Annotated in this window: 54 protein-coding genes and 1 tRNA gene (1 of these 55 cut by a window edge); 17 read left to right on the plus strand and 38 right to left on the minus strand. The window is 69.5% G+C overall.

From position 1 onward, the window contains the following. The 9 genes from chvE to hemL all read right to left on the minus strand — a co-directional run. Positions 1-1139 (minus strand): multiple monosaccharide ABC transporter substrate-binding protein (chvE, locus tag AB0F44_RS11910; protein WP_357355606.1); only part of this gene is annotated, 1139 nt, incomplete at its 3' end. A gap of 258 nt (positions 1140-1397) precedes the next feature. Beyond that, on the minus strand, positions 1398-2018 hold the full coding sequence (locus AB0F44_RS11915) for a hypothetical protein (RefSeq protein ID WP_357355608.1): 621 nt from the start codon (positions 2016-2018) through the stop codon (positions 1398-1400). 17 nt (positions 2019-2035) lie between these two features. After that, positions 2036-2356 carry a DUF4229 domain-containing protein gene (locus AB0F44_RS11920; RefSeq protein ID WP_357355610.1) on the minus strand — a complete coding sequence of 107 codons (321 nt, stop codon included), beginning with the start codon at positions 2354-2356 and terminating at the stop codon, positions 2036-2038. Continuing rightward, positions 2353-3354 (minus strand): c-type cytochrome biogenesis protein CcsB, encoded by a 1002-nt coding sequence (gene ccsB, locus AB0F44_RS11925; protein WP_357355612.1) that lies wholly within the window; start codon positions 3352-3354, stop codon positions 2353-2355. Before ccsB ends, AB0F44_RS11920 begins: the two co-directional genes overlap by 4 nt. Further along, complete coding sequence (locus tag AB0F44_RS11930) at positions 3351-4949, minus strand: cytochrome c biogenesis protein ResB (protein ID WP_357355614.1); 1599 nt, start codon at positions 4947-4949, stop codon at positions 3351-3353. Before AB0F44_RS11930 ends, ccsB begins: the two co-directional genes overlap by 4 nt. Beyond that, a complete protein-coding gene (locus AB0F44_RS11935) occupies positions 4946-5704 on the minus strand; it encodes a cytochrome c biogenesis CcdA family protein (RefSeq protein WP_160025716.1) in 759 nt (252 codons plus the stop codon). The genes AB0F44_RS11930 and AB0F44_RS11935 overlap by 4 nt, the downstream gene beginning before the upstream one ends. Next, positions 5701-6252, minus strand: coding sequence for a TlpA disulfide reductase family protein (locus AB0F44_RS11940; RefSeq protein ID WP_357355616.1), 552 nt, complete (start codon positions 6250-6252; stop codon positions 5701-5703). The genes AB0F44_RS11935 and AB0F44_RS11940 overlap by 4 nt, the downstream gene beginning before the upstream one ends. Before the next feature lie 34 nt (positions 6253-6286). Next, the gene (locus tag AB0F44_RS11945) at positions 6287-6949 is read right to left on the minus strand and encodes a histidine phosphatase family protein (RefSeq protein ID WP_350665839.1); all 663 of its coding nucleotides are present in this window, start codon (positions 6947-6949) and stop codon (positions 6287-6289) included. Beyond that, on the minus strand, positions 6946-8271 hold the full coding sequence (gene hemL, locus AB0F44_RS11950) for a glutamate-1-semialdehyde 2,1-aminomutase (RefSeq protein ID WP_357355619.1): 1326 nt from the start codon (positions 8269-8271) through the stop codon (positions 6946-6948). Before hemL ends, AB0F44_RS11945 begins: the two co-directional genes overlap by 4 nt. Before the next feature lie 153 nt (positions 8272-8424). On the opposite strand from hemL, the gene AB0F44_RS11955 reads away from it, so the two are divergent. Next, positions 8425-9021: a TetR family transcriptional regulator C-terminal domain-containing protein gene (locus AB0F44_RS11955; protein WP_357355621.1), complete on the plus strand. Its 597-nt coding sequence runs from the start codon at positions 8425-8427 to the stop codon at positions 9019-9021. Between the two features lie 78 nt (positions 9022-9099). Then, a complete protein-coding gene (locus AB0F44_RS11960) occupies positions 9100-11136 on the plus strand; it encodes a discoidin domain-containing protein (protein ID WP_357355623.1) in 2037 nt (678 codons plus the stop codon). Here the strand turns inward: AB0F44_RS11960 and AB0F44_RS11965 are convergent. From AB0F44_RS11965 to AB0F44_RS11975, 3 genes are read right to left on the minus strand one after another with little or no spacing between them, the layout of a single operon-like run. Continuing rightward, entirely contained in the window at positions 11124-12521 is a 1398-nt protein-coding gene (locus AB0F44_RS11965) for a GH1 family beta-glucosidase (protein ID WP_357355625.1), read from the minus strand. The two genes, AB0F44_RS11960 and AB0F44_RS11965, sit on opposite strands and share 13 nt — an antisense overlap. A 10-nt stretch (positions 12522-12531) precedes the next feature. Continuing rightward, the gene (locus tag AB0F44_RS11970) at positions 12532-13779 is read right to left on the minus strand and encodes an MFS transporter (protein ID WP_357355627.1); all 1248 of its coding nucleotides are present in this window, start codon (positions 13777-13779) and stop codon (positions 12532-12534) included. Beyond that, positions 13766-15142 (minus strand): GH1 family beta-glucosidase, encoded by a 1377-nt coding sequence (locus AB0F44_RS11975; protein WP_357355629.1) that lies wholly within the window; start codon positions 15140-15142, stop codon positions 13766-13768. The genes AB0F44_RS11970 and AB0F44_RS11975 overlap by 14 nt, the downstream gene beginning before the upstream one ends. Positions 15143-15210: 68 nt before the next feature. Between AB0F44_RS11975 and AB0F44_RS11980 the strand changes: the two genes are divergently transcribed. Next, positions 15211-15834 carry a TetR/AcrR family transcriptional regulator gene (locus AB0F44_RS11980; RefSeq protein WP_357355631.1) on the plus strand — a complete coding sequence of 208 codons (624 nt, stop codon included), beginning with the start codon at positions 15211-15213 and terminating at the stop codon, positions 15832-15834. Positions 15835-15859: 25 nt separating this feature from the next. On the opposite strand, the gene AB0F44_RS11985 is transcribed toward AB0F44_RS11980, so the two are convergent. Genes AB0F44_RS11985 through AB0F44_RS11995 form a run of 3 tightly spaced genes read right to left on the minus strand, consistent with a single transcriptional unit; the run spans position 15860 to position 19730 of the window. Next, positions 15860-17353 carry an aldehyde dehydrogenase family protein gene (locus AB0F44_RS11985; protein WP_357355633.1) on the minus strand — a complete coding sequence of 498 codons (1494 nt, stop codon included), beginning with the start codon at positions 17351-17353 and terminating at the stop codon, positions 15860-15862. Further along, positions 17350-18525, minus strand: coding sequence for an MFS transporter (locus AB0F44_RS11990; RefSeq protein ID WP_357355635.1), 1176 nt, complete (start codon positions 18523-18525; stop codon positions 17350-17352). Before AB0F44_RS11990 ends, AB0F44_RS11985 begins: the two co-directional genes overlap by 4 nt. After that, entirely contained in the window at positions 18522-19730 is a 1209-nt protein-coding gene (locus tag AB0F44_RS11995; protein ID WP_357355637.1) for an amino acid deaminase/aldolase, read from the minus strand. Before AB0F44_RS11995 ends, AB0F44_RS11990 begins: the two co-directional genes overlap by 4 nt. Before the next feature lie 109 nt (positions 19731-19839). On the opposite strand from AB0F44_RS11995, the gene AB0F44_RS12000 reads away from it, so the two are divergent. Then, positions 19840-21174: a D-arabinono-1,4-lactone oxidase gene (locus tag AB0F44_RS12000; RefSeq protein WP_357355639.1), complete on the plus strand. Its 1335-nt coding sequence runs from the start codon at positions 19840-19842 to the stop codon at positions 21172-21174. On the opposite strand, the gene AB0F44_RS12005 is transcribed toward AB0F44_RS12000, so the two are convergent. Genes AB0F44_RS12005 through AB0F44_RS12035 form a run of 7 tightly spaced genes read right to left on the minus strand, consistent with a single transcriptional unit; the run spans position 21168 to position 28684 of the window. Beyond that, entirely contained in the window at positions 21168-21644 is a 477-nt protein-coding gene (locus AB0F44_RS12005; protein ID WP_357355641.1) for an SRPBCC family protein, read from the minus strand. The two genes, AB0F44_RS12000 and AB0F44_RS12005, sit on opposite strands and share 7 nt — an antisense overlap. Further along, positions 21641-23032 carry an FAD-dependent oxidoreductase gene (locus AB0F44_RS12010; RefSeq protein ID WP_357355643.1) on the minus strand — a complete coding sequence of 464 codons (1392 nt, stop codon included), beginning with the start codon at positions 23030-23032 and terminating at the stop codon, positions 21641-21643. Before AB0F44_RS12010 ends, AB0F44_RS12005 begins: the two co-directional genes overlap by 4 nt. Positions 23033-23035: 3 nt before the next feature. Beyond that, complete coding sequence (locus AB0F44_RS12015; protein ID WP_357355645.1) at positions 23036-23980, minus strand: sugar kinase; 945 nt, start codon at positions 23978-23980, stop codon at positions 23036-23038. Further along, positions 23977-24633 (minus strand): class II aldolase/adducin family protein, encoded by a 657-nt coding sequence (locus AB0F44_RS12020; RefSeq protein ID WP_357355647.1) that lies wholly within the window; start codon positions 24631-24633, stop codon positions 23977-23979. Before AB0F44_RS12020 ends, AB0F44_RS12015 begins: the two co-directional genes overlap by 4 nt. Then, a complete protein-coding gene (locus tag AB0F44_RS12025; protein WP_357355649.1) occupies positions 24630-25673 on the minus strand; it encodes an SGNH/GDSL hydrolase family protein in 1044 nt (347 codons plus the stop codon). Before AB0F44_RS12025 ends, AB0F44_RS12020 begins: the two co-directional genes overlap by 4 nt. Before the next feature lie 9 nt (positions 25674-25682). After that, the gene (gene sph, locus AB0F44_RS12030; protein ID WP_357355651.1) at positions 25683-26624 is read right to left on the minus strand and encodes a sphingomyelin phosphodiesterase; all 942 of its coding nucleotides are present in this window, start codon (positions 26622-26624) and stop codon (positions 25683-25685) included. After that, positions 26621-28684: a neutral/alkaline ceramidase gene (locus AB0F44_RS12035; RefSeq protein ID WP_357355653.1), complete on the minus strand. Its 2064-nt coding sequence runs from the start codon at positions 28682-28684 to the stop codon at positions 26621-26623. Before AB0F44_RS12035 ends, sph begins: the two co-directional genes overlap by 4 nt. A gap of 291 nt (positions 28685-28975) precedes the next feature. On the opposite strand from AB0F44_RS12035, the gene AB0F44_RS12040 reads away from it, so the two are divergent. Then, positions 28976-30235 (plus strand): lytic transglycosylase domain-containing protein, encoded by a 1260-nt coding sequence (locus tag AB0F44_RS12040; RefSeq protein ID WP_357355655.1) that lies wholly within the window; start codon positions 28976-28978, stop codon positions 30233-30235. A gap of 55 nt (positions 30236-30290) precedes the next feature. Here AB0F44_RS12040 and AB0F44_RS12045 read toward each other — a convergent pair whose 3' ends face one another. The 7 genes from AB0F44_RS12045 to AB0F44_RS12075 all read right to left on the minus strand — a co-directional run bounded on the left by AB0F44_RS12045 (position 30291) and on the right by AB0F44_RS12075 (position 37364). Then, positions 30291-31010 (minus strand): TetR/AcrR family transcriptional regulator, encoded by a 720-nt coding sequence (locus AB0F44_RS12045; RefSeq protein ID WP_350665875.1) that lies wholly within the window; start codon positions 31008-31010, stop codon positions 30291-30293. Positions 31011-31076: 66 nt separating this feature from the next. Further along, positions 31077-32060: a porphobilinogen synthase gene (gene hemB / locus AB0F44_RS12050; protein ID WP_357355657.1), complete on the minus strand. Its 984-nt coding sequence runs from the start codon at positions 32058-32060 to the stop codon at positions 31077-31079. 96 nt (positions 32061-32156) lie between these two features. Next, positions 32157-33842: a uroporphyrinogen-III synthase gene (locus AB0F44_RS12055; RefSeq protein ID WP_357355659.1), complete on the minus strand. Its 1686-nt coding sequence runs from the start codon at positions 33840-33842 to the stop codon at positions 32157-32159. Beyond that, positions 33839-34852, minus strand: coding sequence for a hydroxymethylbilane synthase (hemC, locus tag AB0F44_RS12060; RefSeq protein WP_357355661.1), 1014 nt, complete (start codon positions 34850-34852; stop codon positions 33839-33841). Before hemC ends, AB0F44_RS12055 begins: the two co-directional genes overlap by 4 nt. After that, complete coding sequence (locus AB0F44_RS12065) at positions 34849-36144, minus strand: glutamyl-tRNA reductase (RefSeq protein WP_357355663.1); 1296 nt, start codon at positions 36142-36144, stop codon at positions 34849-34851. The genes hemC and AB0F44_RS12065 overlap by 4 nt, the downstream gene beginning before the upstream one ends. A 76-nt stretch (positions 36145-36220) precedes the next feature. Then, a complete protein-coding gene (locus tag AB0F44_RS12070) occupies positions 36221-36946 on the minus strand; it encodes a redox-sensing transcriptional repressor Rex (protein ID WP_357355665.1) in 726 nt (241 codons plus the stop codon). Positions 36947-37124: 178 nt separating this feature from the next. After that, positions 37125-37364, minus strand: coding sequence for a glutaredoxin family protein (locus AB0F44_RS12075; RefSeq protein WP_350665887.1), 240 nt, complete (start codon positions 37362-37364; stop codon positions 37125-37127). 57 nt (positions 37365-37421) lie between these two features. Between AB0F44_RS12075 and AB0F44_RS12080 the strand changes: the two genes are divergently transcribed. The 3 genes from AB0F44_RS12080 to AB0F44_RS12090 all read left to right on the plus strand — a co-directional run bounded on the left by AB0F44_RS12080 (position 37422) and on the right by AB0F44_RS12090 (position 40595). Beyond that, positions 37422-38321, plus strand: coding sequence for an HAD-IB family hydrolase (locus AB0F44_RS12080; RefSeq protein WP_357355667.1), 900 nt, complete (start codon positions 37422-37424; stop codon positions 38319-38321). A gap of 158 nt (positions 38322-38479) precedes the next feature. Then, the gene (locus AB0F44_RS12085) at positions 38480-39262 is read left to right on the plus strand and encodes a sigma-70 family RNA polymerase sigma factor (protein WP_350665890.1); all 783 of its coding nucleotides are present in this window, start codon (positions 38480-38482) and stop codon (positions 39260-39262) included. A gap of 142 nt (positions 39263-39404) precedes the next feature. Further along, positions 39405-40595 carry a DUF5667 domain-containing protein gene (locus AB0F44_RS12090; RefSeq protein WP_357355669.1) on the plus strand — a complete coding sequence of 397 codons (1191 nt, stop codon included), beginning with the start codon at positions 39405-39407 and terminating at the stop codon, positions 40593-40595. A 100-nt stretch (positions 40596-40695) separates the two neighbouring features. Here the strand turns inward: AB0F44_RS12090 and AB0F44_RS12095 are convergent, their stop codons facing one another. From AB0F44_RS12095 to AB0F44_RS12115, 5 genes are all read right to left on the minus strand, one after another. Continuing rightward, on the minus strand, positions 40696-41652 hold the full coding sequence (locus tag AB0F44_RS12095) for a lysophospholipid acyltransferase family protein (RefSeq protein WP_357355671.1): 957 nt from the start codon (positions 41650-41652) through the stop codon (positions 40696-40698). Next, complete coding sequence (locus AB0F44_RS12100; protein ID WP_357355673.1) at positions 41645-42694, minus strand: NAD-dependent epimerase/dehydratase family protein; 1050 nt, start codon at positions 42692-42694, stop codon at positions 41645-41647. Before AB0F44_RS12100 ends, AB0F44_RS12095 begins: the two co-directional genes overlap by 8 nt. Before the next feature lie 14 nt (positions 42695-42708). Then, the gene (locus AB0F44_RS12105) at positions 42709-42810 is read right to left on the minus strand and encodes an AURKAIP1/COX24 domain-containing protein (protein ID WP_008356322.1); all 102 of its coding nucleotides are present in this window, start codon (positions 42808-42810) and stop codon (positions 42709-42711) included. Positions 42811-42994: 184 nt separating this feature from the next. After that, on the minus strand, positions 42995-43198 hold the full coding sequence (locus AB0F44_RS12110; RefSeq protein WP_008356311.1) for a helix-turn-helix domain-containing protein: 204 nt from the start codon (positions 43196-43198) through the stop codon (positions 42995-42997). 209 nt (positions 43199-43407) lie between these two features. After that, complete coding sequence (locus AB0F44_RS12115) at positions 43408-44613, minus strand: acetoin utilization protein AcuC (protein WP_357355675.1); 1206 nt, start codon at positions 44611-44613, stop codon at positions 43408-43410. A gap of 181 nt (positions 44614-44794) precedes the next feature. Here AB0F44_RS12115 and trpS point away from each other — a divergent pair, with 181 nt between their 5' ends. Beyond that, complete coding sequence (gene trpS / locus AB0F44_RS12120) at positions 44795-45772, plus strand: tryptophan--tRNA ligase (RefSeq protein WP_357355677.1); 978 nt, start codon at positions 44795-44797, stop codon at positions 45770-45772. A 97-nt stretch (positions 45773-45869) separates the two neighbouring features. On the opposite strand, the gene AB0F44_RS12125 is transcribed toward trpS, so the two are convergent. The 3 genes from AB0F44_RS12125 to AB0F44_RS12135 all read right to left on the minus strand — a co-directional run bounded on the left by AB0F44_RS12125 (position 45870) and on the right by AB0F44_RS12135 (position 50380). Beyond that, complete coding sequence (locus AB0F44_RS12125) at positions 45870-47321, minus strand: MFS transporter (protein ID WP_357355679.1); 1452 nt, start codon at positions 47319-47321, stop codon at positions 45870-45872. 223 nt (positions 47322-47544) lie between these two features. After that, positions 47545-49002, minus strand: coding sequence for an alkaline phosphatase PhoX (locus AB0F44_RS12130; RefSeq protein ID WP_357355681.1), 1458 nt, complete (start codon positions 49000-49002; stop codon positions 47545-47547). Between the two features lie 427 nt (positions 49003-49429). Next, entirely contained in the window at positions 49430-50380 is a 951-nt protein-coding gene (locus tag AB0F44_RS12135; RefSeq protein ID WP_357355683.1) for a 5'-nucleotidase, read from the minus strand. Positions 50381-50460: 80 nt separating this feature from the next. Here AB0F44_RS12135 and AB0F44_RS12140 point away from each other — a divergent pair, with 80 nt between their 5' ends. The 3 genes from AB0F44_RS12140 (at position 50461) to AB0F44_RS12150 (ending at position 51547) form a co-directional block, all read left to right on the plus strand. Continuing rightward, complete coding sequence (locus tag AB0F44_RS12140; RefSeq protein WP_357355685.1) at positions 50461-50916, plus strand: low affinity iron permease family protein; 456 nt, start codon at positions 50461-50463, stop codon at positions 50914-50916. After that, on the plus strand, positions 50913-51287 hold the full coding sequence (locus tag AB0F44_RS12145; protein WP_357355687.1) for a low affinity iron permease family protein: 375 nt from the start codon (positions 50913-50915) through the stop codon (positions 51285-51287). Before AB0F44_RS12140 ends, AB0F44_RS12145 begins: the two co-directional genes overlap by 4 nt. A 187-nt stretch (positions 51288-51474) precedes the next feature. Then, positions 51475-51547: transfer RNA gene (locus AB0F44_RS12150), tRNA-Pro, on the plus strand. An 8-nt stretch (positions 51548-51555) separates the two neighbouring features. Here AB0F44_RS12150 and AB0F44_RS12155 read toward each other — a convergent pair. Continuing rightward, positions 51556-52029 carry a hypothetical protein gene (locus tag AB0F44_RS12155; protein WP_357355689.1) on the minus strand — a complete coding sequence of 158 codons (474 nt, stop codon included), beginning with the start codon at positions 52027-52029 and terminating at the stop codon, positions 51556-51558. Positions 52030-52139: 110 nt separating this feature from the next. Between AB0F44_RS12155 and AB0F44_RS12160 the strand changes: the two genes are divergently transcribed. The 5 genes from AB0F44_RS12160 to AB0F44_RS12180 form a co-directional block, all read left to right on the plus strand. Further along, positions 52140-53255: a histidine kinase gene (locus AB0F44_RS12160; RefSeq protein ID WP_350665923.1), complete on the plus strand. Its 1116-nt coding sequence runs from the start codon at positions 52140-52142 to the stop codon at positions 53253-53255. Further along, entirely contained in the window at positions 53252-54025 is a 774-nt protein-coding gene (locus AB0F44_RS12165; RefSeq protein ID WP_350665925.1) for a LytTR family DNA-binding domain-containing protein, read from the plus strand. The genes AB0F44_RS12160 and AB0F44_RS12165 overlap by 4 nt, the downstream gene beginning before the upstream one ends. After that, positions 54022-54390, plus strand: coding sequence for a hypothetical protein (locus AB0F44_RS12170; protein ID WP_357355691.1), 369 nt, complete (start codon positions 54022-54024; stop codon positions 54388-54390). The genes AB0F44_RS12165 and AB0F44_RS12170 overlap by 4 nt, the downstream gene beginning before the upstream one ends. Beyond that, positions 54387-55928, plus strand: coding sequence for a cation acetate symporter (locus AB0F44_RS12175; RefSeq protein WP_357355693.1), 1542 nt, complete (start codon positions 54387-54389; stop codon positions 55926-55928). The genes AB0F44_RS12170 and AB0F44_RS12175 overlap by 4 nt, the downstream gene beginning before the upstream one ends. 185 nt (positions 55929-56113) lie before the next feature. Next, a protein-coding gene (locus AB0F44_RS12180; RefSeq protein ID WP_160025759.1) for a DUF485 domain-containing protein crosses the window boundary here: on the plus strand, positions 56114-56194 show its 5' portion. 270 nt of this gene lie beyond the right edge of the window; only the first 81 of its 351 coding nucleotides appear in the window; its start codon is at positions 56114-56116; the stop codon falls past the right edge of the window.

The following is a 56194-nucleotide window of genomic DNA, read 5'->3' on the forward strand; positions in this document are numbered from 1 at the left end:
CCGATCGAGGAGGTCACCACCATCGAGCGGACCGGCGAGGAGGCGTCGAGGAACTGCAGGTTGGTCTGCAGCCTTCGATAGGCCTCGGCGGCGACAAGGTGCTCGTCGACGAGCACCTTGCTGACGTCGTCCTTGGTGACCACGACCGGGTCGAGGAGGTAGGACGGAACGACCTTCTTGCCGTTGTCGTACGTCTCGGTGTCGTTGACCTCGGGCTCCTCGCCCGCACCGACGGCGACGATCATGTCGACGGTCACCTTCGCGAGCTCGCGGGTGTCCTTGAAGATCGTGGAGTACTGCTCACCGGAGTTGATCGACTTCACCGACTGCACCTCGGCGTCCTGACCGGTCACGACCGGGAGGTCGGCGGTGGTGTAGCCGTTGCCCTTGAGCGCGGCGATGATGCCGAGCGAGAGGCCGTCGTAGGGCGAGAGCACGCCCTGGACCTTCTTGGAGGCGTACGTCTTGGTGAGGATGTCCTCCATGCGCTTCTGCGCGGTGGCGGGGTCCCAGCGCAGGATCGCGGCCTGCTTGAAGTCCGTCTGACCGGAGGGGATGACGATCTCGCCGGACTTGATCAGCGGCTCGAGCACCGACATGGCGCCGTCCCAGAAGAAGGTGGCGTTGTTGTCGTCGGGCGAACCGCCGAAGAGCTCGACGTTGTAGGGGCCCTCGCCCTTGGCCTTCAGGCCATCGACGAGCGAGGTGGCCTGCTGCACGCCGACCTGGAAGTTGTCGAAGGTCGAGTAGTAGTCGACGGCCTCGGTGTCGCGGATGAGGCGGTCGTAGCTGATGACCGGGATGTCCTGCGACTCAGCGGTCTCGAGGACCTCGCCGAGCGCGGTGCCGTCGATGGCCGCGACCACCAGGACGTCGACGCCCTTGGTGACCATGTTCTCGACCTGGGACACCTGGGTCGGGATGTCGTCCTCGGCGTACTGCAGGTCGACGTCGTAGCCCTCGGCCTCGAGCTGCTTCTTGATGTTGTTGCCGTCTGCGATCCAGCGCTCCGAGGACTTGGTCGGCATGGCTACGCCGACGGTGCCCTTGTCGCCGCCCTCGCCGCCGTCGCCGCCGCCGCATGCCGCCAGACCGAGCGCAAGCGCTGCGGCGGTGATCGTGGTGAGTACCTTGCGCACTTACCTGCTCCATTTCATCTACGGCCGCGTCGGTAGGCCTACGCGCCGCTGTCGGGGGGTGCCGGGAGATCGGCGCACAGGCCGGCTCCCAGGTGAGTCAGATCACAGATGTGAACGCTCACATCGAGACAATGTGCCTTCTCATGTCCGAATGCGTCAAGTGCAGGACGAGGATGTTTCCGACTCGTGACTTACGGGAGGCTCCGTTGATCATCTGCGCTACACAGCGGACTCACAGACAAGCCCCGAAGCAGTCCCTCACAGGTGGCGTACGCCGACCAGCGCCCCGGCGCCGTCCGGCCAGGTGACCTGGATCGACTCCGCGCCGTCGGCGTCAGAGCCGTCGACGACACGCTTCACGACGATCCCGAAGCTGCCCGCGTCCACGCGGGTGTCGGCGCCGTGGGAACGGATGGTGACACCGTCGAAGTGCGGCACCGCGTTGCGCGCCCACGAGCCGGTGCCGGTCGCGGTGACGGCGCTCTCGCGGCGATCCACCAGGCGGCCCCGGTCGTAGACGTCCATCGGCTCCTGGGTCGCGCCGGTGAGCGCGGCCGCCAGCAGCGCCCGGACCGCCACCGCGTCGGCGCAGGCGTCGTAGACGTAGCGCGTCCCCAGCGCCGAGTGCTCGGTGGTCGCCATCAGGAAGTCCTCGGCGCCGTCGAGGGGTGCTTCCCGGTAGGAGACCGGGAGGTGGACCACGGACTCGCCGACCTCGAGGAGCACGCACTCGATCCCGACGCGTCCGGCCGGGTCGTCGAACCGGTAGGAGCCGATCGTGCCGGTCAGATCACCCTCGCACCACGTCTGGGTGGCGAGCCAGGCGCCGAAGATCTCTTTCTTCGTGGGGGTGAGCGTGGCCTTGTGAACGATCGACATGACCGTTATGTACCAGTTCAGGACACCTTGTGGCTATCGCCTTCGCCGTTCGAGGTGGTGTTGGCCTCGGAGCCGGCCTCGGAGTCGATCTCGGCGTCCTCCTTGGCACGAGCAGCCTCGACCGCCTTCGCGGCCCGCGTCTCGACCTTCTCGGCGAAGGCCCGGCGCTGCGGGTCGAGCACGAAGAAGGACAGGATGCCGCTGATCACGAACGCCACGATCACCGCGAAGAAGATGTCGACCTCGCCCGCGACGAGCGACCAGATGCCCGCCACGATGCCGAAGGTGGCGAGCAGCGACAGCAGCCGCAGGCCGGTGTAGATCCAGAACTCTTTCATCGTGAGGCTCCCTCAGTGAGCTCGACAACCGCCGGGGCCGCGGGCGCAGCGTACGAATGCTGCGAGGTCGAGGAGAAGTAGTTGATGCCGATGAAGTTGAACCACAGCGTGGCCAGCCCGATCAGCGCGACGATCGCGGCCTTCTTGCCCTTCCACCCGGCGGTCGCGCGGGCGTGCAGGTAGCCGGCGTAGACGACCCAGGTGATGAACGCCCAGACCTCCTTGGGGTCCCAGTTCCAGTAGGAGCCCCAGGCCTCGTGGGCCCAGATCGGACCGGAGATCAGCACCCCGAAGGTCCACACCGGGAACGCGAAGGCGTGGATCCGGTAGGAGACCCGGTCGAGGTTGTCGAGGTCGGGCACCCGCGCCAGCAGGGCGGCGTCGGGGTAGCGGGCCTTGAGGAGGTACGTCACCGAGGCGATGCCGCCCAGCGTGAACCCACCGGTGGCGATGATGGCCGCGATGACGTGGATGACGAGCCAGTAGGAGTTGAGCGCCTCGGTCAGCGGCGCGACCGGCTCGTAGAGCCCGACGACGGCCAGCATGAGCACCACGACGGTGAACCCGAGCACCCACGGCGCCATCCAGGACAGCTTCAGCCGCCGATAGAGAGCGACGTACGCAGCGGCCACCACGAACGAGCCGGAGATCGTGAACTCGTACATGTTGCCCCACGGCACCCGGTTGGGGTCGGCGGCCATCCCACGGCCGACCAGCGCGATCAGGTGACACACGACCGCGATCGCGGTCAGCAGGAGGCTGAGGCGTCCGAAGAGGGCGGCGCGCTGCTCGCGTACGGCAGCGGCGGGATTCACCGCGGCATCGGTCTCGTCGGCCGGGGCACCGGCGCCGACGAGCTCCTTCTCCGCGACCGCGGCCCTGGCGCGCGACTGCCAGGCCGACCACTCGACCAGCGCGCAGAGCAGCGCCAGGAAGTAGACGACGCCGGCGGCCGTGATGGCCTGGTTGCTGAGAACGCCCCAGGTGTGGTCAGTCATCGGTTCTCCTCCTGTGTTCGCGCGCCTCGTAGGGTCTCCGCAAGACCGGTGACGACGGCTGCGGTGTCTCCACCGCCGGAGCGGTCGAGGGCGGCGATCTCGACCAGTGTGCGCCCATCGACGCGGCGGGCGCGAACCCACACCCGTCGCGGGCGGATGAAGAGGGACCCGAGGAGCCCCACGAGGGCGAGGGAGACGCCGAGGAGCGCCCACTCCTTGCCGGGCGACTTCGAGATCTGCACCCGGTTCCACTGCTGGACGTCGTCGAAGGAGATCGATCCCAGACCGTCGGGGAGCTGGGCCGTCTGCCCCAGCCGCAGGTTGAACGCCTTCCCGGTGTCGCCGGGGGACATCATGTTGGCCTTCGAGGTGTCGAGCGCGTAGACCGACTGGGGCCCGGCGTCGAGGTTGAGGTCGCCGCGGAAGCCCTGCAATGAGAGCATCGCGTTGGACCCGTCGCCGATGTCGCCCATCAGGTTCACCGGATCACCGTCGACCGTGCCCATGAACGGGTAGAACTGCCCCTGGAAACCGAGCTCCTCGGGCGAGGCGTACGGCGCCTTCACGACGCCGAAGGAGAGCAGGTTCTGGCTCTGCGGGAGGAAGATCGTCGGGCCGGAGTAGGCCACGTCGCCCTTGCCGTCGCGCACGGTGATCACCGGCGCATAGCCGTGGGCGAGCAGGAAGACGTCGGTGCTGCCGATGGTCAGCGGGTGGTTGACCTTGAGGTCGTACTTCTGCTCGTCGCTCCCGCCTGCGGTGTAACGGATGTTCGACTCGAACCCTCGCGCCGTCCCCGCGCCCGGCCCTGTGCCCAGCCACTCGGCCTTGAAGTCGTCGATCTTGAAGCTGAAGTCGTCGAGGTCCTCGGGGGCGAAGAGCGAGCCGGGTTTGAAGTCGTCGTACTGCGAGAGCTCGTTGGCGAAGCCGTACTCCTCCCCCACCAGCACGATCACGCCGCCCTTGTAGCCGAACAGGCTCCCGGTCGCGAACGCGACCAGCACGATGATCAGCGACATGTGGAAGATCAGGTTGCCGGCCTCGCGCAGATAGCCCTTCTCGGCCGAGACGGAATCGCCGTCGCCCTCAGTCGACCCAGTCTTCCGGATGCGGTAGCCGCGCAGCTGCTTCCGCGCCGCGGCGAGCACCTCGGCGGGCTCCTCGTCGGTGACGTACGTCGTGGAGTCGGGCAGCCGGGTCAGCTTGGCCGGCGTCGCCGGCGGCTCGGCCCGCATGGCCCGCGCGTAGACGAGGCACCGCGGGATGATGCAGCCGACCAGCGAGACCATGAGCAGCAGGTAGATCGCCGCGAACCACGGCGTCGAGTAGACGTTGAAGAGCCCGAGCTTCTCGTAGATCGGCGTCAGCGTCGTGTGCGCTTCGCGCCACTGGTCCGCCTTGAGCGAGTCGACCCCGTCCTGCGGGATCAGCGACCCCGGGACGGCCGCGAGCGCGAGCAGCAGCAGCAGGATCAGTGCCGTACGCATCGAGGTCAGCTGACGCCAGCCCCAGCGTGCCAGCTCGCGGGCGTTCAGCTCGCCCGGGCGGCGTACGCCTTGATTCTTCTCCTGGTCGGGAGCAGAGGTGATGCTCACAGTGCGATGCCCTCCCAACGCTGGACGAGCTGGACCTGCAGCCACTGGACGCCGTTGTCCCACCAGCCGGTGAGCATGGCGACGCCGATCAGGATCATCAGCACGCCGCCGATGATCGTGATCGCGCGGGTGTGCCGGCGGAACCAGGTCAGCGCGACGGTGGCCTTGCGCCACATCACCGCGACGAGGATGAACGGGATGCCGAGCCCGAGCGCGTAGACCGCGAGCAGCAGGCCACCGCGGGCGGCGGTGCCCTGGTCCCAGGCGAGCCCGGCGATGACGCCCAGCGTCGGTCCGGTGCACGGGGTCCAGGCCAGCCCGAAGAGGAAGCCGAGCAGCGGAGCGGCGGCCAGGCCGACCGCCGGCACCTTGTGGAACTTCAGGTCCCGCTGCAGCAGCGGGATGAAGCCCATGAACGCGATCCCCATGATGATCGAGAGCACGCCGAGAACCTTGGTGCCGGTCTGCTGGAACTCGAGCAGCTTGTAGGCGATCCCGCCCACGGTGATGCCCATCAGCACGAAGACCACCGAGAATCCGGCGACGAAGAGCAGGGCACCCGCGAGCATGCGGCCGCGGCGTACGTCACCGGAGGCGAGGTCGGCGCCGGACAGGCCGGTGGCGTAGGAGAGGTAGCCCGGGAGCATCGGCAGCGTGCACGGCGAGACGAACGAGAGGAACCCGGCCAGCAGGGCGACCGGGATGGCCAGCATCAGCGACCCGCTCCCGGCGGTGCTCGCGAACCAGTCCGTCACGACGTCTCCCCCGCCGTGGAGATCAGCTCGTCGAGCGTACGTGCTGAGGGGATCTCGCCGCGGATCAGCGCGGCCACGCGCCCCTCGGTGTCGAGGATCGCGGTGGCCGGGATGGCGCGCGGCGCCAGCGAGCCCTTCAGCGCGAGGACGGCGGCGCCGTCGGGCGAGTAGACCGATGGGTACTCCACGCCGTAGTGCCGCTCGAAGGCCAGCCCCTGGGCAGCCGAGGCGTCGCGGGTGTTGAGTCCCACGAAGGCGACCTCGTCGCCCAGCTCCTCGTAGGCGGCCTGGAGCATCGGCATCTCCTTGCGGCACGGCGCGCAGCCGGTCCACCACACGTTGAGCACCGTGACCTTGCCGCGGGTGTCGGCCAGGTCGAACGGCTTGCCCTCAAGGGTCTCGCCGGCGAGCTCGACCGGCTCCCCGCGATCGGCGACCGGGATCTCCTGGGTGCGGCCGTCACCGGAGATGTAGCCGGCTTCGTTCGTACCGGTCTGCCCGCAGGCGGCGAGCATCACCACCAGTGGGAGAGCGAGCAGCCAACGCATGCCCCTGAGCCTGCCTAACAAAACTGAGAGACTTCTAATCTTCCGAGTCGCCGGCCGAGAACGGCGCGTACTTGTCCTTCGCCGGCAGCATGTCGCCGGCCGGCTCACCGTAGGAGAGCGCGACGAACTCGTCGTCGACGAAGTGCAGCGAGGTCAGGGAGCACAGCGCGCACTGGCGACGGCGCGGGTCGTGCAGGAAGCTGCGGCCCTCGATGTGCAGCCGGGTGGTCCAGATCGGCAGCTGGTGGGAGACGATGACCGCCTCGTGGCCCCGCGCCAGGTCCCGGGCGTCGTGGATCGCGGCCATCATCCTGGCCACGATCTCCAGGTAGGGCTCGCCCCACGACGGCTTGAACGGGTTGACCAGCTTCGGCCAGACCTTCGGGTCCTTCAGCGGGCCCATGCCGTCCTTGAAGCTCTTGCCGACGAAGAGGTTCTCCGACTCGAGCACCCGCTCGTCGAGCGAGATGTCGAGGCCGAGCGCCTTCGCCAGCGGCCCGGCGGTCTGCCGAGCACGCTCGAGCGGGCTGGAGATGACGTGGCTGATGTCCTGCCCGCCGATCCGGTCGGCGACCCGCTCGGCCATCTGCAGGCCGAGCTCGGAGAGGTTGAACCCGGGCCGGCGCCCGTAGAGGATCCCGTCCGGGTTGTGCACCTCACCATGGCGCAGCAGGTGGACCGTGGTCTCGATACTCATGACTTCACCTTTACAGCAGCCTCGGCGGCGTACGGAAGCGCCTCCGTGATCTGGGAGATCGCCCGCTCGTCGTGGGCGGAGGAGAGGAACCAGGCCTCGTAGGCGCTCGGCGGCAGGTAGACGCCCTGGTCGAGCATGGCGTGGAAGAAGGCCTTGTACGCCGCCTCGTCGGTGGTCTTGGCCTCGTCGAAGTTGCGCACCGGCTTGTCGGTGAAGAAGACCGAGAACATCGTGCCGGTGGACTGGATGACGTACGGGAGACCGACCTTGGTGAAGGTCTCCTCGATCGCGGCCTTCACGACGTCGGCGGCCTTGGTGATGTGGTCGTAGACCTCGTCGGTCGCCAGCCGCAGCGTGGTCAGGCCGGCGGTGGTCGCGACCGGGTTACCGGAGAGCGTGCCGGCCTGGTAGACCGGCCCGTCGGGGCTGAGCGAGCTCATCACGTCGGCGCGGCCGCCGAAGGCCGCCGCCGGGAAGCCGCCACCCATCACCTTGCCGAAGGTGACCAGGTCGGGGGTCCAGCCCTCGTTCTTGCCGTCCAGGCCCCACTGCCCCTGCTTGCTGGCCCGGAACCCGGTCATCACCTCGTCGGAGATGAACAGGGCGCCGTGCGCCGTGCAGGTGGTCGCGAGGAACTCGTTGAACCCGGGCTCCGGCGGCACGACGCCCATGTTGCCGGGCGAGGCCTCGGTGATCAGGCAGGCCACCCGGCCTGCGTATTCCTCGAACGCCGCTGTGACCGCGGCTCGGTCGTTGTAGGGCAGCACGACGGTGAGCTCGGTGCTGCTCTCGGGGACGCCCGGGGTGCCGGGGATCGCGTGAGTGACCAGCCCGGAGCCAGCGCTGGCGAGCAGGGAGTCCACGTGGCCGTGGTAGTTGCCGGCGAACTTGAGGATCACGTCGCGCCCGGAGAACCCTCTTGCCAGCCGAATGGCCGACATCGTCGCCTCGGTGCCGCTGCTGACGAACCGCACCTTCTCGACCGGCGCCCGCTCGACGATCGCCTCGGCGAGCTCGACCTCGGGCGTTGTCGGGGTCCCGTAGGAGGTGCCCCGCGCGACGGCGTCCATGACCGCCGCCTGGACCTCGGGATGGGCGTGGCCCAGCAGCATCGGCCCCCAGGAGCAGATCAGGTCGACGTAGTCGTTGCCGTCGACGTCGGTCAGCCACGCGCCCTTCGCCTCGCGGATGAAGCGCGGCGTACCGCCGACGGCGTTGAAGGCGCGCACGGGCGAGTTCACGCCGCCCGGCGTCACGGCCTTCGCGCGGGCGAAGAGCGCTTCGGATGCCGCTGCGGACAGGGGTGAGATGTCGTGAGGCACCGGGTCATTCTTCATCAACCCCACCAGAATCCCCATTTCCGCCCCGGCGCGGCACCAGCTCGACACCCGGCTCAGCCCCTGGTCAACTCCTGGTCAACCGTCTTGGTCACGTACGCTGAACGATATGCGCTTCTTGATGACGAGAGACCTCTGATGGCGCGCGTCGCCGCCGACGTACGCCGCGAACGTCTGGTCGAGGCCGCGATCCGGGTGATGGTCCGTGACGGCGTCGCCAAGACCACGACGCGCTCGATCGTCGCGGAGGCCGACATGCCGCTCGGGGCCTTCCACTACTGCTTCCGCTCCAAGCAGGAGCTGCTGGAGAACGTCATCGAGGCGATCACCGGACACACGCTCAACCTGGCCCTGGTCGAGATGCGGGGCGAGGAGTCGTTCGAGGAGAAGCTCCAGGCAGCGCTCAGGGCCTACTGGCAGCACGTCATCGCCAACCCCGACGAGCACCAGGTGACCTACGAGCTGACCCAGTACGCCCTCCGTCAGCCGGGCCTGGCCACGGTCGCGCGCCGTCAGTACGAGACCTACCTCGAGGCCAACACCCGGGTCCTCACCGTGCTGGCCGAGTCGACCGGGGTGACCTGGGACCAGCCGATCCCCATGCTCGCGAGATACCTCACGGCCAACATCGACGGCCTCACCCTGCTCTTCCTCAACGAGGGCGACGCCGAGGCCGCCGGTGCCGCGCTCGACTTCGCCGCGGCGCACGTCGCCTCCATGGCCAGATCGGCGTAGTCACGGGCCTTTGGACCGTTGACCCGGTCATGCGACCAACTCTAGGATGCGGCGTACGTCACGCACCTTGGAGGCACTGTGAACGCCGTCCGCACGCTGCTCTGTCTGGTCCTGATCGGCTTCGTGGCGTTCGCGCCGCCGGGCTGGGCGTCGCCGCCCGACCAGTGGTGGGAGCCGGCCGACCGGCCGGTGCCGGACTCGCAGGTCAACGTCACCGGCAAGCCGTTCACCGGCACCGACGCCAACGGTGACGTACGCGGCTTCGCCGACGTCCACAACCACCTGATGACCAACGAGGCGTTCGGCGGTGAGCTGGTCTGTGGCAAGCCGTTCTCCGAGGCCGGGGTCGCCGACGCGCTCGAGGACTGCGCGGCGCACTACCCCGACGGCTCCGGCGCGCTGCTGGAGAACCTCACCGGCGCGGAGCCGGACGGCAAGCACGACCCGGTGGGCTGGCCGACCTTCAAGGACTGGCCGTCGTACCGCACGATGTCGCACCAGCAGAACTATTACGCCTGGCTGGAGCGGTCGTGGCGAGCCGGGCAGCGCGTCCTGGTCACCGACCTGACCAGCAACGGCGTGATCTGCTCGATCAACCCCAATCGCGATCGCGGCTGCGACGAGATGGAGTCGATCCGGCTGCAGGCGGAGAAGACCTACGACCTGCAGGACTTCGTCGACAGGATGTACGGCGGCGAGGGCAAGGGCTGGTTCCGGATCGTCACCGATCCCGCACAGGCCAAGCAGGTCATCGAGGACGGCAAGCTCGCCGTGATCCTCGGCGTCGAGACCTCCGAACCGTTCGGCTGCAAGCAGGTCCTCGACGTCCCGCAGTGCAGCAAGGCCGGCATCGACCAGGGTCTCGACGAGCTGAAAGCCCTCGGCGTACGCAGCATGTTCCTGTGCCACAAGTTCGACAACGCGCTCTGCGGGGTGCGCTTCGACTCGGGCACGACCGGGACGATCATCAACGTCGGCCAGTTCCTGTCGACGGGCACCTTCTGGCAGACCGAGAAGTGCCGCGGGCCGCAGCACGACAACCCGATCGGCGACGCACCTGTCCCCGAGATCGAGGAGAAGCTGCCCGCCGGCACCGAGGTGCCGACGTACGACGACGACGCGCAGTGCAACACCCGCGGCCTCTCCCGGCTCGGTGAGTACGCCATGCGCGGGATGATGCAGCGCGGCATGATCGTCGAGCTCGACCACATGAGCGTCAAGGCCACCGGCCGCGCGCTCGACATCCTCGAGTCGGCCGACTACCCCGGCGTCATCTCCAGCCACAGCTGGGCGGACCTCGGCTGGGCCGAACGGGTCTACGGGCTCGGCGGCTTCATCGGTGAGTACATGTTCGGACCCGAGGAGTTCATCGGCGCCGCCGGGCGAACCGAGGCGCTGCGCACCGAGTACGACAAGGGCCTCGGCATCGGCACCGACTTCAACGGCCTCGGCTCCCACCCCGCTCCCCTGGGTGTCGACGGACCCAGCCCGGTGACCTATCCGTTCCGGAGCGCCGACGGCGGCTCGGTGATCGACCGGCAGGTCACCGGCGAACGGGTCTGGGACGTCAACACCGACGGCGGAGCCCACGTCGGCATGGTCCCGGACTGGATCGAGCAGATCCGCCGCCTCGGCGGCACGGAGGCCGTGCAGGACCTGATGGGCGGAGCCCAGTCCTACCTCGACACGTGGGGCGCCGCATCCGACTACACGCCGCCGAGCAACCTCGCGGCCGGGTCGCGTGCGACGGCGAGCTCGTCGGAGTGGAGCGCCTTCACCAGCTTCGCACCGGGCCGCGCCATCGACGGCGACACCGGCACCCGCTGGGCCAGCGACTGGAGCGACGACCAGTGGCTCGCCCTCGACCTGCGCAGCGAGCGGACCGTGGGCCGCGTGGTCGCCGACTGGGAGGGCGCCCATGCCGCGGCGTGGAAGGTCGAGGTCTCCTCGGACGGTACGACGTGGCGCACGGTGTGGTCGACCGACGCCGGGAAGGGCGGAGTCGAGACCGCGACCTTCGCGCCGACCACCGCCCGCTACGTACGCGTCCACGGCGTCAGCCGCGCCACTCGCTACGGCTACTCGCTGTGGGAGGTCGGCGTCTACGACCGCTGACCAGCGCGGGCGGCGATCAGCTCCTGGTACCAGCGGAACGAGTCCTTGGGAGTACGCCGCAGCGTGTCGTAGTCGACGTGCACGAGCCCGAAGCGCTCGGCGTACCCCTCTGCCCACTCGAAGTTGTCGAGCAGCGACCAGGCGAAGTAGCCGCGTACGTCCACACCCGCGGAGATCGCGTCGGCCACCGCCCGCAGGTGCGCGTCGTGGTAGTCGATCCGGCGCTGGTCGTGGACTCCCCCGTCGGCGGCGACGGTGTCGTGGAACGAGCAGCCGCTCTCGGTGACGTAGACCGGCGGCAGCGCGTCGGCGTACCGCTCGTGGAACTGGGTCAGGATCTCGGTGAGCCCGTCGGGGACGATCGCCCACCCGAAGTCGGTGGTGGGTACGCCGACGAGCTGGCGCGGCTCGAACGGAAGCCCCTCCGGCATGATCGCGCCCTCGAGCGCCGGGTTCTGGTCGCCGCCGGATCCAGGGGCACCGACCAGCACCGGCTGGTAGTAGTTGATGCCGTACCAGTCGAGCGGGGTCGAGATCACCTTCAGGTCCTCGGCGACCGGCCCGGGCATCATCGAGGTGATCAGCTCGTCGGGGTACTCGCCGCGCAGGATCGGGTCGGAGAACAGCCAGTTGGTCAGCGTGCCGAACATCTCGGCCGCGTCCCGGTCCTCGGCCGAGTCCGACGCCGGTCGCGCCGGCTGGTGGTTGGACGCGATGCCGATGTTGCTTGCTCCGGCGGCCCGCAGCGCGGAGACGGACAGGCCGTGGCCGAGCAGCAGGTGATGGGCCACCGGCAGCGCGTCGAAGCCGAGCGCCTGGCCGGGGGCGTGGGTGCCGAGCGCATGCCCGAACATGGTGACCACGACCGGCTCGTTCAGCGGCATCCACATCGAGACCCGGTCACCGAGGTGCTCGCCGACGATCGCGGCGTACTCCGCGAGACGGAGCGAGGTGTCGCGGTTGAGCCAGCCGCCGGCGTCCTGCAGAGCCTGCGGCAGGTCCCAGTGGTAGAGCGTCGCGGCCGGCTTGATGCCCGCCTCCAGCAGCCCGTCGACGAGCCGGTCGTAGAAGGCCAGCCCCTCGGCGTTGGCCTGCCCGGAGCCGGTCGGCTGGATCCGCGGCCAGGCGATCGAGAACCGGTACGCATCCACGCCGAGGTCCTTCATCAGCGCGATGTCCTCGGGATACCGGTGGTAGTGGTCGCACGCGACCGCCCCGGTATCGCCGTTCTTGATCCGGCCCGGCTCCGCGCAGAACGTGTCCCAGATCGACGGCCCGCGGCCGCCCTCCTCGACGGCACCTTCGATCTGGTACGACGCGGTGGAGACGCCGTACACGAAGTCGGTGGGGAGCTGCAGGCTGGGCAGATCAGGGTGAGTGGTCACGAGTTGTCTCCTATCGAACGGACTTGATCCGGTAGACCAGGACGGCGCCGGTCAGCGTCACACCGGCGGCGACGGCGTACAGGGTGGAGTAGCCGCCGAGCACGCTCACGATCGGTGCGGCGACGACGGGGGCGAGCACCTGCGGCAGCGAGTTGGCGATGTTGACGACGCCGAGGTCCTTGCCGCGGTCGATCGCCTCGGGGAGTACGTCGATCATCAGCGCGAGGTCGACCGAGGTGAACACGCCCATGCCGAGACCGAGGACGGCCACGCCGATGATCGCGGCCGTCCAGGAGTGGAAGCCGGCCAGCGAGAGGGTGCCGGCAGCCATCACAACGCCGGCGACGGTCACGAAGATCCGGCGGCGGTCGAGCCGGTCCGACAGCCATCCGCCGGCCACGACCGTGACCAGCAGGGCGAGGGAGTTGACGGCCGAGAGCAGGAAGACGCCGGCTTCGGGGTTCTCGTGGTGAACCGCGTCGTCGAGGTAGAAGAGCAGGTAGACCAGCCCGATCGAGAACCCGAGGTTCATCAGGAAGCGGGTCAGCCACGCCCAGGCGAAGTCGGGATGCAGACGAGGGCTGATCCAGAAGCCACGGAGGAACGTGCCCCACGAGAACGATGGCCTTTCAGCGGGGTCGAGGACCAGGTCGCGGCGCATCGCGACGTACGGCACGCTCGCGATCACCAGGAAGACCGCGCACGCGAGATAGCCACCGACGATCCCGCCCGCAGCCGCCGCGAGACCGGCGCCGACGACGGCGCCGACGGTCTGGGCGAGGCCGAGGAAGCCACCGATGGTGCCGCGCTGCTGGTGCGGCGCGTGGTCGGGTACGGCGGCGGTGATCGCCGCGAAGTTCGCGTTGAGGGCGATCTGGGCCAGGCACCAGCCGATGGTCACTACGACGAGGTTCGGCGCGAAGGCCAGCAGTACCAGGCTGGCCACGCCTACACAGATGCCGAGGACCGTCCACGGCAGTCGACGGCCGTGGCGCGACGTGGTCCGGTCCGAGAGCGCGCCGAAGACCGGGTTGGCGACCGTCGAGCAGAGCGCGCCGATGCCGACGACCCAGGCGAGCGCGGCCTCCTTGTCGTCACCGGCGAACCGCTCCGCCTGCATCCCGAGCAGGGTCAGGATCGGTCCGAACCATGCGGTGAACAGACCGACGTTGGCCAGCGAGATCGCCGCCACCCATGACGTGGGGGCGGGCTTGGCCGGCTCGTCCAGCGCAGACCGAGTGAGCTCAGAGCTGGTCACGTTGGGCGCCGATCAACTGCTGATACCAGGAGTAGGAGTCCTTCGGCGTACGCACCAGGGTGTCGTAGTCGACGTGCACGAGGCCGAACCGCTGGGTGAAGCCGTGGGTCCACTCGAAGTTGTCGGTCGGCGACCAGACCCAGTAGCCACGGACGTCCGCGCCCTCCTCGATCGCCTGGTGCACGGCGCGCACGTGCGCGTCGAGGTAGTCGATCCGGCCGTCGTCGTGGATCCTGCCGTCTGGACCGGGTTCCTCGGTGCCGGGCTGCTGCGAGGTGCCGTTCTCGGTGACGATCAGCGGCGGCAGGCTCTCGCCGTAGCGCTCGGTCAGCGTCAGCAGGATCTCGCGCAGGCCGTCGGGGTTGATCTCGCCGCCGAGCCCGGTCTTGGGCCCGTCGACCTCGACCGCCCGGAACGGCATCTCCGCCGGGATCTCGTGCTCCTGGATCAACGACGGCTCACCGGTCGGGGCGGCAACACGCTGCGGGCTGTAGTAGTTGACGCCGTAGAAGTCGAGCGGGGTCGAGATGACCTCGAGGTCGTCGGCGACCGGACCGGGCATCCCCTCGGCATACCCGTCAGGGTAGCGGCCGAGGAGGATCGGGTCGCCCCAGATCCAGTCTGTGAGGTCGGCGCTGAACGCAGCGGCGGCGAGGTCCTCCGGGCGGTCGGAGGCGGGCCAGGTCGGCGCGTGCGGGTTGGCGGTCCCGATGCTGCGGCCGCCGGCCGCACGGATCGCCTGGACGCTGAGCCCATGGGCGAGCAGCTGATGGTGGACGGTCGGCAGCGACTCGAAGAGCAGCGCCTGCCCGGGGGCGTAGCCGCCGATCGCGTAGCCGAGCAACGAGAGCACCACCGGCTCGTTGAGCGGGATCCAGTACGCCACGCGGTCGGCCAGCCGCTCGGCCACGACCGCGGCGTACTCACCGAAGCGGAGCGCGGTGTCTCGGTTCATCCAGCCACCGGCCTCCTCGATCGGCAGCGGGGTGTCCCAGTGGTAGAGCGTCGGCGCCGGCTTCAGACCGGCCGCCAGCATCTCGTCGACGACCCGGTCGTAGAAGTCCAAGCCCTTCGCGTTGACCGCGCCCGACCCGGTCGGCAGGATCCGCGGCCAGGCGATCGAGAACCGGTAGACGTCGGCGCCGAGGTCGCGCACCAGCGCGATGTCCTCGGGGTAGCGGTCGTAGAAGCCGGCGCTGGTCGCTGGCGTCGATCCGTCGGCGATCCGCCCCGGCTGCTCACAGAACACGTCCCACGTGGACCGTCCCCGCCCGTCGGCGTCGAGCGCGCCTTCGGTTTGGTACGCCGAGGCGCCGACACCCCACTCGAAGCCAGCAGGGAATCTGGGCAGCGGCCGGGTCATGGCAAGGACACTAACGCGAATACCGAATGGACGCTAGGTTTTCGGTCCGGGGCACCTAGACTGCGGGCATGTCCAGCCGAGCCCGTGGTCCGTACGCCAAGTCCGCCGAGCAGCGGCGCCGGATCCTGGACGTGGCTCAGGACGTGTTCGGGCGCCGAGGCAGCCACGGCGCCTCGCTGCGGGAAATCGCTGACCTGGCCGGCATGAGCCAGGCCGGGGTGCTGCATCACTTCGGCTCCAAGACAGGCCTGCTGATGGCCGTGCTGGAGGAGCGTGACCAGGCCTCGCGCCAGCAGGCGGACACCGGCGCCACCTGGGACGAGCAGGCCCAGGTGGCGCGAAGCATGTTCGAGCGAGCCATCGCCGACCGCGGGCTGACCCAGCTGTTCACCACCGTCACCGCCGAGTCGATCGTCCCCGGCCACCCGGCCCACGACTTCACCGTCGCCCGCTACCGGCGTACCGCCGCCGAGTTCACGACGGCGCTGACCGAGGCCGCACCGGACGAGCTCGAGCCGGACCCGGCACCCGCTACGGACCCGGCGGGCGTCGCGCGCCTGGTGATGGCGGCCATGGACGGCCTGCAGCTGCAGGCCCTGCTCGACCCCGACGCGGACGTTCGCGGAGCCTTCGACATCCTGCTCGAAGCGCTACCTCTCCTCGCCTCGCGCCCACCCGGCTCGACGGACTGACCGACGTCCATCGGAGAGCTCAGCCCTACGTGTTGCGCGGGTGGCCGTAGAGCGTCTTGATCAGCCGGGTGAGCGCCTGGAAGTTCTTGGCCTTGAACGGCATGCCGTGGATCTCGTTCTTCATGCCGAAGCGGGTCACCAGGATCGACTGCCGCTTGGTGAACTTACGGATGCCGTCCCGCCCGTGCCGGGCACCGAGACCGGAGTCCTTCCATCCGCCCATCGGCAGCTCGAGCGCGAAGTAGTTGGCCAGCGCGTCATTGACGGTGACGGTGCCTGCCTGGAGCTCGCGCGCGATGCGCTGTCCCTTGGCGAGATCCTTGGTGTAGACCGCCGCCTGCAGGCCGTACGCCGAGTCGTTGGCCAGCCGCACGGCCTCGGCTGCGTCGGCGACCTTCATGATCGGCAGCGTCGGGCCGAACGTCTCCTCGCGCATGCACGCCATGTCCTGGTCGACGTCGACCAAGAGCGTCGGCTCGAAGAACCGCCCCTCCCCCTCGCGTACGCCTCCTCCGGTGAGGGCCTTCGCGCCGCCGGCTACCGCGTCCTGGACATGCCGGGTGACGGTTTCGAGCTGCGGAGGGAAGGTCAGCGACCCTGACTCCGAGGTGCCGAAGCCGGTCGACTCACCGACGCGCAGCGACTCGAAGCGCTCGGTCATCAGGGCGACGAACTCGTCGTAGACCGGCGCCTCGACGTACACGCGCTCAGAGGAGGTGCACGTCTGGCCGGAGTTGTGCATCGCGCTGAAGAGCGTCACGTTCGCCGCGCGCTCGAGGTCGGCGTCGGCCAGCACGATCACCGGGTCCTTGCCGCCGAGCTCGAGGCTGCACGGGATCAGCCGCTCGCCGCAGCGCCCGGCGACCTTCTTTCCGGTTCGGGTGGAACCGGTGAACATCACCGCATCCACCAGCTCCACGAGCGCCGCGCCCGCGGCCCCCGACCCGGTCGCGACGCTGAAGACGCCGTCGGGCAGCCCGATCTCGCGCGCCATCTCGGCCATCAGCAGCGACGTCAGCGGAGTGATCTCCGACGGTTTGAGCACGGCGGTGTTGCCGGCCGCGAGCGCCGGGATCACGTCGCCGAAGTTGTTGAGGAGCGGGTTGTTCCACGGCCCGATCACGCCGACGACGCCCACCGGCTGGTAGCGGACGACCAGCTTGCGCCCGAGCACGAACGGCGACCGGCTGGTGATATTCTCGTCGGCGAGGTACTCGGGGGCGTGCTTGGCCCAGAACGCGCTCGCGACCGCGCCGTACATCACCTCGATGTTGGCCTCGTCGAGGGACTTGCCGTTCTCGGCGTGGATCGTCTCGGCGATCTGGCCGGCGTTGTCGAGGAACCACTTCTGCATACGGCGCAGGTAACGTCCACGGCCGGCGTACCCGAGGGCGGCCCAGGCGGGCTGCGCGGCCCGTGCGGTGGCGACGAGCGCCTCGACCTCGGCTGCACCGAGGTCTGGAACGCTCTCGATCGTCTTGCCTGTCGACGGGTTCTCGACCTCGATGACAGCACTCATGCCTTGCTCCTCACATAGGGGGCGAATCGGGATGCCATCAGGAACAGGACCGGGCTGAGCAACAGCGGCAGCACGAACATTGCGCGGTGACTGACCTGCTCGGCGACGGTGGCGATGGCGACGGCGGCCACGAGGTAGCCGACGTAGTTGGAGACGTTGACCCTGGCGACGGCCTGACCGCCACCGTCGGCGTCGAGGTGACCGGCCGCGACGAACGACAACGGCGGGATCATCGCCAGACCGGCGCCGAGCAGACCGAAGCCCGCGACCGCGACCCAGACCGACGGCGCGGCGACGACGAGCGCTACCGAGACGATGGCGACGAGCCCGCTGATCCGCACGGTCCGCACCGGTCCGATGCGGCGTACGACCTTGTCACCGACCAGCCGGGTGACCAGCAGCACCGCCTGGTACGCCGTGAACGCCAAGGCCGCCGCGCTCTGCGACGACGACAGGCCGTCGACGAGGTAGATGCCACCCCAGGCCGAGATCGCCGAGTCGAGGAACCACATCACGAAGGTCGGTACGGCGAGCAGCAGGACCGGCAGCCACGGCACGCTCGGCGCGTGATGACCGGCGTCGACGTGACCGTCGATCGGGTCGACCTGGAGCAGATCGCCCAGCAGCGCGAGGTTGAGCGCCAGCCCGACCGCGCACACGATCGCGAACGACGGCAGCAGCGACCAGCCCAGCTCCAGGGTCAGCGCCGCATAGCCGCCCCCGACGACCGCGCCGAGGCTCCACATGCCGTGGAAGCCGACCATGATGCTGCGACCGTAGAGATCCTCGATGCCGACGCCCTGCATGTTCATGGCCGCATCGATCTGACCGACGAAGAGCCCGTACGCACACACCGCGACGATCAGGCCCGCGACGCTGTCGGGGAGGGAGACGAGCAGCGTCGCCACCGACGCGCCGACGAGCGCGACCCTGAGGACCCTAGCGCTGCCGAAGCGCGCTGCGGCGTACCCGGCCAGGACGCTGCCGACGGCCGACGCGATCGCCACCGCGCCCAGCAGCATGAGCACCTGGTAGTCGCTCAGGTCGTGCTGGTCCTTGATGGTGGGCAGCCGGGTGATCAGGGACGCGAAGGTGAAGCCCTGGGTGCCGAAGGCCGCCCAACAGGCCCGGCGGGCCGCGCTTGGGGGCGCGGCGGTCGCGGTCGTGGTCATAGGAACGTCTTTCCTTCTCCTCGGTAGGTCGCGACGGCGTCGACGACGCTGCCGTCGTCGACGAGCGCCAGCTCGTCGACGTGCTCGCAGAGCTCGCCGGCCTTGGTGTGGCGGAACCAGACCCGGTCACCGATCTCGAGCTCGGCAGCCGCCGCACCGGTCAGCGGCGTCTGCACCTCGCCCGCCCCCTCGGTCGGGACCAGGCCGAGGCCGCGCGGCCACACCGGCATCGGGAGCCGGTCCTTGCCCGCTGCCCCGGAGGCGATCCAGCCGCCACCGAGCACCGTCGCGTGGCGCGGTGAGGGGCGGCGTACGACCGACAGGACGAAGTAGGCCGCAGGCTGGGGGTGGAAGCGGGTGTAGTGGTCGAACAGGTGCGGGGCGAGCAGCCCCGAGCCCGCGGCAACCTCGGTCACGGCGTCCTCGGCGGCGGTGGTCTCGATGCTGCCGGTGCCGCCGCCGTTGACGAACTCCAGCGGCGCCACGCTTCGCACCGCGGCGACGGCGGCGGCGCGTCGTTCGGCCAGCTCGTCGACGGACCTCCGCTGCATCGCCCGGACGAGGTGCTTGGACAGGCCCGGCTGGTTGTCGCCCATCCCCGCGATCTGGCCCTCGTACGCCATCACGCCGACCAGCTCGCAGCGCGGGTGCGCCACGACGGCCCGGGCGAGCGCGGCCGCCTGCTCGGGCGTGTGTACGGGCGAGCGCCTGGCGCCGAGATGCACTCGGCCGGAGGCCAGGCGGAGCGAGGCGTCGAGCTCGATGCAGATCCGGATCCGCGGACCGCTGGCGCCGGCCGCAGCCGCGATCAGCTCCAGATGCTCGACGCTGTCGATCATCAGCGTCACCCGAGAGGCCAGCAGGTCGTCGTCGGCGAGCCGCCGGATGGCGGCGGTGTCCGCGGTCGGGTAGCCGACCACCACATCGTCGATCTCGCGGGCGAGCCAGAGCGCCTCGGGCAGGGTGTAGGCGAGCACGCCCTGCATGCCGGGCATCGCCAAGGCACTCCGGATCAGGGCACGACAGCGCACCGACTTGCTCGCGACACGGATCGGCTTGCCGCCCGCGCGGCGCACCAGGTCGGCTGCGTTGGTGCGCAGCGCGGCCACGTCCACCACGGCGTACGGCGTGGGGAGGTCGGCGGTGGCGGCTTCGAGGTCTTCGAAGGAGGCGCGCGCCCGCGTCGGGACAGTGAGATCCAGCATTCATCGAGAATGGACCGCTCGACGGACTAGGTCAAGTGTCCAAGACTATTGACCTTTGGTGTGACCTGGGCCATTCTGAGGGCCGACCGTCCGCAGAAGGGACCCACCCATGAGCACTCGGTGGCGCAACTGGTCCGGGACCGAAGAGGCGACCCCCGCCCGCGTAGCCACGCCCGCGACGACCGATGAGGTCGCAGCCGCAGTGAAGACCGCCGTCGCCGACGGCCTGACGGTGCGCGCGATCGGGTCCGGGCACTCCTTCACCGGCGCGGCCGTCGCCCCCGGCCTGCAGATCCGGCCGGACCGGCTGGACGGCGTGCTCTCCGTCGATGCGGAATCGGGCCTGGTCACCGTCGAGGCCGGGATCCCGCTCCACCGGCTCAACCCGATGCTCGCCCGGCACGGGCTGGCGATGGAGATCCTCGGCGACATCGACCGGCAGACGATCGCCGGCGCGGTCTCGACCGGCACCCACGGCAGCGGCGAGCGGTTCCGGAGCATCTCCAACCAGATCCGCGCGCTCGAGCTTGTGCTCGCCGACGGATCGGTCGTGACGTGCTCGCGCGAGGAGCGGCCGGAGCTCTTCGAGGCCGCGCGGGTCTCGATCGGAGCGCTCGGCGTGATCACCAAGGTGACGCTCCAGTGCGTGCCGCTCTACGCGCTGCACGCGGTCGACGCGCCGATGCCGCTCGACGAGACGCTCGACGGGCTCGACGAGCTGGTGGCGAGCAACGACCACTTCGAGTTCTTCTGGTTCCCGCACACCACGACCGCGCTGACGCGCCGGTTCCAGCGGCTACCGGGCGACGCCGAGCTCAACCCGATGAGCACGCTCGCCAGGACCCTCGACGACAAAATCGTCACCAACATCGGCTTCGAGGCGCTGCTGCGCGTCGGCACCCGCTTCCCTCGCCTGGTCCCGGGGATCACCCGGTTCGTGACCCGGGCGGTGTCGACTCGGGACTTCACCGATCTCGCCCCGAACGTGTTCGCCTCCGACCGCGACGTACGTTTCCGCGAGGGTGAGTACGCCGTCCCGCGGGCCGCGATCGGTGACGTGCTCCGCGAGCTCCGGCAGTGGGTCGACACCCATGACGAGAAGGTGTCGTTCCCGTTCGAGGTCCGCTTCGTGAAGAGCGACGACATCTGGCTCTCGCCGGCGTACGACCGCGACGTCGCCTATGTCGCCTTCCACCAGTACCACCGGATGCCCCACGAGCGCTGGTTCTCAGTCTGCGAGGACATCCTCGGCGCCGCCGACGGGCGACCTCACTGGGGCAAGATGCACCGGCTCGGCGCGGCCGACCTCGCCGAGCGCTACCCGCGTTTCGGCGACTTCATCGCTTTGCGCGACGAGCTCGACCCGACCGGCGTCTTCGCCAATCCGTACGTCGATCGGGTCCTCGGCCACACCTTGCACCAGAGCTCGTCGAGCCGTCACTGACCTTCGGCGACGATCAGGTCCTCCAGGTTGCGCATCGACTGCTGGAACGACTTCCGCAGCCCGGGCTGGGTGACCTTGTCGATCACCGCCCCGATCGGGCCGAGGCCGACGCGGTAGCGGACGGCGTACGTCATCTCGGTGCCGGCGTCCTCGACACCGTCGACGGCGACCGGCCGGAACCGGAAGACGTTGGTCATCTCGTGCATCGGCGCGAAGCCCTCACCGGTGTCGATACGGGTCGTCAGCGGCTCGATCTCCCTGACCGTCCACGTCGACCGCGTGGTCAGAGGGCCGAGGGTGCGGTTGTGCTCGGCGTAGGTGCGGCCGACCTCGGCCTGGCCGTGGTGGTCGGTCACCTCCAGGACGCCGTCCACCCACTCGGCGTAGCGGTTCGTCGCCGACACCACCTGCCAGACCCGCTCCACGGGGACGGCCAGCACAGCGGTCTCGCTCAGCTCGGTCATGCTCATCTCTCAGTTCCTTCCAGTACGTCGATCACGGCTGCCGCGGCGTCGCGGCCGGAGCGGACGGCGCCGTCCATGTAGCCGTTCCAGTAGTCGGCGTGCTCCGCACCGGCCCAGTGCACGAGACCGAAGGGCCGGTCCCGCCACTCGCCGAGGGTGGTGACTACGCCGGGGGCGAGGACCGAGGTCGGACCGCCCCGGGTCCACTCCTCGCCCGACCAGTCCTGCTCGAAGTAGTCGCGCGGGCGCAACGCCTCCCGGCCCACCGCCCGCGCGAAGGTGCGCAGCACGGCGGCCCGGCGCTCGCGAGGTGGCCGGTGGGCCAGCGCCCGCCAGGCACGGCCACCGAGGAACCCCATCAGCACCCCGGGCCCGCCGCTCGGCGGGGTGTTGTCGAACATCGAGCAGATCGCCGAGTCGGACGAGCGGAACGTGGCCTGCCCGGAGAGCCCGTCCGCGCGCCAGAACGGCTCGTCGTACACCGCCTCGCACTTCATCAGGGTGCCCATCGGCATCCGGTCGAAGAGCGCGGCCTGCGGCGCGGGCAGCAACGGCGACCACGAGATCTTGCCGGCGAGCGGGGGCGGGACGGCGACGATCGCGTGCCCGGCCTGCCACACGCCCGCGTCGGTACGCAGCTTCACCGTGCGGCCGTTCTGCTCGATCGCGCGCACCGGGGCGTTCAGCACCACCCGGTCGCCGAGCTGCTCGGCCATCGCCAGCGAGACCCCCTGCGACCCGCCGACGAAGCGATCCTGCTGGGCACCGCCCTCCACCCCAATCCCACGGGTGATCGAACCGGGGTGGTCCTCGTCGCCCATCCCGGCGACGTAGTGGAGGCTGAACAGCGCGGAGGCGTCCGCCGCGGTGCCGCCGTACGCCGAGCCGAGGAAGATGTTGACCAGGTCGACCCCGGCGGCACTCACGGTGGTCTCGCGGATCCACGAGTCGAAGGTGACCGCGTCCAGCCGCGCGGCGTTGCGTGCCCGCCACGGTGCGCCCAACGGGATCCGCCGGGCGACCCTGTCGATACGGGCCAGGCTCACCGCGACATCCGCCAGAGCAGTCGGGTCCGGGGGTACGTCGCCGGCGTAGCGCTTGGCGCTGTTGCCACGGACGTAGACGGCCTCGCCCTCGGTGTACGCCGGGAAGGTCTTGACGTCCAGCTCGGCGGCCAGCCCGAGAATGTGGTTCTGGGTCGGTCCGACGAACTGTCCGCCGGCCTCCACGACCTGACCGTCACCGAGGTCGTGGTTGAGGGTGCGGCCGCCCACCCGGTCGCGCGCCTCGAGCACGACGACGCTGCGGCCCGCGGCCACCAGGGCACGGGCGGCGGTCAGCCCAGCCAGGCCGGCACCGACGATCGCCACGTCCACCCGCGCTGCGCGCGGCACGGCTCAGACCTCCTTGAGGTCTGCACCGGCGGCGAAGCTCTCGACCGAGGCGAGGTCAAAGCTGCCGAAGTCGGAGCCGAGCCCGCCGGCGACCTGGGCGGCGGTGGCACAGCCCAGCTGGGCCGCCTCGGTGGGCGTCCGGCCGAGCGCGAGACCCCGGATGTAGCCCGCCGAGAACGCGTCGCCGCAGCCGGTGGTGTCGACCACCTCGATGTCGTACGCCGGCACCCGGGTCACGCCTGCCGCGGTCGCCACGACCGCGCCCTGGGCGCCGGCGGTCACGGCCACGCAGCCGGCGCCGGCCTCGACCAGCGCGCGGCAGGCCGCCTCCAGGTCGGCGGCCCCGGTCCAGCCGAGGGCCTGCTCGTCGTTGACAAGCAGGTGATCGACATAGGGGAACGCCGCTGCGATCCACTCGAACATGCCCGGGTCGCCGGGCGCGAGGGAGTCGAGCGAGGTGGTCACGCCGTTGTCGCGCGCGTGGGCGAGGATCTTCGCCGCGGCGTCGCCGCCCATGAACTCCGGTCCGCCGAGGTGCAGGTGGTCGGCTGCGGCGATCACGTCCAGCGGCGCGTCGTCGGGACCGTAGGCGCCGTTGGCGCCGATCACGTGGAACGCCGGCCGCGACCCGTCGGGGCGGATCGGGAGCACGCTCGCGGAGGTCTGGTGGTCCTCGCGGCGTACCAGGTGCTCGGTGTCCACGCCGTCGCGCTGCAGCAGCGAGAGCAGCTGGTCGCCGACCGCGTCGGTCCCGATGGCGCCGGCGCTGCGGACGGTCGCGCCGAGCTTGGCGAGCACCAGCGCGGTGCCGCCGGCGGGGCCGGCCGCGGTGACCCGGATCTCGTCGACCAGCTGGCCGTCCTGTCCTTCGGGGATCGACTCGACGTGGCGTACGAGCGTGTCGAGCACGTGTGCACCGAGGGTGACGACGGTGGGGGAAGTGGTCACGATTTCTCCTGGGATGAGGGGCGGGTGGTGCCGTAGCTGCGGGTCAGGGCGGCGTGGATCACGGCGGCCTGTTGTTCCTCGTCGAGGACGCGTGGGGTGCCGATGGCGGCGGCTCGCCAGTAGACGGTGCAGCCCCACTCCAGGAGCAGGGCCAGCTCGACCGCCTTGGCCAGGTCGGCCGCATGGGTGATCGCGCCGTGGTTGGCCATGAGCGCGCCGGCGCGGTCCTCGAGTGCCTCGATGACCAGCTCGGCGAGCTCCGGCGTGCCGAAGGTCGCGTACGGCGCCACCCGGACCGCGCCGCCGAGCGCCAGCAGGCCGTAGTGGACGCACGGCAGCTCGGTCAGGACGCACGACAGCGCGGTGGCCATCGGCGCGTGCGTGTGGACGATCGCGCCCGTCTCGCGGCGTCGGTAGAGCCCGAGGTGCAGGTCGACCTCGGAGGTCGGCGCGAGCTCACCCTCGACGATCTGCCCGTCGAGGTCGAGAACGGTCACCTGCTCCGCGGTCATCGTGGCGAACGATGCCCCGGTCGCGGTGATCGCGACGAGGTCACCGGAGCGCACGCTGACGTTGCCCGCCGTACCGATGACGAGCCCCTCGGTCGCCAACGCCCGACAGGCATCGGCGACCGCCTCTCGCTCCGGCGTCATCGTGCCCCTACCGGAGCGTCGTCGGTCGGGAGCACGGCGTCCGGGTGCTCGCGGAGCCAGCGCTGCTGTTCGCGGTTGCTCCGTGCCCCGTCCGGACGCGTCTTCGGTGCGGTCGCGCCGGCCACCCGCTGTTCGCCGAGCGCATTGAGCACGATCTTGCTGGTGGCCCGCATCCCGGCTGCGTTCGGGTGGTACGACACCCCCGCGAAGAGGTCGGTCCACTGGCCGCGCACCCACGCCGCGTCACCGGCGCAGGCGTCGTGGCCGAGAGCGGGCCCGTAGACATCGACGTACGTCGCGTCGTTGCCGGTCGCGGCACGCTTCATGACCGCGTTGAGCTTGCGGTTGAGGAAGTCGGCCCACGCGTAGTCGCCATCGGCGAACGGGACAACGTCGGGGCAGTAGCCGGTCGGCGGCAACAGCCTCGGGTAGCCGACGAGGACGACCTTCGCCCCCGGCGCGCGCTCCTTGATCAGGTCCACCGAGCGCTCCAGGTTGCGGCCGGTGTTGTCGAGGGCGGCCGAGAGCGTGTCGACCCCGTTGACCGTGTAGTGGTCGCGGCACGGCGCACCGGTGGGGTCCTGGTCGCGGTAGTCACCGCAGGTGATGATCGAGCCGAAGACGCCGTAGTCGTTGCCGCCCATCCCGAGCGTGACCAGGTCGGTGTCGAGGGTGACGGCGTCGAGCTGAGGCGACTGGCTCGCCAGGTTGAGCTCCGGCGTGGGCGTCGGCTGCGGCAGGCTGAGGTTGCTCGTGTCCGCCGACGAGCAGCTGACGTCCTGGAAGGCACCCGCCTCGTAGTAGATCCCGAGATCGGTCGCCAGCCACGCCGGGTAGTTGTTGTTGGAGCGGAAGCACCAGGTGCTGTTCCACGGGATCAGCGGCCCGGCGGTGTAGGAGTCACCCAGAGCGACGTACTTCTGGTACGCCGGTGCGTCGCGTGCCGGGTCGGCGGCGGCGGGCGCCACGGTGGCGCCGAGCACGGCACCCACGGTCAGAGTCGCTGCGATGACGCTCCGCAGTCGGGGTGTGACGGTCATCGGAGCTCCTCAGCTGCCTGCGACGGGATAGTGGTCGGAGTAGTCGGAGTAGGTGGTCCCGGCGTGATCCCATGGCGGCGACGTGGGCGTGAGGACCGTGTTGGTCCACACCCGCGGGCGTACGTGGCCGCGGCGATGCAGCACGTAGTCGAGGTGCTCCTGCCCGCCCGTGGCGAGCGGGTTCGTCGTCGGATCCCAGCTGAACGGATGCCCGGCGTACGCCGTCGGGGCGGTGGTGTCGGTGGCCGCGAGCATGTCGGCGTACTCCGCGGAGGCCTTGTCGACGTTGAGGTCGCCGGTCACGATGACCTGTTCGCCGGACGGGATCGCCAGGCCGTCCAGGAACTCGTCGATCGCCGCGAACTGCTCGGCGCGTACGGCCGCCCCGTCGCCGAAGCAGAGCGGGTCCTCCGCCTGGACGTGGGTGCCGACGACGTGGACCGGAGTGCCGTCGACATCGAGCTGCGCGTAGACGAAGCCCTTGTTGGACAGCGCGTCAGCGCCGCAGCCGCCGCTGTAGACGTACTGGACCTTGTGGGTGATCGGCCACTTGCTCAGGATCGTGACGCCGCCGTCCTCGGGGGTCAGCCAGGAGTACGCGCCGAGAGTCTCGTCCCAGCCCGACGTCGAGCGCCCGAGCACCGGCGTCTGGTGGGGATACTGCGCTGCGAGCCGGCTCTTGAGGGTCTCCGACGGCCCGTTGTCGAAGGCCTCGTCGAACACCACCACGTCGTAGCCCTTGACGTAGTCGGCCTTCGCGATCAGCTCCGCCCGGGTGCCGTTGGCCTTGCCACCGATGATCGGCGGCAGTATCTGCACGTTGTGCGTGAGCACTCGTACGCGCGGCGTGGCGGCCGCCGCGTCGGGCGCCGCCGTGGCGGACGCCGGGACCGCGAGCCCCGACGCCGCCAGCAGGGCGACCCCCACGACCCGAGCCGCGACCCGGCTCACGAGCTGACCCCGAAGACGGGCGACGTGCCGGTGAACGACGAGACCGTCCCGAGCAGGTTGCGCGCATCACCGAAGTAGCGGATCCGGTAGCTGCCGGGCGGCGTCCCTGGCGGGACGTCCCACGTGATCGTCACCTTGGAGGCCGCGATGCCGTCGCGAGTCCAGCGGAACTTCGTCGACCAGTCGCCGTCGTCTGCGACCCGCTGCCACGTCGTACCGACCTTGCGCTCGACGGCGAGGTAGCTGCCGCCGTGGTGCAGGCCGTTGTTGGGATGCGCGCCCGCGAAGACCACGCTGACCTGCTGTCCCGGGCGGTACGTCGGGGCGGGCCCGGTCAGGATGTCGCCGAAGCGGTGGCCGATCTGTGGCGCATCCATCAGCACGGCGCCACTCGGCGACGGCAGCTGCCACACGCTGCGGTCGCCCTCCTTCTCCCCCAGCGGTACGTCGACCCCGTCGTCCATCGCCGAGCCCAGGTCGGAGGCGACCTGCGCGAAGGCCGGCTGCTCGTAGCGGCCGAAGAGGGTGCTGGCGCCTTCGTACTCCTTGGAGTCGTACTCCTCGGGCGTGGTCAGGTAGTGCGCGTACGCGTTGGCGTAGCCCTGCACCAGGACGTTGTCCAGGTCAGTGCCGACCGCCTTTGCCACCGCCTGCCGGATCCGCAGACCCGCCACCACGGTCACCTCGGCCGGGATCCCGACCAGGTAGAAGTCGCCGATCCGCATCAGCTGCACCGGGAGCTTCTGCTGCACCAGGTCGAGGTCGCCCACGGGCAGGAGCACCTCCTTCGGCGACTGGCAGGCCTTGAGCTCGGGCGACCCCGTGTAGAGCGCTCCGGAGATCAGCCCGACCAGGGGGTTGCCGCCGTCCTTGCCCTCCTTGAAGATCGGCAGCCCGCCGCCACCGTCCTCGGTGCTGCCCGCCGCGAAGGACGCCCCGAGCGCCGCCGAGCACGTGCGGTGCGGCTTGCCGTCGGGGGTGAACTCCGGCCGTACGTCGATCTTGCTGAGGTCCACGTAGACGATCCGCGAGTCGACGCCGCCGCCGAGCGACCGCTTGTCGGAGTCGAGTCCGTCGCGGGCCGCGTCGAACATCCGGGTGCCGATGATGCGGGTGTTCTCGAACTCGTCCTTGGTCGGGCCGTCGGTCGGCTGCAGGTTGAGGTTGGGCGACATGTCGCCGGCATTGGTCTGCGCGAACGACGCGACGAAGTCAGGGGCGGTGTCGTCGATGTAGTCGACGCCGCGCACCTGCCGCTCCCAGACGTACTCCGCGTAGCCCTTGTTGTCGGGACTGATCAGCCTGTTGCCGGTCGACATGCTCGTGGCGTGGACGGGGAACCAGTTGATGACCCCGTCGAGCTCGCTATCCCGGCGTACCTGAAGCGTGGTGCTCTGGGTGTCGGTGCCGTTGGGGAAGTACGCCTTGTCGGCCTCCGGGTTGCGGTCGAACGCCTGCTTGGAGCGGTTGACGTTGGCGTTGGTCAGCTGGCTGGTCGACAGGCTGAGGTCCGCGGGCGCAAGGTCGGCGTCGGCGCGCGCGATCGAGGCGACGATGCCGTCGACGACCGCCCGGAAGGTCTTCTCGTGATAGCCGAGCGTCGTGATGTTGTAGAGGTTGTGGTGCGAGTACCCGCCCGGCCCGGCGTGGGTGTGGGTCGCGGTGAGCATGACGTTGCGCTCGCTGTAGAGGTCGCCGTACCGCTGCTCGAGCTTGGTGAGGACGGCGTCGCGTACGCCCTGGAAGATCATCCCGACGTCGGCCACGACGTGGACCACCCGCTCACCGCTCGCCGCGTCGGCGATCACGAAGGCGCGGGCGCGCTGACGCATGTGGATGCCCGTGGTGGTCTGCGCGAGGTCGGCGTAGCCCATCATCCCGTTCTCGCCCGGCTCGCCGGTGACGTCAGCGATGCCACGGCCGACGAGGTACGCCGACTCGGAGGCCGCGCTCGCGCTGCTCAGTCCCGGTCCGGGTGATGGCCCGAGCACCAGCACAGCGGCGACAAGGGCGGCGACAAGCAGGCTGGCGCACGTCGTACTCGAACGGTGGTGGCGCATCGATCGGATCCTCTCGCCGGGTTGCGGTGTGATGAGGATTACCTTTTTCATCGGTTCGGTCAATCGTCCTGGTCACTTGACCCACATGTTGGGACCCAAATATTTCGGATCAGGGTTCCGCGTCATGAACTGGAGCTTTCATCCGTCTCACAGGCGTCTCGTTTAGTGGAACGCTATGTTCACGTAAAACGTGACGCGCGTAACTTCGACGTGAGACGGTTCGTTTGAACGTTGCATGAGGGAGCACGACCTCCGTACGATTTCAGTGCGGTGATCACCAGGGGAGATTCGATGTCCGCTTCGCGCTACAGCCGCCTTCAGAAGGCGACCGCGCTCGTTCCGCTCGCCGTGCTGAGCGCGGCCTGGACGGTCAACGTCACCGGTCTGACGCAGTCGAGTGCCACCGCATCAGGGACCAGATACGACGACGCCTTCAGCCTGCCCGACGGGACATCGGTCCCGGCCGAGGCGATCGAGGCGCCGGCCAGCGTGTCGGCCTCGACCAACGAGGGCGACAAGTCGCTGCCCGGGACGGCCAGCGCCGCCGGGATCCCGTCCGCCGCGCTCGCCGCCTATCAGCGCGCGGCCACGGTCATCAACGCCGCGGACGCGGCCTGCAAGATCGACTGGCCACTGATCGCCGCGATCGGCCGGGTCGAGTCCAACCACGGACGCGCCAACGACAACCGCCTCAGCGCCGAGGGCGTCTCCACGCCCGGCATCTACGGGGTGCCGCTCAACGGCAAGGGCAACGTCGCCCAGATCACCGACACCGACGGTGGGCAGTACGACGGCGACACCGGCTACGACCGCGCGGTCGGCCCGATGCAGTTCATCCCCTCCACCTGGGCGATGGTCGGCGTGGACGCCGACGGCGACGGCAAGCGAAACCCGCAGGACATCAACGACGCCGCCCTCGCCAGCGCCGTCTACCTCTGCTCCGGCAACGACGACCTCTCCACCGACCAGGGCGCGCGAGCAGCGGTCTTCCGCTACAACCACAGCCAGTCGTACGTCACGACGGTGCTCGGTGTCGCCGAGGCCTACCGCTCCGGCGACTTCACCTCGATCCCGAACAGCACGGTCCCGGTCGACTACGCGATCCCGCGGATGGACGCGCCCAAGTCTTCGAAGCAGAAGGACCGCGAGTTCCGCGCAGGCGGCCAGCAGGCCGGCCCGCGCGGCGGCTCCTCCCAGTCTCCGTCCGGCCCGTCCAGCGAGGCTCCTTCCGGTGAGACTCCCGGCGGGAGCACCGGCGGCGGTGACGACGGCGGCAGCACCGGCGGGCCTACGGAGACGGTGACCGAGCCGCTCAAGGACACCGTCGAGACGGTCGTCGCCACGCCCGCTCAGATTCTCACCGCATGCCAGCGCGAGCTGGCGAAGTACCCGCTCCTGAGCGCGAACCAGTCGGGCCAGGCGTTGACCCAGTGCGTGAATGCCATGGCCAACAAGACGCTCGAGCAGGTCAACGCAACCGTCAGTAACGTTCTCACGCTGATCCTCAAGGGCATCCTCGGCGGCCTGTTCGGCGCACTCACCGGCAACTGATCCGATCAACGAAGGGCCCCGCCCTCCGGCGGGGCCCTTCGCATGTCTGGAGCGCTCAGGCGGCGGGCTCGTCGTCCTCGTACTCGGTGACGAAGGCGCGCCCGAGCTCGCGGACGGCGGCCAGGGAGGACGCGTCGGCGAGCAGGGAGCTGAGGTGGTAGTCGGCGACCGACTCGGCCAGGGCGTCGGAGCTCGCCGAAGCCTTCTCGTCGTCGCGCCGGCCGTGCCACAGTCGGTGCTGGGCGCCTTCGTTGAGCGAGAGCAGCATCAGCGCAGTGGCGGCGGGGTCGGTCTGACGAAGCTCACCGCTGGCGACGCCCAGCTCGAGGAGCTGGGCGGCCGCGTCACGCAGCTTGTCGCCGTCCTCCTCGAAGCCCGCGAAGACCTTCGGCTGCGCCAGCGCGGCCACCTCCAGCTCGTAGAAGTCGAGCGGGGCGGTGCACAGCTGACGTACGTCGGTGTAGAGGAAGGCGTAGAGCCGCGGAGCGGCGGGGCCGTCCTCCTCGAGAAGCTTCTCCGCGAGCGTGAGCGACTCGCGGTTCTTCTCCATCAAGGCGGAGAGGATCTCTTCCTTGGATTTGTAGTAGTAGTACATCGAGGACTGGCGCAGTCCGACGCACTCGGCGATCTGGCTGATCGTCGTCGCTGCGACCCCTTGAGCGGTGAAGAGCCTGGATGCCTCTTTGAGGATCTCTTCTCGCGGGTTCGCCGAATCCCGTCCACTGTTGCGCGGCCGACCGGTGCGCTTTGTGCTGCCCAACTCTCGATTGGTCACAGGCTCGAGTCTACTCTCAGGATATGTTCCACGTCACAGAGCTACCCGGCTGATCGAGCGAGAACGTCAGCCTCGCAGCCAGCCAGCTGCTTCGGTGGCCCAGTAGGTCAGAATGACGTCCGCGCCCGCCCTCTTGAAGGCGGTGAGTGTCTCCAGGATCGCCGGTTCGCGGTCGATCCAGCCGTTCGCGGCGGCGGCTTCCAACATCGAGTACTCCCCAGAGATGTTGTAGGCAGCCACCGGAACATCGACAGACTCACGCACTCGCTGAAGGACGTCGAGATACGGGAGCCCGGGCTTGACCATCACGATATCGGCACCCTCGGCGACGTCAAGGAGCGCCTCGCGGACACCCTCCAGCGCGTTGGCCGGATCCTGCTGATAGGTGCGCCGGTCGCCCTTGAGCGAGGAATCGACCGCCTCGCGGAACGGGCCGTAGAAGGCCGAGGCGTACTTCGCGGAGTAGGCGAGGATCGAGACGTCGGTGTAGCCGGCGCCATCGAGAGCATCGCGGGTCACCGCGACCTGGCCGTCCATCATCCCGGACGGACCGACCATGTGGACGCCGGCCTCGGCGTGCGCGATCGCCATCTGGGCGTAGATCTCGAGAGTGGCATCGTTGTCGACCGAGCCGTCCTCCGCGAGGACACCGCAGTGACCGTGGTCAGTGAACTCGTCCAGGCACAGGTCGCTCATCACGGTGAGCGCGTCGCCCACCTCGGAGACGACATCGGCGATGGCCACGTTGAGGATGCCCTCGGGGTCCAGCGCACCGGAGCCAACCGCATCCTTCGTCTCCGGGACACCGAAGAGCATGATGCCGCCGATGCCGGCGGTCGCGGCCTCGGCCGCGGCCTTCCGCAGCGACTCCCGGCTGTGCTGGACGACCCCGGGCATCGTCGAGACCGGGACGGGCTCATCGATGCCTTCGCGCACGAACGCGGGCAGGACCAGGTTGGCGGGACGTACGGCCGTCTCCGCGACCATCCGGCGCATGATCGGCGTGCGGCGCAGCCGGCGGGGACGGATCACGGGCTTCTCGATGCTCATCGGCACTCCATCGCAAAAGGGTACGTTCCACGGTAATGCAACAGCCGCGTGCACCCACACTCGGGAGCACGCGGCTGTTGCCGTCGAACGGTCGGTTCAGGAGGTGCGCGAACGGCGTCGCGACGCCGGGCGCCGGTCGGACGGCTTGGTGACCGGCAGGCCCTGCTCGACCAGCGAGGCGCGACGCGCGGCACCGAAGGCGGCGAGCGCCTCGGTGAGCGCCTCGATCGACGGCTCGGGCGACATCACGTCGACCCGCAGGCCGTGCTCCTCGGCGGTCTTGGCGGTGGCCGGACCGATCGCCGCGATCACCGTGGAGGTGTGCGGCTTGCCCGCGATGCCGACCAGGTTGCGGACCGTGGACGAGGAGGTGAAGACCACCGCGTCGAACTTGCCCGTCTTGATCGCGTCGCGGGTCGGCGCGGGCGGCGGGGCCGCCCGCACGGTGCGGTAGGCCGTGACGTCGTCGCACTCCCAGCCGAGATCGACCAGGCCGGCGATGAGGTTCTCGGTGGCGATGTCGGCGCGCGGGAGGAAGACCCGGTTGATCGGGTCGAGGTCCGCGTCGTACTCCGGCCACACCTCGAGCAGGCCGGCGGCCGACTGGTTGTCGGTGTTCGGCACCAGGTCGGGGCGCAGGCCCCAGGCCTCGAGCGCCTGCCCGGTCTTCTCACCGACAGCGGCGATCTTCAGACCGGAGAAGGCACGGCAGTCCAGGCCGTACTCATCGAACTTCTCGCGTACGGCACGCACCGCGTTGATCGAGGTGAAGGCGATCCAGTTGTAGCGGCCCTCGACCAGGCCGCGTACGGCCTTGTCCATCTGCTGCGGGTTGCGCGGCGGCTCGACGGAGATCGTCGGCACCTCCTCGGGCACAGCACCGAAGCCCTTCAGCTTCAGCGACAGCGCGGGCGCCTGCTCCTTGGTGCGGGGCACCAGCACGCGCCAGCCGAAGAGCGGCTTCGTCTCGAACCACGAAAGCGTCTCACGCAAGCTGACCACCTTGCCGATCACCACGATCGCCGGCGGCGCCATCCGTGCGGCGCGAGCGTCGACGGCGATGTTCTCCAGCGTCGACTCTACCGTCGACTGCTCGGTCGTGGTGCCGACGCGGGTGATCGCGACCGGGGTCTTGGCCGAGCGGCCCGCCGCGACGAGCTCCTTGGCGATGTCGCCGATCATGCCGACACCGGAGAGGAGAACCAGGGTGCGGTTGTCGGCGTACTGGCTCCAGTCGATCTTCTCGTTGCAGGTGACGACCGCGACCTCTTGGTGGTCCTTGGTCGTCAGCGGGATGCCGGCGTACGCGGGAACGGCCGACACCGACGAGACGCCGGGGACGATCTCAAAGCCGATGCCCGCCTTGGCGCAGGACTGCGCCTCCTCGGGGCCGGAGGCGTAGAGGAAGGGGTCGCCGGTCATCAGGCGCACGACGCGCTTGCCCAGCTTCGCCTGCTTGACGACGGCCTTGGCACGGGCGGCGTTGGCCAGGGGCTGGCCGTCCACGCCGAACCCGCCGTCGATGAACTCGGGTCCGACCGGTTCCGGGGTCTCTTCACCCTCGGCCGGCTCGACCGGCTCGGGGATGCCGAGTACGCCGCGCACCATCGAAGCGTGCTCGGGGGCCTCGGTCACGACAACATCGGCCTGCTTCAACAGGTCGATCGCCCGTACCGTCAGCAGCTCAGGGTCACCGGGACCGCTGCCGACGAAGGACACCCAGCCCAGTGGGGTGGCCGAGCTGTGCTCGGCCGTCTGCTCGGTGGTCTTTGCTCGGGTCATGCGTTGTGCACCTTGTCCTGCTCGGGAGCGGTCTGGGGGGAACCGCCCGTGTCCATGACAGCCTGTCCGGGGTCAGTGGTGGGGTCGTCGGTCAGGTCTGCTGCGCCCTCGGCGAGCATCTCCTCGGCGAGCCGACGCCCGACGCCTGCGGCGTCGTCGAGCGGCCCGGATGCGGAGAGTCGGATCGAGAGCGAGCCATCGAGTGAGAGCGCCACTGCCCGCACCCACAGCTCTGGTCCTTCCTCACCCTCAACCACGTCGGCGAGGGTCCCGATGGGCGCGGCGCAGCCACCTTCGAGGGTGGCGAGCACCGCGCGTTCCGCCTCGACAGCCGCTCGGGTGGGCGAGTCGTCGAGGGAGGTCAGAATCTTGCGTACGTCGGCATCGGCGTCGCCTGCGCGACACTCGACCGCCAGGGCCCCCTGACCAGGAGCGGGCAGCACCTGGATCGGGTCGAGGACCTCGGTGATCTCGTCGAGCCGGTCGATGCGGGCCAGGCCGGCACGCGCGAGGACGACCGCGTCGAACTCGCCAGAGCGGACCTTGCCGATGCGGGTGTCCACGTTGCCGCGGATGCCGGCCAGCTCCAGGCCGAGGCCGAGGGCCTTGATCTGGGCGACGCGGCGCGGCGAGCCGGTGCCGACCCGCGAGCCCGGCGGGAGCTCACCGAGGGTGAGGCCGTCGCGGGCGACGATCACGTCGCGCGGGTCCTCGCGCGGCAGGATGGCGACCAGCTCGATGCCGTCCTCGGGGTAGGTCGGAAGGTCCTTGAGCGAGTGGACCGCGAGGTCGATCTCCTTGGCATGGAGCGCGTCGCGCAGCGCACTGACGAAGACGCCCGTCGAGTTCGCGCTGGTCAGCGGGGTGTTCGCCGCCTGGGTGCGATCGCCGTCGGAGACGATCTCGACCAGCTCGACGATGTGGCCCTGGGCGCGGAGCATCTCCGCCACGAGGGTCGACTGGGTGACGGCGAGCTGGGATCGGCGGGTGCCGAGACGAAGAGTTCTCATGAGGGGTCTCCTGGGACGTCGGCCCGGGTCACCGCAGAGACGGCCTCGGGGTCGAGCGCGAAGAGCTCGGCCAGTGCAGCGGCGTAGGACACCGCGCCGGTCTCGTTGGCGAGCTCCTTGACCCGGACGGTCGGCTCGTGGAGCAGCTTGTCAGCCACGCGGCGTACGGCGTGCAGCACCTCCGCGCGGGTGGCCTCGTCGAGGCCGGGCAGCTTGTTGTCGAGGCGTTCCATCTCGGCGGCGACGACACCGGTGGCCATGCTCCGCAGCGCGACCACCGTCGGGGTCACCGCGGACTGGCGACGAGCGCTGAGGAACGCCGCGACCTCCTGGGTGACGATGTCGCGGACCGCGAGCACCTCCTTGCCGGCGGGCGAGGCGTGCAGTTCGTCGGCGAGGGCGGCCAGGTCGATCAGGGTGACGCCCGGGAGCGAACCCGCGGCGGGGTCGATGTCGTGGGGCAGAGCCAGGTCGATCAACGCGATCGGGCGGCTGCTGCGGTCACCGACCATCTCCGCCGGGATGAGCAGCCCGCTCGCGCCCGCGCAGGTGATGACGATGTCGGCGGCCGCGATCTCCTCGGCCAGCGTGTCGAGCGAGGCGGAACGCGCCGAGTATTCCTTGGCGAGGCGCTCGGCGTTGGCCGTGGTTCGGTTGACCACGACGACGTCGGCGGCTCCCAACCGGGACACGGTCGCGGTGGCCAGCCCGGCCATAGCACCGGCGCCGACGACGGCGACCCGCTTGCCGCGTACGTCACCCACGGCTCGCGCGGCGCGGTCCAGCGAGGCGGTCACCAGCGATGGGGCGGCCTGGTCGATGTCGGTCTCCGCGCGCGAGCGCTTGCCGACTCGCAGCGCCTGCTGGAACAGGCTGTTGAGCGCCGGTCCGACCGTGCCCATCTCCTGGCCGAGCTGCAGGGCCGCGCGGGCCTGCCCGAGGATCTGGCCCTCGCCCACGGCCATCGAGTCGAGCCCGGCGGCCACCTTGAACAGGTGGGAGACGGCACCGTCGTCGTAGTGGACGTAGAGATGCGGCAGCATCGTCTCGAGCGTCTGGCCGGCGCCCTCGATGATGCGGCGCGAAAGCTCCTCGACGGAGCCGTGGAAGCGCTCGACCTCGGTGTAGATCTCGAGGCGGTTGCAGGTCGCGATGACCGCTGCCTCGCTGACATGCTCACAACCAGCCACGTCGGTGAGGAGCTTCTGCAGGCCGTCCGCGTCCACCGACGCCGCCTCGAGCAGCGAGACCGGCGCAGAGTTATGTGAGATGCCGACAACAAGGACACTCATGCCGGCGCCTCCGTCGAGGAGGAGCAAGGATACGGACCCGCCGGCCTGAGGCTTACTGTCGTTCGCTGGCGCTCACTCATGCGGTGATCCCTTCCTCGGAACCATTGTCCACCGTCTCCACAGCTTCTGCAGCCTTGCGCGACTCGTGATACGCGAGGATCTGCAGCTCGATGGAGAGATCGACCTTGCGTACGTCGACGCCGGACGGCACGTTCAGGACGGCGGGCGCGAAGTTGAGGATGCTGCTGATGCCGGCCGCGACCATCGCGTCGGCGACGTCCTGGGCCGCGGTCGCGGGCACCGAGATGACCCCGATCGAGACCTGCTCGGCCGCGACGATCTCGGCCAGGTCGGCGAACGGCCGGACCTCGAGCCCGGCGACCGTCCGGCCCTGCATCGGCGCGGCCGCGTCCAGGAGGGCGACGGTGCGGAAGCCGCGGCTGCTGAAGCCGGAGAAGTTGGCGAGCGCCTGGCCCAGGTTTCCGATACCGACGATGATGACCGGCCAGTCGTGGGTCACGCCGATCTCGCGGGCGATCTGGTAGCTCAGGTAGTCGACGTCGTAGCCGACCCCACGAGTGCCGTAGGAGCCCAGGTAGGAGAGGTCCTTGCGCAGCTTGGCCGAGTTGACCCCGGCGGCCGTCGCGAGCTCCTCGGAGGAGCAGGAGACGATGTTGCGCTCGGCGAGCGAGGTCAGCGCCCGGAGGTAGACCGGAAGCCGGGCGACTGTCGCCTCGGGGATGTCCCGGTGGGGGTCCTGGGCACCGCTGCCCTCGCCCGTATTCGTACTCCGTGCCGTCACGCTCTGCTCTTTCAATGCCGGCGCCACAGACGGGGGCTTTTTAGCCCGGGATCGCCCTGCGGCTCAGCCACCATACGGAGTTTGTGACCGTGAGAACAAACTCGGAGACCGTCGGCTAGCACACGTGTTTGCGGAGTTGGCAGAGGGGGGTTGTTCAGGGTATTGGGCCGATCGACAGTTATTCTGGGGAGCGCGCCAGCGCTGTCCTCAGCCGCTCCTCGGAGACACGCCAGAAGTCGTGCTGCTTCCCGTCGACGTACGTGACGGGCACCTCGTTCGTGAATCGCTCGCGCAGTTCCTCGTCGGCGTCGATGTCCACCTCGGTGTAGTCGTCCCCGACCACCTTCTCGAGGACCAGCCGAGCCTCGTCGCACAGATGGCAGCCCTGACGGGAGTAAAAGGTCACACGCGGTTCCATCCGACCATCTTGACACCTGGGTCCCCTCACGGCGTCCGGACCACTACTGTTGGCGAAATGAGCAGCGCCAGCGACCGCCGCCGTGCCGAGTTGCGGCGAAAAGACCTCAAACGCCGCTCGGCTCTCGCCGGCGAGGCGTCGGCCGCGGCAGCGGAGATCGAGGCCTGGCTCTATCCGACGGCCGGAGACCCGACGGCGGCAGCCTTCTTCGACGTGGACAACACGATCATGCAGGGCGCGACGATCTTCCATCTGGCCCGCGGCCTGCACCGGCGCAAGTTCTTCCGTACGCGGGACATCGCCTCGGCTGCGTACAAACAGGCCTACTTCCGGGTGGCCGGCGTCGAGGACCCGGCCCACATGGAGTCGGCGCGCTCGTCGGCGCTCTCGTTCATCCGCGGCCATCGCGCCGAGGAGGTCGAGAGCCTGATGGAGGAGATCTTCGACGAGGGCATGGCCCACCGGATCTGGCCCGGCACCCGGGCCCTCGCGCAGACCCATATCGACCAGGGGCAGCGGGTGTGGCTGGTGACCGCGGCGCCCGTCGAGGCTGCGCGAGTCATCGCCCGGCGGCTCGGACTCACCGGCGCTCTCGGGACGGTGGCGGCCACCGAGGACGGCGTCTACACCGGCGCGCTGGTCGGCGAGATGCTCCACGGGCCGGCCAAGGCGGAGGCGGTCAAGGCGATCGCCGCCCGGGAGAGCCTCGATCTATCTCGCTGTGCGGCCTACTCGGACTCCTACAACGATCTGCCGATGCTCTCGCTGGTCGGGCAGCCGTGCGCGATCAATCCGGATGCGCGCCTGCGCGCCCACGCGCGCGCGAAGGGCTGGCCGATCCGTGACTACCGCACCGGGCGCAAGGCCGCCCGGGCCGGCGTGGTGACCGCGGCGCTCGGCGGTGCGGCCACGGGGGCGATCGCGGTGGCGATCGCGCTCCGCGGACGGCGGGACTGATCACGCCGTTGGCGACCTGTATGCAGTGCCGGGTATTCGCCGCTCTGTCAGGAAATTGCCAACACACGCCGAGGCAACTTCGGCTCGGGACCTGACATCGGGATGCCCTAACCCGTAAGGTTGGGCTCGCTCAGGGGGAGTCTTCGGGAGGGACCCACATGTCGCGCCGCGCCAATGACGTCCATCGTCGCTTGGATGCGCTGCGCGCTGCGGTCGAGCTCTTGATGAACGAGGGCTACGAACCCGCCTACGCCGGCGTTGCCGGTGCGTCCGGTCCGCTCGCCGAGCCCGAGCGTCGCGGCTCGGGTGGCACCCACGAGTCCAAGCCCCGCTCCGACAACGAGCCGGACGACGACGCCGAGCTCGCCACCTCCTCGGAGGAGAGCGAGGCCGACCGCACCCGGCTGATCGCGCTCGTCGAGCTCGCCCGTAAGGGCGACAAGGAGGCGTTCGGCCTCCTCTACGACCACTACCACGGCGCGGTCTACCGGTTCCTCTTCTACCGGACCCGCTCCACCCAGGTCGCCGAGGACCTGACCTCGGAGACGTTCTTCCGGGCGCTCCGCTCGATGACCGGCTTCCGCTGGCAGGGCAAGGACTTCGGTGCCTGGCTGATGACCATCGCGCGCAACCTGGCCACGGACCACTTCAAGGCGGGACGTACGCGCCTGGAGATGACCACCGAGGACATGGGCCAGCACGACTCCTCCTCGGACGGGCCCGAGAAGATCGTGATGGCCGGGATCACCAACGAGATGCTGCTCGGCGCTCTCTCCAAGCTGCCGGACGAGCAGCGCGACTGCATCATCATGCGTTTCCTCCAAGGGCTGTCAATCGCGGAGACAGCCGCTATCCTCGGGCGCAGCGACGGAGCCGTGAAACAGCTCCAGCTGCGCGGGATTCGCAATCTCGCCAAGCAGATGCCTGACGGGATCCGCTGATGACTGTGTTCCGCACCACCTTGAATGCTCGACCGGTTGCCGTAACCCGCGGCCGGGGCGACTCGTTGTCCGACATGGCAGCACCTTGTGCGCAGCTGTTTCGACGAATCCCTGACAGCCGATACCGAGTAGGAACCCCCCGATGAGCCCGGCATTCCCGGCGCGAAAGCGCGCCGACGAGTTCGACCGAATGGTCGCGGCTGCTGCCGCGACGGATCGGCGTGCCTCGCAGTCTGCCGACGAGCTTCGTGATCTGGCCGTCTTCGCTTCGTCGCTCTCCACTCTCAGCGACTCCGCTGTCCCCAGTCGCGACTTCTCCGTCTCCCTCCGCGAGCGCCTCATGGAGGCCGCCGACACCGACCTGGTGCCCGCGCCTCGCATCGAGAAGACCGTCGAGCGCAAGCTCACGGTCGGTCCCGTGCGCCGGCCGCGCCGGCAGCGCAAGCTGGCTGTCGCCTTCGCCGCGATGGCGATCGTCGGCGGCACCGCGGGAGCCGCGGCCGCGTCCCAGACCGCTCTGCCCGGTGACTCGCTCTACCCGGTCAAGCGTGCCGTGGAGAACGTATCCGCCGGATTCACCGTCAGCACCCAGGCCCGTGGCATCCGAATCCTCGAGGACGCCGGCACCCGCCTGCGCGAGGCCAAGTCGCTGGTCGCCGACGCGCCGATGACCGACGCCGAGCGGGTCACCTCGACGCTCGAGACCTTCTCGCGTCAGGCCGCGCACGGCTCCGACCTGCTGATCAGCGACTTCGAGCAGTCCCAGGACAACGACTCGCTCGCCCAGCTGCGTACGTTCGCGGCCGATGGCGTCGAGGAGCTCGCCGAGCTGAGCCCGAAGGTGCCCGAGCGGGCCGAGCCGGCCGTCTCCGACGCCGCTCAGACCCTCGTGCTGATCGACCAGGCCGCCGCCCAGCTCTGCCCCACCTGCGAGGGTGGCATCACCGAGCTTCCCGCGACGCTGGTCTCCAGCCTCACCTCCGACATCGACGGGCTGCTTCCGGCAGACACTGTCGTCGAGGCCGAGGCGCTGCCGCCGCTCACCCAGGACGACAACGCCCTCGACCTGCCCTCCATCGACCCCGACAAGATCGGTCCCGGCTCGGTGACCGACCCCAAGGGCGAGAAAGACGAGGCGGAGAAGCCCTCCGAGGAACCGGAAGAGGACGGCAGCATCCTGCCGACACCCTCCGCCCCCTCCGACGGCGATCCCTCCGAGGACCCGGACACCGACCCCGGCACCGTGACGGACCCCGTCACCGGTCTGGTCACCGGCGTCACCGGCCTGGTCGGCGACGTGCTCGCCGGCGCCACCGGCCTCCTCACCCCCTGACCCAAGCCGAAGCGTCACTGGCGTCGGTCGAGTTGGCACACGCGTGCCGTCTCGACCGGCGCAGCTGACTTCTCGGCCGGCGGGGGTGACGTGGGGCGGGTCAGCCGAAGACGGAGGCGCGCTCGCCCAGCAGGCGGTAGAGCGTCTGCTGGATCGTCTCGCGCACCTGGTCGGTGACGTTGAAGACCAGCATCGGGTCGTCGGCCTCCGAGGCGTCGTACGCATCGGTGCGGATCGGCTCGCCGAACTCGATCAGCCACTTCGACGGGAGCGGGATGAGACCCAGCGGCCCGAGGAGCGGGAAGAACGGCGTGATGGGCAGGTAGGGCACGCCGATGACCTTGGCGAGGGCCGGGATGTTGCCGACCAGCGGGTAGATCTCTTCGGCGCCGACGACGGAGAGTGGCACGATCGGGACGCCGGTGCGCAGGGCGGAGGAGACGAAGCCGCCGCGGCCGAAGCGCTGGAGCTTGTAGCGCTCGCTGTAGGGCTTGCCGATCCCCTTGAAGCCCTCGGGCCATACGCCGACCAGCTCGCCGTTGCGCAGCATCCGCTCGGCGTCCTCGCTGCACGCCAGCGTCGCGCCCGCCTTGCGGGCGATGTTGCCGACGATCGGCAGTCGGAAGACCAGGTCCGCGCCGAGCGGGCGCAGATTGCGACCGAGCTCGTCGTGGATCGAGACCATCGTCATCAGGCCGTCCATCGGGATGGTGCCGGAGTGGTTGGAGACGATCAGGGCGCCGCCGTCGGTCGGGATGTTCTCGATGCCGCGGACCTCGACCCGGAACCACTTCTCCTTGATCGGCCGCAGCACGGCCAGCATGAAGCGTTGGGTGAGCTCGCGGTCGAAGCCGTATTCGTCGACGGAGTATTCGCCGGAGATCCGGCGGCGCAGGAACACGATGAACCGAGCGAGCTGCTCCTCCCACTCGGCACCGAAGACCTCTTTGGCGGCACTCTCCAGCGCCGCGGCCCAGTCGGCCGCCGGGATCGCCCGCAGCGGGTGGCGCTCGCGCGCCGTGGTGCCGGTGAAACCCTGGGCGGGGGACTCAGTCACCGGGCGCTCCTGTCAGTCGGCTCTCCAAGGCGGCCAGCGCACGGTCGGCACGGTTCGCGGACGGCATCACGCTGTCCGCGAAGTCTACGACCGTGTCCTCGGTGGTGTATCGAGGTTCGAAGCCCAGCAGGGAGCGCATCCGCGTGGTGTCGACGCCGCGACCGTAGGTCAGCAGCGCCCTCAGCTCGGCGGGATACTCGCCGCCACCGAACCTCGCCAGACCGAACAGAGGCTCGGGGATCGGCACAGTCATCCGCTGCAGCCGCCGCGCGACCTGCGAATGGGTCAGCACGCCGTCGCCGGCGACGTTGAACGTCCCGGGGACCCCGGTGCGTACGGCATGCTCCAGGACGCCGTAGAGGTCCTGCTCGTGGAGGAACTGCAGACGCGGGTCGAAGCCGAGCACGTTGGGTACGACGGCGCGCCGGAAGTGGGACGCGATCGGGCTGACCACGCTCGGCCCGAGGACGTTGGCGCAGCGCAGCACCGTGACGGCGATGTCCGGGCGACGACGGGCGAAGCCGCGTACGTAGGACTCGATGTCGGCCGCGTCTCGGGCATAGCCGGAGGACGGGGTGCGCCGCGGCTCCATCGACTCGGTGAACATCGCCGGGTCGCGGCTGCTCGCCCCGTAGACCTGGGTCGTCGACTTCACCACGACCTGGCGCAGGGACGGAGCGGTCTGACAGGCCGCGAGGAGCTGCATCGTCCCGATGACGTTGAGCTCCTTCATCGTCGAACGACCCCCGGTGGTGCCGGGGGTCGCGATGACGCTGAGGTGGACGACGGTGTCGACCTCCTCCTTGGCGATCACCTTGGCGATCACCGGGTTGCGGATGTCGGCGCGGACGAATCCGACCTTGCCGATGTCCCCGCGAGGCGGTGCGACATCGACGCCGATCACTCGCTCGACGTTCGGGTGGCGGGCGGCAGCGCGCGCAAAACGGCGCCCGAGGTCACGCGAGACCCCGGTGACCAGGAGGACCCGACCCTGCTGCCCGCCTCGGGCTTCGCTTCGGCCAGGTCCGGTGCGTTCCGCCACCTACGCCACGAACGTCACTTGCCGAGCTTGCGGCGCTGGACGCGAGTCTTCTTGAGCAGCTTGCGGTGCTTCTTCTTCGCCATGCGCTTGCGACGCTTCTTGATGACAGAACCCACGGGGAACCCTTCACGATCGTTGCAGAGAATGCCGGCCCTGTGCCGACGCGGCCACTCACCGCAGCGCGCGGCAAACAGACCTAGGGGGTAAGACTAACGAAGCCAGGGCACCCACAGAGAATCGGTGACCCGATGTGACCGGTGTTGCCCCCGCGCCCTACGTGCAGGGCGCGGGGTCCGACAACTAGCCCGCGTTGTAGAACGAGCTCTTGAGGTATTCGTTCGCGTCGTCCTCCCGAACCCGGAAGGAACGACCGACACGTACCGCAGGCAGCTCGCCCGAGTGAACCAACCGGTAGACCGTCATCTTGGATACGCGCATCATCGACGCAACCTCGGCAACGGTCAGGAACTTGCTGTCAGAGATGTCTCCAGAAGGAGTAACCATCTGCTTCCACCGTTCTCTCTCGAGTGATCGCGACGCCGGCGGCTTCCCCACCGCCGGTCCAAAACGCGATCCCAAAGTGAGAATAGGGCCTGATGTGACTGATGGGGAAGGGGACACCCCTGAGAATCTCACATACCACCGGCGTGTCGAGTTGCATTTGGGCGCGACGAACTGCGGTTTCTAGACCGTCCCGAAACTATGTGACCGGGCTACGGCATCGGGTCGAGCCCGTGCAGCGGGAACACCGCTGTGCGAGTCGCGTGGACCTGCCGGTCCAGCCACGTGCCGGGGTCATATCCGCTCCCCCAGTCGCGGTAGGCCGGTTCACGTCCGTCCGTCATACGCAACGGTGCGACCCTCCCGAGGCGCGTCTGCACGTGCTCACGCCAGCCACCTGGCACGTCGAGCGTCGGCTCCAAGGGATTCCCCGACACTAGCGCAAGAAGGTGCGTCCATGCGCGTGGCACGACGTCTACGACCGCATAACCACCGCCGCCGAACGCCACCCACTTGCCCGCGCACACCTCGTGGGCGAGCTCGTGGAGCGCGACGTACGCCGCCCGCTGGCCGTCCACGCTGAGCGCCAGGTCGGCGAGGGGGTCGTCGGTGTGCGAATCGCAGCCCTGCTGGGTCACCAGGATCTCCGGCTGGAACTCACGGATCAGGTCGGGTACGACGGCATGGAAGGCGCGCAGCCAGCCGTGGTCGGCCGTGCCGGGAGGCAGCGCGACGTTGACCGCGGTCCCCTCGGCTTCCGGCCCGCCGACCTCCTCGGCGAAGCCGGTGCCGGGGAAGAGCAGCTGGCCGGTCTCGTGGAGGGAGATCGTCAGGACGCGTGGGTCGTTCCAGAAGGCCCGCTCGACGCCGTCGCCGTGGTGCACGTCCACGTCGACGTACGCGACCTTCTTGACGCCCTGGTCGAGGAGCCACTGGATGCCGGCGGCGACGTCGTTGTAGATGCAGAAGCCTGCGGCGCGACCGCGCATCGCGTGGTGGAGGCCGCCCATGATGTTGGCGCTGTGCAGGCTCTCGCCGGAGTAGACCTGGCGGCAGGCCTCGATGCTCGCGCCGACGATGTGGGCGCTGGCGTCGTGGATGTGCGCGAAGACCGGGTCGTCCTCGGTGCCGAGGCCGTGGGCGAGGTCCGACTCCCCGCTCCGCCCGGCCTTCATGACCGCCTCGATGTAGCTCTCGTCGTGGATCGTGAGCAACTGCTCCGGGGTGCCCATCGGCGCCTCGACGACCTTCAGGTGCTCGAGTACGCCGAGCTCGCCGGCCAGGCGCATCGTCAGGTCCACCCGGATCGGCGCCATCGGGTGAGTCGGGCCGAAGTCGTAGTCGGCCAGGCTCTCGTCGAAGACGACCGTCGAGTGCCCCTGGCACGAGGTCGGCCACGTGGTCGGCGGAGTCGTCATGGGCCACACGGTATCCGTGACGTGTGCGACACTGGAGAGGTGTTCAGCATTCGTTCCACCCAGTGGTGGTCCGCCTCTTAGGCGGTCCACCCGATTGTTGAGCACTCACATCAGGCCGCCCACGGGCGGCCTTTCTCGTTGATCGTCGCTGACCCGTGGGCCTCACCACGAAAGGTCCACCATGACCAGGCGACTCTCCCTCATCACTCCCTCCGGCCGGCTCACCCTCGGCAACCTGCTCGGCGCGCTGCGGCCGATGCGATGTATCGAGCCTGTCGAGATGGCCGCAACGGCCGACTCGGACGCCTTCTACGGGCTCTCCGACCTGCACGCGCTGACGCTGCCGCACGAACCGTCGGTGCTGCGTACGCGGACGGAGGAGATGGCTCTCCTCCTGATGGCGTCCGGGCTCGAACCGGCCACGTTGTTCATCCAGTCTCACGTCCCCGCGCATCGGTCGCTCAGCTATCTGCTCGAGTGCGTCGCGCACACCGGCGAGCTGGGCCGGATGATCCAGTTCAAGGAGAAGTCGCGCCGCGTGGGGGCATCGGTGCGCGCCTCGCTGTTCACCTATCCGGTGCTGATGGCGGCCGACATCCTGCTCTACGGAGCGACCGAGGTGCCCGTCGGCGACGACCAGCGTCAGCACGTCGAGCTCGCCCGGGACATCGCGATCCGGTTCAACACGACGTACGGCCGGGTCTTCTCGGTCCCCCAGGCCGTGCACCCCGAGGCCGGGGCCCGGATCATGGATCTGGCCGAGCCGACGCGCAAGATGTCGAAGTCGGCCGGTGACGCGCATCCGGGGTCGATCTTCCTGCTGGACGATGCCGATGTCGTACGTCGCAAGGTGGCTCGTGCGGTCACCGACTCCGCCGGAGACGTCTCCCGCGACGAGGAGCGGCCGGGGGTCACCAACCTGATCGACATCCTCGAGGCCTGCGGCGGATCGGCCGCCGGGCTGTCGAACTACGGCGGCCTGAAGGCCGCGGTCGCCGACGCGGTCATCGCCGAGCTCGAGCCGATCCAGAAGCGCTACCGCGAGCTCGCCTCCGACCGGGCGTACGTGACGGAGGTGTACGCCGCCGGCGCGGAGAAGTGCCGCCAGGCAACGGCTCCGGTCCTGGCCGCGGCGGAGGCGGCGATCGGTCTGGCATGAGCCTCCGACGGGTGTAACACGTCGTTCGTCGGACTTTTCGCCCTTCCTGACAGGGCGATAAGTCCGACGAACAGCGTGTTACACGGGGCTGGCCCGCTCAAATCCGTACGTCGGCCAACTCGCGAACCTGAGCCGGCTGCGGGCGCAGGTAGACCACGAAGGTGACCAGGGCGCAGATGGCGTAGAAGATCGTGAAGGCGATGAACGCCGACTTGGTGGCGTCGAGGGGGTTGTCGACCCACGGGCTGTTGAAGGCGATCGGTATGAAGAACCCGCCGATCGCACCGACGGCGCCGATGATGCCGACCGCGGCGGAGGACCTCTTGGTCGCGCCGGCCAGCGCGGTCTCGCGCTCGGCGGTGCCCGGCGTGGTGGCCAGCTCGGCCTCACGACGGAAGATCGACGGGATCATCTTGTATGTCGAACCGTTGCCGATGCCGGTCGAGGCGAAGACCAGCATGAAGAAGCCCAGGAAGACCGGGAACCAGGACTGGTTCTCGAACGCGATCGCGGGGGTCGCGTCCGGGTTCGGCGTGAGCTGCATCAGGGTCCACAGCACCCCGAGGGTGAAGACGACCAACCCGATGAACGCGCCGAGGGTGACCTTCGCGCCGCCCCAGCGGTCGGCCAGCCAGCCGCCCAGCGGCCGGGTCGCGGAGCCGATCAGCGCGCCGAGGAAGGCGAAGTAGGCGAAGTAGATGCCGGTCCCGAGCGGCGCCGGCTCGGGCACCCAGAAGTTGAGCTTGATCAGCAGCGGCATCGCGGCGGAGTAGCCGATGAAGGAACCGAAGGTGCCGATGTAGAGGAACGACATGATCCAGGTCTGCTTCGACTTCACCACCGAGAGCTGTTCCTTCGGGGAGGACTTGGCGTCAGTGATGTTGTCCATGAAGAAGAAGGCCGCGAAGATCGCGATGACGGCCAGCGCCGCGTAGACGAACGCGGCCCGCTCGAGATGGATGCCGCCGTCGGAGGCCTTGATCAGCCCGAAGATGCCGGCACCACCGACGATGACCGGCAGCAGGAACTGGATGAGCGCGACGCCGAGGTTGCCGCCGGCGGCGTTGAGGCCGAGCGCGGCGCCCTTCTTCGCGGATGGGTAGAAGAAGTTGATGTTCGCCATCGAGGAGGCGAAGTTTCCGCCGCCGAGACCGGCCGTGGCGGCGATGACGCAGAAGACCCAGTAGGGCGTGGTCGGCTGGGTGACGGCGTACGCGAAGCCGAGGGTCGGCACGAGCAGCAGCGCGGCCGACATCATCGTCCAGTTGCGGCCACCGAACTTCGGCACCGCGAGGGTGTAGGGCACCCGCAGCAGCGAGCCGACCAGGTTGGGGATGGCGATCAGGAAGAACAGCTGGCTCGGGGTGAAGTCGAAGCCCTGGGCGACCAGGAAGGCCGAGGAGACCGACCAGATCAGCCAGACCGAGAAGCCGAGGTGCTCGGCGAAGATCGACCAGATCAGGTTGCGGCGGGCGGTCTTCGCCCCGGTTTCCTCCCAGAAGGTGGCGTCCTCCGGACGCCAGTCGTCGATCCAGTAGCGGCGGCTCATGGTGGGCTCCTCAGTGCGGGGCAGTCGGCGAGATATCACCCACCATCGCCAGCCCACGTTTCAGCAGCCGCCAACCCTCGCGTGCATGCCCGTCAACTTCCGCTCACGGTCTCACAGACCTCACAACCTCACCTCCGGCGTCTCGGGAGGCGGTTACAGCAGACGTACGTGGCGGGCGGCCCGAGCCGCCCGCCACGTACGTCTGGTCTCTGATCCGCAGGCATCAGCCGAGGTAACGCTCCCACGGGCCGGTGATGGCCAGGGTGTAGCCGGGGTCCTGCATGTTGACGAAGAGGACCTTGCCGTCGGGCGAGAAGCACGGCCCGCAGAACTCGGAGTCGTTGAGATCGTTGCGGGCGATGGCGTACGCCGGGCCGCCCGGGAACGCGCCGAGCACGTGCGAGGCGCCGGAGCCGTCCTCGGCGAGCACCAGCGAACCCCAGGGGGTGACGGTGACGTTGTCCGGGCCGTCGAAGGTGAGGTCGCCGTACTTCGGCGCCGGGGCATCGTCCTCGGACTGCGTCTGGTGCGGGAAGTACGTCACCAGCTGGATGGTCTCGGCCGCGTAGTCGTAGAACCAGACCATGCCGTCGTGCGGGGACGCGTCGGCGGGCATGTCGCCCTCCTCCCACGCGTAGGAGTTGACCACGTAGACGCCCTCGTCGGTGCCCCACACACCCTCGAACTTGCGGCCGCGGGTGACCTCGCCGTCGGCGAACTGCTCACGGCACGGCGTCTCCTGAGCGTCGCGCTCGGGCACGGTCTTCCACTTCACCGGGAACGGCTGACCCATCTGCGCGGAGGTCAGGTAGGCCACGTCGGGCAGCACCGAGCCGTCGGGGAGGATGATCTGCATCGCGGCGAGCGTGCCGGCGTCGTCGGCCAGCTCGGTGAGCACGCCCGGGCCGAGCCTCACCCCGGCCGGGGCGGTCCAGCGGTAGAAGAGCCCGTTGGGCTCGTCGGCGTCCTCGGAGAGGTAGACCTTCGTGCGGGTCTTGTCGATCGCGAGGGCCTCGTGGTCGTAGCGGCCGAAGGCCTTGATCGGGCGCGGGTCGGCCGAGCCGTCGGCCCAGACCTCGAAGACGTAGCCGTGGTCCTTCTCGTAGACGCCCTTGGTGCCGTCCTCGCCCTCCCACTCCTCACCGGCGTCGTTGACGGTCTCCTCGCAGGTCAGCCAGGTCCCCCACGGCGTCGGGCCGCCGGCACAGTTGGTGGAGGTGCCGGAGATCGCGACGAACTCACCGAAGTTGGCGCCGCCGGCGTCGGTGGTGATCACGGTGCAGCCGCCCGACGGTGCGCCCGGGTCGTAGACGGTGCCCTCGACGAGCGGCACCGGGATGCCCTCGCCGGGCTCGATCTCGTGGTTCTGGATGAGCGTGTAGCGCCCACGCCGGCCACCGAGCACCATCATCCCGTCGTGGTTCGACGGCGTCTTCTCACCCGACTTGAGAGTGGTCTCCCCGGCGGAGGTGACGATGGCGTACGCGAACCCCTCGGCCAGCGCGAGGATCCCCTTGGGGTCGTCCACGAGCGGCGGGAACGGCTCGCGGGCGCGCTTGCGTCCCGGAGTGCCGGGCCGCGCCGGCTTCGCCTCGGCAAGAGCGGGAACGGCACCGGCGACGGCCAGGCCGACCCCGGCCGCGGCTCCTCCGGTGAGCAGGGAGCGTCGAGTTGCGGACATGGGTTGGTACTCCTCGGAGCTTGGTAGGGGATCCCGAGACAGGTCTCAGCCCTCTACCCAAGCCACTCCGCAACACCTGCGCGCCCGCCCGAGGTGAACCTCAGGCGACGGCGGCGTGAAACGTACGCCGACGGCGCGTCAGGCCGCTCCGAACAGGCCGGTCAGGCCAGTCCTCCGGGCGGGACCGGAGCGCCCGCTCTCCCACGCGTATCCACACCTGCAGCACATCAGCCGCCGGCGGCCCCCCGCCGAACGCGAGAGAACCCGGATCTCCTCGTCTTCGGTGCACTTGGCACACATAGCCGAAGTCATCGAGTGAACTCCTCGCACTTCTCAAGTGAACAGAATCTGTACAACTCCGCCCAGGGTGACATATGCCAGGGTCCATCCACCAGATGACAACCTCCTGTGGACGAACTGTAAAGCGCTATTGACCAGCGGGAACGTCGCCGGAGTTGGCGATGCCGTAGGGGATGTGGACCCCGGCGATCGACCCGACCGCCTCGTCCAGGTGGGTCGTCTGGTCGTCGAAGAAGATCAGCGGGCGGAGCACCTCGAGCACTCGCACCTTCTCCACGCCACCAAGGAAGAAGGCCTCGTTGACGTAGACGTCCCAGGACTGCAGCGACCGGATCGCCCGCTCGTGGGCTGGGGCGCCGCGGGCGGTGACGAGTGCGATCCGCAGCCTTGGCTCGTAGCCCGGATCCTCCAGGCGGCGCTGCTCCTCGATCTGCTGGATCCGGTTGAGGTCGCGCAGCAGCGGCTGCAGTGGCCCGGGCTCGAGCGGCTCGGCCTTCCGGCTCGCCTCATAGGCCCGGTAGCTCTCGATCCCCTCCTCGCGGAAGACCCGCTCGGAGCCGTCGTCGGCGAGCACACCGTCGAAGTCGAAGGCGACGACGACGGAGCGGTCGTTCTCGTCGTACGTCGCCGCCGACGGCAGCACGTGACCGGCCGGGAATCCCTCGCGGCTGGCCGCGATGACGTCCTCCCGGTTGCCACTGAGGAACAGCGACATCCCGAGCGCGCCGATGTAGGGGTGGGGCGAGCGACCCTGGGTGAAGACCGCACGGGTCATCGGCAGGCCGTGGTGCTCGATCGAGCGCATCACCCGCAGCCCGGTGTTGGGGTCGTTGCGCGAGACCACGATCACCTCGACGAGACCGTCGTCGGCATCGGCCGCGAGGTCGTTGAGGCTCAGCAGCCGCTTGATGAACGGGTACGCGACGCCCGGCCGGAGCGGGTCGTCGATGCGGTCGTCCTGGTAGCGGCGGTAGGCCTCCTCACCGTGCTCGCGGAAGTACGCATCCGACTCGGTGAGGTCGAAGAGCGCGCTCGACGCGATCCCGACGACCAACCGATCCCTCAGCTCGTAACCCACGATGTGCAACCTACCGCTCACCCGTTCGGGTATGAGGAGAGTCGAATCGGGTACCGGACGCGTCGGTAGAGGAGGTAGCTATGCAGACGAGAGATCGCGAGCACCACTCCGGCCGCTCGGGCAGCTCGAACAACCCGGACCACCAGAAGACGATGCCGTCGCAGGTCGGGAACCACATCGGGGTGTTCGACCGTTTCGCCACCCATGCCAGCAACTTCGTGTCGCGGGCGTGGTTCTTCGTGATGTGCGTGCTGCTGGTGGTGATCTGGGCGCCGTCCTTCCTGGTGCTGCCCGACATCGACACCTGGCAGCTGATCATCAACACGGCCACCACGATCGTCACGTTCCTGCTGGTAGCACTCCTGCAGAACACCCAGAAGCGAGCCGACGACGCCGTTCAGCACAAGCTCAACGCCATCGCCGAAGGGCTCTCCGCGATGATGGAGCGGATGGCCCACGACCATCCCGAGCTGAGCGACGACCGCGACGAGCTGCGCCAGGCGGTGGGTCTGGAGGAACGGGAAAGCGCCGAATGAGCGACCACGCGCCGGAGTCGTCTCAGGACGTACGCGACCGGATCTCGGAGGCCGCCCGCGCGCTCGCGGACGTGGCCGGGTCGGCGTGGGCCAGCGGGATCAGCATGGTGGCCGTCGCTGTGCTGCTGCTCGCGGGTCTGGGCACTGGATTCCCGTCGTGGTGGCAGAGCGTCATCCACGCCGCCGCCTCCATCGTCAGCCTGCTGATGCTCATCAGCCTCCAACACACGACCAACCGCCAGACCCAGGCCATCCTGCTCAAGCTCGACGAGCTGGTCGAGAGCGTCGACGGCGCCGACAACGAGGTCATCGCCATGGAAGACCGTGCCCTGGAGGACCAGGAGCACATCCGCCACCGGCACCACCGATAGCCGTACGCCGATAAATGGTGTGCATCCGAGGCCGCGCCTGCCTAGCGTGGTCGGTATGCAGCAGCGACCGCTTCCGTTCGACCGTCACCCGTCCGGGGAGCGGCCGCTGACCTGAGCCTGCACGCAGGCGCAACTGGGCCGCTCCGAGGAGAAATTCCTCGTGGGCGGCCTTTTTCGTGGCAGATGACGGGTTGTAGGGAAGCGGCTATCCCTCCTGGGTTGGGTCCAGGCGATCGCGGGTTCGAGTCCCGCCAACCCGACGACGAGGTCAGTCCGCGTTGGTGACGCGGAGGAACTCCTGGACGTCGAAGACGGCACGGACGACGCCGGCGGCCTTCGGGAGCAGCGGCGCGACCTCGGCGTACGGGACGACGCGCGGGTCGGTGACCCGGTGGTCGACGCCGTCGTAGACGATCGTGGCCGAGTTGGCGGCCAGGACGTTCTGGGCCCAGTCGACCTTCGAGGTGTAGGGCAGGTTGATGACGAAGCCGTCTGGGGTCCGGATCGGCGTGATCGGGGTGGCGTACTCCCGTCCGCTCGCGCGGCCGACGTGGAGAACGACGCCGTTGGCGGCACCCTTCATCCCGGCGGTCTTCAGGGCCTCGGAGGCGAACCGCTTCGAGAAGGCGCGGATGCGGTCCTGCAGCCACGGCGACTTGTTGCGCATGCCGATCACGAAGGCAGCGCCCGCGCCCGCTACGCCGGCGGCCAGCAGACCCGGGATCACTCGACTCAATCGCATGCCGCAAACCTACCTCGCGGCCCTGCGGCGGCCCGGGTGACAGATAGCGTGGGCGCCGTCACAATTGTTTGGGTCTCGACAAGCTCGACCACCAGAGAGAAGGGGTGCGGATGCGGCGCTGGCTGCGCTCTCCCTTGGGCACCCACCTGGGTACAGAAGCCGATCGGGCGACCTTCCGCACCCTCCACAACGCATCGCTGGCGAGCCCGGCGCTGCGTGGCGGCCTGACCGTCGACAGCGCCGAGCGCGCCGCCCCTCACCTGCAGGCGCTGCTGGCCGCCCCCGCGCTCGCGATCACCGACACCGACGGCCTGCTCGCCTGGGAAGGCATCGGCACCCACCACCAGGAGCACGTGACCAAGCTGGCCGAGGGGACGCTGGAGCGCGGCGCGACCCGGTTCTACGACCGGGTCGACCTCGAGTGCGGCCAGGCGGGCTGCCCGCTGCACTCCGCCGTGGTCAGCCCGCTGGTCGTCGACGACCACCTGGTCGGCACGCTGCAGGCGTACGCACCGGACACCTCGGCGATGATGGTCCGCGCCACCGACGAGGTCGCGACCTGGGTCTCCGGTCAGCTCGAGCTCGCCGAGCTCGACGCGTCGCGGCGGCGGCTGATGGAGGCCGAGGTGCGCGCGCTGCGCGCTCAGATCAGCCCCCACTTCATCTACAACTCGCTGGGGGCGATCGCCAGCTTCGTACGCACCGATCCGGAGCGTGCCCGCGAGCTGCTGCTGGAGTTCGCGGACTTCACCCGCTACTCCTTCCGCACCCACGGCGAATACACGACGCTGTCCGAGGAGCTCCGCTCCGTGGAGCGCTACCTGCTGCTGGAGCAGGCCCGGTTCGGTGAGCGGCTCAGCGTGCGGCTCTCGGTCGCGCCGGAGGTGCTGCCGATCGCGGTGCCGTTCCTGTGCCTGCAGCCGCTGGTCGAGAATGCCGTACGCCACGGCCTGGCCGACGCGCAGACCGGCCACATCTCCATCCGGGCCGCCGACAGCGGCACCGAGTGCGTGATCGAGGTCGAGGACGACGGCGCCGGCGAGGACCCGGAGAAGGTACGCAACGCGCTGGCCGGCGGCAACGACTCCGTCGGGCTCGGCAACGTCGACGCCCGGCTCCGCAACGCCTACGGCGACGACTATGGCCTGGTCGTCGAGACCGCGCCGGGCGCCGGCACGAAGGTCATCCTCAGAATCCCGAAGTTCGCCCCAGGAGTGCACACATGAGTGGCCGTACGACGCAGGCGTTCGCTGCGCGGCAAGGAGCGCCCGGTGGCCGGCTGAGAATCCTGGTCGTCGACGACGAGCCGCCGGCGGCCGACGAGCTCTCCTACCTGCTCACCCAGGACGCGCGGGTGGCGGAGGTGCGCACCTGCCTGAACGCGACCGACGGGCTGCAGCAGCTGCAGGGGTCGGGCGTGGACGCGGTCTTCCTCGACATCCAGATGCCCGGCCTGAACGGGCTCGAGCTGGCCCGGCTGCTGGCGCGATTCAAGACGCCGCCGGCGGTCGTGTTCGTGACCGCTCACGAGGAGCACGCGCTGGAGGCGTTCGACCTGCGCGCGGTCGACTACGTGCTCAAGCCGGTGCGCGCCGAGCGGCTGGCGGAGACCGTCACCCGGCTGATGGGCAGCATGCCGGAGGAGGAGCCGAGCGGCGACGTACAGATCCCGGTCGAGCTCGGCGGCGTCACCCGCTTCGTGTGGCGCTCCCAGATCACCCACGTGGAGGCGCAGGGCGACTACGCCCGGCTGCACACCGCCGACGCGTCCCACCTGGTGCGGGTCCCGCTGACCCAGCTGGAGCAGGAGTGGGCCTCGGCCCGGTTCGTACGCATCCACCGCTCCCTCCTCGTCAACCTCGCCCACGTGACCGAGGTGCGCTCGGAGGCCGGGCGCTGCTCGGTCGTCGTCGGAGGCCCGTCCCGCGGGACCGAGCTGCAGGTCAGCCGCCGGCACACGCGCCAACTCAAGGACCTGCTAGCCCGACGCTCATGACAGAACCACAGCGCGTACGCGTCACCGGACCGCCCCGACGACGCCCGGCCGTCCGCAGGGTCGACGTCGACGAGGACACCCGTCTCGGCGAGATCTACCTCGGCTCGCTGATGCGCGCCCAGCTCTCGATCGCCCTCCGCACCCTCGCGGTGCTCTTCCTCGGCGTCGGCTCGCTCCCGCTGCTGTTCTGGCTGGCTCCTGGCCTGGTGCGCACCGCGCCGTTCGGCGTACCGCTCCCCTGGCTGCTCCTCGGGGTGCTGGTCTACCCGTTCCTGTTCGTCCTCGGCCGCTGGTATCTGCGCGGCGCGGAGCGCAACGAGGCCAGCTATGCCGACCTGCTCCGCTCGGACGACGAGACGCCATGACACTCGAGTCCGCCCCCGCGATCGTCGCGGTCACCCTGGTCACCCTGGCGACGCTGACCATCGGCACTTGGGGGCTGCGGTTCAGCCGGACCACGAGCGATTTCTACGTCGCCTCGCGGTCGGTGCGTCCCGGCCTCAACGCTAGCGCGATCGGCGGGGAGTATCTCTCAGCCGCGTCTTTCCTGGGCGTCGCAGGCCTGGTGTTCACCTCCGGCGCGGAGATGCTCTGGTATCCGATCGGCTGGACCGCTGGCTATCTCGTGCTGCTGACCCTGGTCGCGGCTCCTTTGCGCAGGTCAGGGGCGTACACGCTGCCCGACTTCGCCGAGGAGCGGCTCGCCTCCACCGGGGTGCGGCGGCTCTGCTCGCTGCTGGTCGTGAGCATCGGCTGGCTCTATCTGCTGCCCCAGCTGCAGGGCGCCGGGCTGACCCTGGAGCTGGTCGCGGGCGCACCTCGCTGGGTGGGACCGGTGCTGGTCGGCATGGTCGTGCTGGTCAGCGTCTTCTCGGGCGGGATGCGCTCGATCACGTTCGTGCAGGCCTTCCAGTACTGGCTCAAGCTGACCGCCCTGCTGGTGCCGGTCGGGGTGCTGGTCGCGGTCTGGGGCGCCGACGGCGCGCCCCGCGCGACCGATCTCAGCCAGGCCTGGTCGCTGCCGATGGGCACCGACACCTCGACCGGCCTCTACGCCACCTACTCGCTGATCGCGGCCACCTTCCTCGGCACGATGGGCCTGCCGCACGTGGGCGTCCGCTTCTACACCAACCCCGACGGCCGCGCCGCCCGCCGCACGACGCTGGTCGTCCTGGCCCTTCTCGGCGTCTTCTACCTGTTGCCGCCGATCCTCGGCCTCCTCGGACGCGTGTACGCAGCCACCCCCGCCTCCGCCGACACCCTGGTGCTCGAGCTGCCCCGGCTGATGGTCCCGGGCTGGGCGGGTGACGCCCTGACCGGGCTGGTCTGCGCCGGCGCCTTCGCGGCCTTCCTGTCCACGTCGTCGGGCCTGGCGATCGCCGTCTCCGGGGTGCTCTCCCAGGACGTGGTCGTCCCCCTCCTACGCCGAAGGGGCAGCCGCTTCGGCGGCGTCGCCGCCTTCCGGATCGCCTCCCTGGTCGCCGTCATCGTCCCGGTCGCCGGCGCCCTGCTGACCCCCAGCGTCGGGGTCGCCCGCGGGGTCGCCCTGGCCTTCGCGCTCGCCGCCGCCACCTTCTGCCCGCTGCTCCTGCTCGGCATCTGGTGGCGCCGGCTGACCGCCTACGGCGCCGCCACCGGTCTGGTCACCGGCCTGGTCACCACAGGGTCGGCCGTGGTGTTCACGATCAGTGGGTCACGTACGGGCACCTGGGCGGATGTCGCGCTCACCCAGCCGGCGCTGTGGGCGGTGCCGCTCTCCTTCGCCGTCATGATCGTCGTCAGCCTCGCCACCGCCGCCCACGTCCCCGCCCACACCACCCGGCTGCTGGTCCGCCTGCACTCCCCTGAGCCGGTGACCGAGCCGGCTGCGCCGTCCATGAAGACGGTCTTGCAAGAGCGCTGACCAGGCCGCGACAGCAGCCATTCGGCGTACGAAATCGACCGCTCGTCGCGCGACGACGCCGTCTACCGAGGGACCGGGCGCTACCCGCGACGAACGGTCCGACAGGCCCCTAATGTGACTGCGATCACACGCTGTCCGTCCTCCACCCCCACGGAAGGCGGCCTCGTCAACGAAAGGGTTCGACCGTGAGCGAAGAAGCGCACGACCAAGCCCACCGGCACGACCCGGTCTACGACAGACTGCACGCCACGGCAGAGTTTCGCGCT

The sequence above is a fragment of the Nocardioides sp. NPDC023903 genome, from assembly GCF_040639295.1.
Lineage (GTDB): Bacteria > Actinomycetota > Actinomycetes > Propionibacteriales > Nocardioidaceae > Nocardioides.

Bases quoted from the DNA above. Each gene is read 5' to 3' on its own strand.
- AB0F44_RS11915 (WP_357355608.1), bottom strand. From the start codon at position 2,018: ATGTCGATCGTTCACAAGGCCACGCTCACCCCCACGAAGAAAGAGATC.
- AB0F44_RS11920 (WP_357355610.1), bottom strand. From the start codon at position 2,356: ATGAAAGAGTTCTGGATCTACACCGGCCTGCGGCTGCTGTCGCTGCTC.
- ccsB (WP_357355612.1), bottom strand. From the start codon at position 3,354: ATGACTGACCACACCTGGGGCGTTCTCAGCAACCAGGCCATCACGGCC.
- AB0F44_RS11940 (WP_357355616.1), bottom strand. From the start codon at position 6,252: ATGCGTTGGCTGCTCGCTCTCCCACTGGTGGTGATGCTCGCCGCCTGC.
- AB0F44_RS11945 (WP_350665839.1), bottom strand. From the start codon at position 6,949: ATGAGTATCGAGACCACGGTCCACCTGCTGCGCCATGGTGAGGTGCAC.
- AB0F44_RS11955 (WP_357355621.1), top strand. From the start codon at position 8,425: ATGGCGCGCGTCGCCGCCGACGTACGCCGCGAACGTCTGGTCGAGGCC.
- AB0F44_RS11975 (WP_357355629.1), bottom strand. From the start codon at position 15,142: ATGACCCGGCCGCTGCCCAGATTCCCTGCTGGCTTCGAGTGGGGTGTC.
- AB0F44_RS11980 (WP_357355631.1), top strand. From the start codon at position 15,211: ATGTCCAGCCGAGCCCGTGGTCCGTACGCCAAGTCCGCCGAGCAGCGG.
- AB0F44_RS11985 (WP_357355633.1), bottom strand. From the start codon at position 17,353: ATGAGTGCTGTCATCGAGGTCGAGAACCCGTCGACAGGCAAGACGATC.
- AB0F44_RS11990 (WP_357355635.1), bottom strand. From the start codon at position 18,525: ATGACCACGACCGCGACCGCCGCGCCCCCAAGCGCGGCCCGCCGGGCC.
- AB0F44_RS11995 (WP_357355637.1), bottom strand. From the start codon at position 19,730: ATGCTGGATCTCACTGTCCCGACGCGGGCGCGCGCCTCCTTCGAAGAC.
- AB0F44_RS12000 (WP_357355639.1), top strand. From the start codon at position 19,840: ATGAGCACTCGGTGGCGCAACTGGTCCGGGACCGAAGAGGCGACCCCC.
- AB0F44_RS12005 (WP_357355641.1), bottom strand. From the start codon at position 21,644: ATGAGCATGACCGAGCTGAGCGAGACCGCTGTGCTGGCCGTCCCCGTG.
- AB0F44_RS12020 (WP_357355647.1), bottom strand. From the start codon at position 24,633: ATGACGCCGGAGCGAGAGGCGGTCGCCGATGCCTGTCGGGCGTTGGCG.
- AB0F44_RS12025 (WP_357355649.1), bottom strand. From the start codon at position 25,673: ATGACCGTCACACCCCGACTGCGGAGCGTCATCGCAGCGACTCTGACC.
- AB0F44_RS12035 (WP_357355653.1), bottom strand. From the start codon at position 28,684: ATGCGCCACCACCGTTCGAGTACGACGTGCGCCAGCCTGCTTGTCGCC.
- AB0F44_RS12040 (WP_357355655.1), top strand. From the start codon at position 28,976: ATGTCCGCTTCGCGCTACAGCCGCCTTCAGAAGGCGACCGCGCTCGTT.
- hemB (WP_357355657.1), bottom strand. From the start codon at position 32,060: ATGAGCATCGAGAAGCCCGTGATCCGTCCCCGCCGGCTGCGCCGCACG.
- AB0F44_RS12055 (WP_357355659.1), bottom strand. From the start codon at position 33,842: ATGACCCGAGCAAAGACCACCGAGCAGACGGCCGAGCACAGCTCGGCC.
- hemC (WP_357355661.1), bottom strand. From the start codon at position 34,852: ATGAGAACTCTTCGTCTCGGCACCCGCCGATCCCAGCTCGCCGTCACC.
- AB0F44_RS12065 (WP_357355663.1), bottom strand. From the start codon at position 36,144: ATGAGTGTCCTTGTTGTCGGCATCTCACATAACTCTGCGCCGGTCTCG.
- AB0F44_RS12075 (WP_350665887.1), bottom strand. From the start codon at position 37,364: ATGGAACCGCGTGTGACCTTTTACTCCCGTCAGGGCTGCCATCTGTGC.
- AB0F44_RS12080 (WP_357355667.1), top strand. From the start codon at position 37,422: ATGAGCAGCGCCAGCGACCGCCGCCGTGCCGAGTTGCGGCGAAAAGAC.
- AB0F44_RS12085 (WP_350665890.1), top strand. From the start codon at position 38,480: ATGTCGCGCCGCGCCAATGACGTCCATCGTCGCTTGGATGCGCTGCGC.
- AB0F44_RS12090 (WP_357355669.1), top strand. From the start codon at position 39,405: ATGAGCCCGGCATTCCCGGCGCGAAAGCGCGCCGACGAGTTCGACCGA.
- AB0F44_RS12110 (WP_008356311.1), bottom strand. From the start codon at position 43,198: ATGGTTACTCCTTCTGGAGACATCTCTGACAGCAAGTTCCTGACCGTT.
- AB0F44_RS12115 (WP_357355675.1), bottom strand. From the start codon at position 44,613: ATGACGACTCCGCCGACCACGTGGCCGACCTCGTGCCAGGGGCACTCG.
- trpS (WP_357355677.1), top strand. From the start codon at position 44,795: ATGACCAGGCGACTCTCCCTCATCACTCCCTCCGGCCGGCTCACCCTC.
- AB0F44_RS12125 (WP_357355679.1), bottom strand. From the start codon at position 47,321: ATGAGCCGCCGCTACTGGATCGACGACTGGCGTCCGGAGGACGCCACC.
- AB0F44_RS12130 (WP_357355681.1), bottom strand. From the start codon at position 49,002: ATGTCCGCAACTCGACGCTCCCTGCTCACCGGAGGAGCCGCGGCCGGG.
- AB0F44_RS12140 (WP_357355685.1), top strand. From the start codon at position 50,461: ATGCAGACGAGAGATCGCGAGCACCACTCCGGCCGCTCGGGCAGCTCG.
- AB0F44_RS12145 (WP_357355687.1), top strand. From the start codon at position 50,913: ATGAGCGACCACGCGCCGGAGTCGTCTCAGGACGTACGCGACCGGATC.
- AB0F44_RS12155 (WP_357355689.1), bottom strand. From the start codon at position 52,029: ATGCGATTGAGTCGAGTGATCCCGGGTCTGCTGGCCGCCGGCGTAGCG.
- AB0F44_RS12160 (WP_350665923.1), top strand. From the start codon at position 52,140: ATGCGGCGCTGGCTGCGCTCTCCCTTGGGCACCCACCTGGGTACAGAA.
- AB0F44_RS12165 (WP_350665925.1), top strand. From the start codon at position 53,252: ATGAGTGGCCGTACGACGCAGGCGTTCGCTGCGCGGCAAGGAGCGCCC.
- AB0F44_RS12170 (WP_357355691.1), top strand. From the start codon at position 54,022: ATGACAGAACCACAGCGCGTACGCGTCACCGGACCGCCCCGACGACGC.
- AB0F44_RS12175 (WP_357355693.1), top strand. From the start codon at position 54,387: ATGACACTCGAGTCCGCCCCCGCGATCGTCGCGGTCACCCTGGTCACC.